Raw genomic sequence first — 47,814 nt, 5'->3', positions numbered from 1 at the left:
CCAGGGGAGCGGAGAGGCAGCGGCGTGAGCGCCTGGCCGCGTCTGGTGGAACCAGCGTGACGGGCCGCAGCCTGCTGCGCCGGCCTCACCGCAGCAGCCTGCTGCGCCGGCGTCACCGCCGCAGCCTGCTGGGCCGGCGTCACCGCCGCGGCGTCTCCGGTGCTGCGGCCACCGGGTGCGAGGCGCGGTCTGCGAGCTGGCATTCGGCTGCCTGCCGTCCGACGAGATGGGCGAGTGCCGGAATGAGGAACAGCAGCCCAACAGCCGGGACGATGATGCCGGAGTCGTTGACGACGGCGCCGACGCCCAGCAGCACCGCCAAGGAGATCATGCCCATGCGCAGATGCGGGAACCGGGCGTAGAGCCGGGGCAGCGCCGGGATGCGGAACCGGCCCGGAGCGATCGCCGCCCAGAACACCGCAGCGATGATGAGCGGCAGCAGCAGCGTCATCCACGATTGGGTGAGGATGTCGATGTTCATGCCGATCTTGCGCATGAGCACCGCGCCGGCCTCACCGCTGATGATCGAGGCGAAGAACCGGCCGAAATGGGTGCGGTCATCGGCCGGGCGCAGCCAGTCGATGACGAGAACGGCGATCATGATGCCGGCCGTCGTGCCGACGATGAGCGCCAGCCGCTTGATCGAGGCTCGGATCTCGGCAGCCGCCAGCGCCAGCACGCCCAGGCCGACGACGAGCGCCGGCACGGAGCCGAACTTCGTGCCGAGTCCGGGGGTGGCCAGCAGCAGGCAGGCGAGCACCATCGTCACGAGGACGACGCTCAGCCGCACCCACCGGTTGGCGATGAGCGAGCAGGCGGTGATGAGCGCGAAGACGAGCGCAGTGAGGAACAGAGCGAGAGCTGAGTTGCCGATCCCGTAGAACCGAGAGGCGATGAGCAGCGGCTCCCCGAGCAGCGTCGACATCTGCAGCTGCGAACCGGTGATGACATCACCGGCGAGGACGAGCACCGTGGCGACGGCGACGAAGGTGAGCGGGCCGAGTGTGAAGCGCTTCCACGGCCCGAGCAGCCCGGCCAGTGTCAGCGCCAGTGCCCACCCGGCCAAGGCTGCGAGCATCGCGACATCCGGGCTCGTCGAACGCTCCCACGGGATGACGTTGACGAGGTAGGTCGAGACCGGGATCGCGGCGAAGAACAGCCCGCCGACGCGCAGCGGGTTGATGACCCGCGGCCAGGCGCGCCGACCGACGAGCGCGGCAACCGCGAGCAGTGCGGCCATGAGCCCGGCGAAGACGGGATAGAACCACACCGACATCGCCGCCTGCGTGGCGACGGCGACCTGCCGGTCGAGCATGAGCTGGTAGCGGTCCCCAGCACTGGGCGGCGCCGAGGCGGTGGTGACCGGGGCGCCGGCGAGGTTCGCATCCGTCTGCGCGCCGGTCGCGCGCACGAGGGTGGGCATGATGTCCGTCGTCTGTATGAGGCCCGGCTGCTTGGTCGACGGGGAGGTGAGGATCGCAGGCTGCTCACCGGGCCGCTGGATCGCAGCGAACTGCATGCTGGAGGACTCAGTCCAGCCGTCGGCGATCGAGGCGACCATGAGCATCGGCTGCGCGGTACCGGTGCTGCCGGCGGCTTGTTCCTCGTAGACGGAGAGGATGTCGCCGAGGTGGTCGTCGAGTTCGGTGATCGAGTAGCCGGGGGTGCGGACATTGCCCAGGTCGATGAGCACGAGCGGATGGTGCTCGGCTGCTGTGCGCACCTGTTCGCCGAGGTCGGCGTCGAGGCTCTCGTAGGAGCGCACCCGGCCGTCGGATTCGGCTGCGGCGATCGCTGCTCCCGGGCCGATCGCATGGAGATCGGGGACGGCTGAGGCCAGGGCTCCGAGGTCGGCGTCGTAGCGGTCGTGGGCGACTTTCTCCTGGTAGACGTCCCAGTCAGCCGTCCACCCGGACAGCGGCGGCTGCAGCGCCCGGCACTGGGCGGCAGACTCATCGGCAGCACGCCGCCCGGAGCTGACCGCCAGCCAGCCGTCGGCCGGGCAGCTCGTCGAGCGCACCGACCGCGGGGTCATCGTGCCGATCGATCCGTTCTCCACCAGTGACCACAGGTGTGGGGTCCGCCACCGATCGAGGTCCTCATGCTCGAGGCCGGAGACGCCGACGAAGATGACCGGCTGGGACTGCGGCTCACCGGCAGACGGCGCTGGCCGCGCCTGCACACCCGGCGCCTGCACTGTCTGATTCTGCGCAGCCTGTGTCTGCGCAGCGGCCGCGAGGGGTCCGGCGAGTCCGAGGGCTGCGATGAGCACGGCGGTGAGCACCGCAATCAGGGCTGGGCGCAGACGGGTCATCGACCCTCCTCAACCACGCTGGCCCCACCCGTCTCATCGCGGCCGGCAGCCGCCTCGGGCACGGAGCCGGGCATCGCCTCGGGCACGGTCACCGGGGTGCCCGGTGTGCGGCGGACAGGGACATCGGCGCTGAGGGCGAGGAGGAAGGGCACGAACATCATCGCCCCGGTGCCGGGGACGGCGACGCCGGAGTCGGTGATGACGAGGCCGACGAGCAGGCCGGTGCACACGGCGAGGAACCCGGCGTGGACGCAGCGATCGTCTAAGGCCTCGGGCAGCACGCCGTCGAAGCGGCGGGTCAGCGGCGCGGTAGCGGCGAACCGGCGCAGGTAGGCGAGGAAGATGAGGATGACAAGCGCGGCCAGCGGCACGATGATCGCCATGCCGGGGTTGACGACGATGATGTTGAGGTTCGCGCTCAGTTTGCGGGAGATGACTTCGAAGGCCCCACCGCTGAGCAGCTGGGCGAAGAAGTTGCCGAAGTGCGAGCGGGCTGCCGGTGCGCGCAGATAGTCGAGGGCGGCGACACCGAGGATCGCGCCGAGCGAGACAGCCCCGATCCCAGCCAGCCGCAGAAGCGACAGGCGGGCGCGGAGGCTGAGCGCGATGAGCACCATGAGCCCGGACAGGGTGGCGACGGTGCCGCCGAACTTCGCACCCCACACCGGGTTGCCGAGCGTGCCGACGGCGATCGCGCCGAGACCTGCCAGGAACAGGAGCAGCGGCCCGCGCCGGTCAGTGCGTGCCGCCAGTGCCCGGGCACCGAAGGCCAGAGCCAGGAACAGGGCGACGATGAACAGGGCCGCGCCCTGGTTGCCGAGGCCGTAGAACCGACCGGCGACGATCGCGTTGTAGCCCATGAGCGAGTTGTACTGCAGCTGCGAGCCGAACAGTGCGACATCGACGCCGAGCAGCACCGCGGTGACCGTGCAGATCGCGGCGACGCGTCCGGCGAAGGTGCGCCGCCAGGGACCTGCGAAGCCGGTGGCAAGCAGCAGCGCAGAACCGGCGGCGATCGCCAGGCCGAGGCCGAGGACCGGGTCGGCCATCCGCTCCCATGGCAAGAGGGCTGCGATGAACGAGCCCATCGGCACGGTGCCGAGGATAAGCCCGGCCCAGCCGAGGCCGGTGCGGATCTTCCCGGCGAGCACCGGCTGGGCGATTCCCGCCCGGCGCGCCCACCAGCGCTGCAGCGGAACCAGGAGCAGCAGGCCCACGGCGACGGTGAGGACGTAGAAGGCGGTGGTCACCACGATCGAGAAGGTATGGGCGCTGCGATGCACAGTCGCTGCCGCGGTCGCATCCCCGACAAGCGAGTCGATGCGCTCGGCTGCCGGTGCACCGGCGTCGATGCGGGTGAGCTGGGCAGGATTCGGGGCCAGCTCGCTGTCGATGCCCGGGGCGGCGGCGAGCAGCAGCCCGGTGAGGTCGGTCAGCTGCAGCACCGGCTTGCGGGTCGAGGAGCTCTCCAGGATCCCCGGGGACGCATCACCGGTGGCGACCTGTGGGGTGGAGCGCAGCAGGGCGCGCAGCCGGGAGGGGTTGCCGAGGTCGCCGACCCCGGCGATGTGCACGGTCGTCGTCTTCAGGTCGAGGCCTGCGAGGTATTCGCCGATGTGCTCGTCGATCGCGGCGAGCTGCTCATCGTGCTCCCCGGCCGGGGCGTCGGCCGTCCAGCGCTCCGAGCCGATCGTGCCGGCGTCGATGAGCGTCAGCGGGCACAGTCCGGTCCCGGCAGTGTCGGCCTGCTGGGCGCGCACCGAGCTGCCCGGCCTCGTGCCGGCCGGCTCCCACGTGTCGATGCGGCCGGTCTCATCGGCTGCCGCCCACGCGGCCCCCGGGCCGATCGCCTCGACGCACACCCCGGACTCCCGGGCGGTGTCAGCCAGCTGGCCGATCCCCGAGCTGTAGGAGTTCTGCGCATTGGCTGCCACGATCCGGTCGAAGTTCTCCACCGTGACGTCCGCACCGGTGCCCTCTGGGGTGCGCAGGTCCGGGCACGCCGAGCGGCGCTCCTCTGCGGCCCGCTCCTCATCCTCCTCGCTCAGGGTGCCGTCGGCCTCGGCAGCGGCCTGCTCACCGGTGACATGAGGGGAGATGTCGGCCGCGTGCATGCGCGCTCCGGACCCGACGGCCAGCCAGCCGGCGGCCGGGCAGGTGACCGAGACCATGGAGCGGACGGTGACATTGGCCATGTCGGCGCGCTCGGCGAACGTCCACAGATGCGGGGTGCTCTCCGGGCTGATGTCGGACATCGACAGACCCGAGGCCCCGATGAACACGACCGGGTGCTCCGCTCCCGAGGCGTTGGCCGGCTCGCCGGCCGCAGCAGGTGCCGTGGTGGGCAGCACGAGGGCTGCGATGACACCCAGGCATACGAGAAGGCGCGTGAGGATGCTCGCCGGAGCGGCACCTCGCGCGCGGGTGGGAGTTGAGGAAGCTGGCACCCGCCCAGCTTATCGGCTGGAGCATGGCGCCTGCTGAGAGGCCTGCTGTCAGCTGGCGCAGGCCCGGTTTGCGCCCGGGGAGGCGATTCCGGTTTGCACCCGGGGCGGCGATTCCGGTAGATTAGCCTGTTGTTGTATACGTCTATACACGCTCCTCATGAAGCCTCATTCGCGTTGCAGGCACTGGGATGAGGGTCAGCTGTGTGGGAACGTATGCGCGCCAGACAAGCCGGACGCCGTTTCCTGGATCACGACCTGTGGAAATGGCGGCCATCGAGCTGTTCACTCAATAGACGAAGAAGAAGGCTACTTTTGCGTACGTACACCCCCAAGCCCGGCGATGTTCAGCGCCAGTGGCACGTCATCGACGCCACTGATGTCGTCCTCGGCCGTCTTGCCTCGCAGGCTGCCCGCCTGCTCCGCGGCAAGCACAAGGTGACCTTTGCACCGAATGTCGACTCGGGTGATTTCGTGATCATCATCAATGCCGACAAGGTCGCGCTCACCGGCGCCAAGCTGGAGCAGAAGCGCGCTTACCGCCACTCGGGCTACCCGGGCGGCCTCAAGAGCACGTCCTACTCCGAGCTGCTGGCCAAGGATCCGCAGCGCGCCGTCGAGAAGGCTGTTGCCGGCATGCTGCCGAAGAACCGCCTCGGTCGCGCCCAGATCAAGAAGCTGAAGGTCTACGCCGGTGGCGAGCATCCGCACGCCGCCCAGAACCCGCAGCAGTTCGAGATCAGCCAGGTTGCGCAGTAAGCACCAGGCATCCAAGACTTTAAGAGGAGAACCGTGGCTGATACCACCAACACCCCTGACGTCGACGACGTCGAACTGACCGAATACTCCACCGAGACCCCGGCTTCGGCTGGTCTGGGCGAGTCCGTGGCCGGTGGCCGCGGACAGTCGCTGACCGCCCCGGGCTCCGGCGTCGGCCGCCGCAAGCAGGCCATCGCCCGCGTCCGCCTCGTCCCCGGCTCAGGCCAGTGGACGATCAACGGCCGCGACCTGGAGACCTACTTCCCGAACAAGCTGCACCAGCAGCTCGTCAACGAGCCGCTGCGCCTGCTCGACCTCGAAGGCCGCTTCGACGTCTTCGTGCGGATCTCCGGCGGCGGACCCTCCGGCCAGGCCGGTGCCGTGCGCCTGGGCATCGCCCGCTCGCTCAACCAGATCGACCGCGAGTCCAACCGCGCCGAACTGAAGAAGGCCGGCTTCCTCACCCGTGACGCCCGCGTCCCGGAGCGTAAGAAGGCCGGACTCAAGAAGGCCCGCAAGGCACCGCAGTTCTCGAAGCGCTGATGCGCTCAGCCGCTGTGCCGGCCCTATGCTGAACCTCGGACCCTCGCACCCGCCTTGCGCGGTGCGGGGGTCTGAGTGTTTGCAGCCAGGCCAGCTGGGCCCACTGACCTGTCACATCACTCACAAGGACGACCATGTCACGACTTTTCGGCACTGACGGCGTGCGCGGACTCGCCAACGCCGACATCACCGCCACCCTTGCCCTGCAGATCGCCGAAGCCGGCGCCCGTGTGCTCGCCCGCCGCGGCAGCAACGGCCAGCATGCCGCCGTCGCCGGACCCTCCGGTGCCGGTGTCGCCGCCAACGGCCAGCGGCCCTTTGCCGTCATCGGCCGCGACACCCGCGCCTCCGGTGAGTTCCTCACCCACGCCGTCGCCTCCGGCATCGCCGCCGCCGGCGTTGACGTGCTGCTCGTCGGGGAACTGCCGACCCCCGGTGTCGCCCACGTGGTGAAGAACACCGGCGCCGACTTCGGCGTCGTGCTCTCCGCCTCCCACAACCCGATGCCCGATAACGGCATCAAGTTCTTCGCCCGCGGCGGCACGAAACTGCCCGACGCTCTCGAAGACGAGATCGAAGGGCTCATCGGCACCGACTGGGATCGCCCGACCGGTGACGCCGTCGGCCGCATCCGCAACTTTCCGTCCGCTGCCGACGAATACGTCGAATCGCTTGTCATGGGCGTGTTCAAGGGCCAGCAGCCTGCCGGTTCCGACCCGGATGCGCCGGTCGCGCCGGTCACCGGTGCCCTGGAGATCATCGGCGCGCCGCTGGCCGGGCTCACCGTCGTCGTCGACTGCGCCCACGGCGCCGCCTCGGTCGTCGGACCTGCCGCCCTGCGCCAGGCCGGAGCCCGCGTCATCGTCACTGCCGCTGACCCGGACGGCTACAACATCAACGACGGCGTGGGCTCCACCCACATCGATTCCCTCGTTGCTGCGGTCAAGGAGCATTCGGCCGACGCCGGTGTCGCCTTCGACGGCGATGCCGACCGCTGCCTGGCCGTCGACGCACTCGGCCGCGAGGTCGACGGCGACCAGATCATGGGCATCTTGGCGCTGAGCCTCAAGGACGCCGGCACGCTCGCTCACGACACGCTTGTCACCACCGTGATGTCGAACCTCGGCCTGCATCTGGCGATGGAGCAGGCCGGCATCAAGACGGTGCAGACGAAGGTCGGTGACCGCTACGTGCTCGAGCGCATGCTCGCCGACGGCTACGCGCTCGGTGGTGAGCAGTCAGGTCACGTGCTCATGCTCGACTACGGCACCACCGGTGACGGCGTGCAGACCGCCCTGCACCTGCTGGCCCGCATGGCGCAGACGAAGCGCTCGCTTGCCGACCTGGCTGCTGAGATCCCGCGGCTGCCGCAGGTGCTTATCAATGTCAGGGGCGTGGACAAGACCCGCGCCAGCGACCCAGCTGTTGCCTCCGAGGTCCAAGCAGTGGAGGCCGAGCTCGGCAAGACCGGCCGCGTGCTGCTGCGCGCTTCGGGTACCGAGCCGGTCATCCGCGTCATGGTCGAAGCGGAGACGCATGACTTCGCCCAGCAGCAGGCCGAACGCCTGGCAGAGGTCGTCAAGCGCGAACTCGCCCTGTGATCGGCAGGCGGAGCTGACCGGCTCCAGCACGTGAGTCCTATCGACCGGTGGCCCTGAGCACGTACTGTTCAGGGCCACAGCCGTCGATTCCCCGAGCGCAGCAAGCCGCGAGAGGACTCCCCACATACCTCCCCGCATGAGACCCCACACGACCGCATGACCCCGTACGACCGCATGACCCTGCACCGCACGACCGCGCCCTCACCCGCACCGACGTGGCGCAGGCAGCGTGTGCAGACCCATCAGCCTGCCAGCACCGGTACGCGATGCACCGGAGACCGAGTGGATCTGCCGCTTCGAGACAGCCGGCCTGGACGAGGACTTCGGCAAGGAGGTCTGCGGCGTCGACGGTATTCAGGCACTCGAACTGACGATCCAGCTCACCGGCGTCATCGAGGAGCTGGAGCAGCTCAGCTTGCCCGACGGCTGAACATCAGAAGCCGGCGCAGGCGCGATACTCATGCTGGAGCAGCCTCAGGCGCGCACCGGCTCGGCCGGTGGGACAGCGTCGATGAGCTGACGGGTGTAGTCGGTCTGGGGTTCGCGCAGAATCTGTTCGGCGGTGCCGTATTCGACGACCTCACCGTCCTTCATCACGGCGACGGTGTCGCTGACCTGCTCGACGACAGCCAGGTCGTGGCCGATGAAGATATAACCGAAGCCGTGCTCGTCCTGCAGATCGACGAGCAGGTCGAGGACCTGCGCCTGAATGGAGACGTCGAGTGAGGCGGTCGACTCATCGAGGATGAGCAGCTCGGGGTCGACGGCCAGGGCGCGGGCGATGCACACGCGCTGCCGCTGCCCGCCGGAGAGCTCATGCGGATAGCGTTCGATGAACGACGCATCCAGACCGACTTGGTCGAGCAGCTCGGCGCAGCGCTGCCGGCGCTGCCGCCGTGGCACGAGGCTGTGCGCCATGAGCGGTTCGGCGATCGAACGCTGCACAGTCATGCGCGGATCGAGGGCAGCGAACGGATCCTGGAAGACCATCGCAATGCGCCGGCGCATCGTCTTGAGATCGGCACCCGACAGCCCGAGCACCGGGTCCCCGCTCATGCGTGCGTCACCGGAGGCCGGTTCGACGACACCGGTGAGCACATTGGCGATCGTCGACTTGCCCGAACCGGATTCGCCGACGATGCCGAGTGTGCGGCCGCGGTAGACATCGAGGCTGACATCCTTGACGGCGGTGATCGTGCGCTTGCCGGTGGGGGAGGAGACCTCGAAGTCGACCGTCAGGTCCTGAATGCGCAGCAGCGGGTCGCCCTGCTCCTCCCGGTCGGCGTGCGTGTCCTCAGTGCCGGCGTCCTGCTGGGTGCGCAGCAGCGGGCGGGCGGCCAGCAGCGTCTTCGTGTACTCGTGCTGCGGACGCTCGAAGATGTCAGCGACACTGCCGCGTTCGACGATCTCGCCTGCGCGCATGACGACGACGTCATCAGCGATCTGGCCGATGACCCCGAGGTCGTGGCTGATCCAGATGACGGCCATGTCCCGGGACCGCTGCAGGCCGGCGACGAGGTCGATGATGCCGGCCTGGGTGGTGACGTCGAGAGCGGTGGTCGGCTCATCGGCGATGAGCACCTCAGGCTCACACGCGAGAGCCACGGCGATCATGACGCGCTGCTTCTGCCCGCCGGAGAGCTGATGCGGATAGTAGCCCAGCCGCAGCTCCGGGTCGGGCAGCCCGAGTTCGGTCAGTAACTTCAGCGACCGCTCGCGGGCCTCGGATGCGGAGATCCCGAGGTGCTTCATCGGGCCCTCGGCCAGCTGCGCCTCCAAGGTCATGAGCGGGTTGAGGCTCGTCGACGGGTCCTGGAAGACGAAGCCGATGCGGCGGCCGTGGATGCTGCGCAGCAGCCCGGCCGGTGCCCCGACGATCTGCTCGCCGTCAAGGGTCGAGGAGCCGTGCACGTAACCACCGGGGGCTTCGAACAGGCCGGTGGCCGAGAGCACCGACAGGGACTTGCCCGAACCGGACTCACCGACGATGCCGAGTGTCTGGCCTTTGGCCACGGCGAAGTCGACGCCGTGGACGATGTCGTTGCGGCCGACGCCGACGGTGAGGTCCGAGACCTCCAGGACCGGCGCCTTTGGCGCGGGATCACGGTTGGTGCCCACCGCCTCGGGAGCGGGAGCCTGATCAGGGGTGTGGCTCACTTCTTCCTCCGGTTCTGCATGATGGTGCGCTGGCGGGGGTCGAGGACGTCGCGCAGGCCGTCGCCGAGCAGGTTGAAGGCGAGCACGACGACGAAGATCGCCAGACCGGGGAAGACCGCCATCCACCAGGCGTCGGCCATGAAGCCCTGCGCGTCGAAGAGCATCTTGCCCCACGAGGGCTCCGGCGGCTGGACGCCGAGGCCGAGGAACGACAGGGCGGCTTCGGTCAGGATCGCGAATGCCAGTGACAGCGAGGTCTGCACGATGACGGGCCCGGAGATGTTCGGCAGCACATGGCTGAACACGATCCGGCCGGACGAGACACCCATGGTGCGGGCGGCCTGGACGTAGGGCTCCTGGCGGACGGACAGGGTCGAGGCGCGCGCGACGCGGGCGAAGATCGGAATGTAGACGATGCCGATGGCGATCATGGCCGAGCCGATGCCCTGGCCGAGGATCGCGACGATCGCCAGGGCCAGCAGCAGGACGGGGAAGGAGAAGGCGACGTCGACGATGCGCATGAGGATCGAGTCGATGACCCCGCCGAGGTAGCCCGACAGCACACCGACGCCGACGCCGACGACAAGCGCGATGCCGACGGAGATGAGTGCGACCTTGAGCGAGGTGGCTGCGGCGATGACGACGCGGGAGAGGACGTCGCGGCCGAGTTCGTCGGTGCCGAACCAGTGGGCGCCACTCGGTGCCTGCAGGGCGCGCGGGACGTCGATGTCGTTGGCGCCGTACGGGGCGATCCACTGCCCGAAGAGGGCGAGGATGACGATGATCGCGAGCACGATGAGGCCGAAGACGGCCGTCGGGTTCGTCATGAGCAGCGACAGCGTCGAGGCGCGGGTGTTCTTCTTGGCGCTCGTGTCGGTGGTGGTGTTGGTGGGGCGGTTGCCGGTTGTGGCGGCGCTGGCGCTGCCGGCGGCGTGGCTGCCCTGGGCGTTGGTGTCTGAGTTCTGCCGGGTCGGCAATTCTGCACTCATGAGATCCGGATCCTCGGGTCGATGATGGCGTAGAGCACGTCGACGAGCAGGTTGATGGTGAGGAAGATGAACGCGATCAACAGGATCGCGCCCTGCAGCAGCGGGTAGTCGCGTGCGGCCACGGCGTCGTAGATGAGGCGGCCGAGGCCCGGGTAGGCGAAGACGACCTCGACGACGATGACGCCGCCGAGCAGGGTGGCCAGCTGGATGCCGGAGATCGTCAGCACCGGGATGAGGGCGTTGCGGCCGATGTGCTTGGCCAGCACCGTCCAGTGCTTCAGGCCCTTCGAGGTCGCCGTGCGCACGAAGGCCGCATGCGAGACGTCGATGACGGCGGTGCGGATGAACCGGGTGAGGATCGCCGCCGAGACAACACCTGCGGTGATGGCCGGCAGCACCATGTGCTGGGCCCAGCCGATCGGGTCCTCGGTCAGCGGCGTGTACCCGGAGGAGGGCCAGCCGAAGCCGAGGGCGAAGATGCTGATGAGCATCATGCCCATCCAGAAGTCCGGGATCGAAACACCGAACTGGCTGATGACGCGGACGATCGAGTCGACCGCGCCGCCTTCGCGCAGACCGGCGATGGTGCCGAGCGGGATCGCGATGAGCAGGGCGACGAAGATGGCGCACAGAGCCAGGGAGATTGTGGCCGGGAGGCGTTCGAGCAGCAGCATCATGACCGGCTCGCCGTTGCGGAAGCTGACCCCTAGATCGCCGATGAGCGCACTGCCGATGTAGGTGAAGAACTGGACGATGAGCGGTTTGTCGAGTCCCGATGCCTGCTGCAGGGCCTGGTAGGCCTCATCTGTGTAGCGGGTGCCTAAGGCGATGCGCACCGGGTCGCCGGGGACGAGCTGGATGAGGAAGAACACGACGACGATGACGCCGAGCAGGGTGACGAAGGTCAGCAGGATGCGCCGCAGGATGAAGGTCAGCAGCGGATGCCGGGTGAAGAAGCCCGCCTTCTGCGTCTGCTCGGTCTGGCTGGACTGGTTCGCGTCTGCAGAACGCGTGGTGTCTGCAGACCGGTCCTCCGCCTCGGGAGCGGTGCTGCTGCCATGGGTGTTCGGATCGCTCATGCCTATCAGTCCTCTGTCAGCTTCGCGTCGCGGAACCGCACGGCCCGATCCGAGCGGATCGTGTAGCCCTCCAGGCGCGAGGTGTGGGCCTGGATGACCGCCGGGTTGTACAGGTACAGGTAGGAGACGTCGTCGACGATGTGCTTGGCGGCCTGCTCGTAGAGTACGTGCCGCTTGCCCTCGTCCATCTCGACGCGGCCGGCGTCGAGGAGCTTGTCGACTTCGGGGTTCGAGTAGCCCTGCGAGTTCGACGGGCCCTCGGAGTGGTGCTGGGCGTAGTAGTAGTCATCGGGGTCGATGTTGCCCAGCCAGCCGAGCATGAGGGCATCGAAGTCGCCCTGGCCCTGCCGGTCGAGCCAGGAGCCGAAGTCAAGGGTGGTGATCGACACGGAGATGCCGACGTCGGAGAGGTTGTCGGCGATGACCTGGGCGGCGGTGACGGTCTCGGGGTACTCGTTGGTGACCATCAGCTCCATCGACAGGTCGGACACACCGGCCTCGTCGAGCAGCTGCTGGGCCTTGTCGGTGTCGCGTTCGAAGGGCGCGTAGTCATACGCCCATGGGCTCGATCCGGGGATTGCGGTCTGGTTGACCTCCGAGGTGCCGAAGCCGGTGGCCTGGGCGATCGAGTCGCGGTCGACGGCGTAGGCGATGGCCTGGCGGACCTGCGGGTCGTCGAAGGGCTCCTTCGCCTGGTTCATCGAGAGGTACCAGTAGTCGTTGGAGATGACCGATTCGATGTGCAGCGACTGGTCCTTGTCCAGAGTGCCGAACTGCTGCGGCGGGATCGAGTCGGTCCAGTCGATCTCCCCGGAGCGCAGGGCGGCGACGGCCGTGTTGTGCTCGGTGATGTAGCGGAACTGCACGCCGGCGACCTCGGGTGCCCCGCCCCAGTAGTCCTCGTTGGCCTTGAGCGTCACGGAGTCGCCGGGCCGGGCGGAGTCCACAGCGAACGGGCCGGTGCCGATCGGTTCGGTGGTGATGTCACCGGATTCGGCGTTGTTTTCTTCGACGATCGCCACGCCCTTGAACCCGCCGAGCGCTGAGAGCAGGGTGGGGCTGGGGGCGTCGACGTCGATCTCGACGGTGTGGTCGTCGACGGCGCGCACGTCCGTGAGCATCGTGAGCTTCCAGGCGTTGGCGAGTTCGCCGTCGATGATGCGCCGGTAGGAGTAGACGACGTCGTCGGCGGTGAAGTCGGAGCCGTCGTGGAAGGTCACGCCCTCGCGCAGGTGGAACGTCCATGTCAGCTCGTCGTCGCTGACCTCCCAGGACTCGGCGAGCGCGGGCTGCATGTTGAACTCCTCATCGGGTTCGACGAGGGTGTCGTAGACGTTCTCGAGGACCTCGAAGGCGAAGTAGGAGGTCGTGGAGTGCGGGTCGAGCTGGTCGGGCTCACCGGAGATCGAGGCGACGACGACGTCGTCGGAGTCGGCGGTGCCGAGGTCGACGCTCTGGCGCGAGCAGCCGCTGATGACAGCGAGGATCGCGACCGCCGCCGAGGCGGTCATCGCCTTGGCCAGGCGACGCAGGAGTGGTGCACGTGCTGGGGATCTCGTCATAGTCGTCATCTCTTCATCGCCGTCGATGCTGCTGTGCGTGCCATCCATTATGGGCACAGATGTGATGCATCTGCATGGAAGCTGAGCGAACAGTGGGGGATGAGACACGATCGTTACGGCCGCATCTGACGCTGTGGGCACGCTATGCAGGGCGGTTTTTCGACACCGCCCCGGTGGCTCGCGTTAGGGTGCAGGAGTCCCTGATCACTGAACTGGAGGTGTCACTGAGATGCTGCGCATCCTCATCGGCGCGGTCTTCGCCATCGTCATGCTCGTCCAGCTGCTGCCGCTGCTGCGCGGCGAATCGTGGGGTGTGCTCGAGGCGGTGCTGTTCTGCATCGGACTGGCTGGGCTCATCGCCGTCGGGCTCCTCTGGAACCGGATCAACCGGTCCGAGCGACGGCGCTGATACAGCGGCTCGCTGTGCATCACCCGGCCTGTCAGCCGCTACCGTAGAGGTATGGCTCAGACCCCTCCTGATTCTGCGTCGCCAGACCAGCCCGACCGCAGCGATCGTGCTCACGCCACTAGTGCGCCCCGGCACCTGCCTTTGCTGAATGTGGCGACCCCGCCGGTGCGTGCCGGCATCGTCGCCGCCGGATCGACTGCCGTCATCACGCTGCTGGTGACCGGCGCCTCGGCGGCGGTGCAGGCCAGCCGCCCGGCTGGCGGCATCGCCTGGATCTTCGGCGAGCTGATGAACTCATTCCTGCTGCTGGGCATGGTCGCGGCACTGGCGAACTTCGCCATCGGCATCGTGCGGTGGAAGAACCCGGCTGGCGGTCTCAAGGGCACCCTCATCACCGCGGTGTTTCTCGCGCTGACCTTCCCTGTCATCGTCTACATGGTCAGCGTCGTGTGGATGCCGTCTGCGCTGTACGTGTTCATGTCGCTGCTGCTCATCTGCATCCCGGCAGGCATCCTGTTTGCGATCATCGCCCGGCTGCCCTTGGGGCCGCGTCAGCGCGACGTGCGCTGATCAGCTGCGCTTGGCCTGCCATTCGGAGGCGAGGATCGCATAGGAGTAGGCATCGACCCAGCCGTGATCGCGGTGGAGGGTCTCACCGATGTAGCTGCCTTCGCGGCGCAGGCCCAGCCGGTCGAGCAGCCGCCAGGAGGCGGTGTTGTCGGCCATGCAGAACGCCTCGATGCGCCGGATCCCGAGGTCGACGATGAGGTCGAGGACGGCGGTGACCGCTTCGCGGGCGAAGCCGTGCCCGGTGGCTTCAGGGTGGAAGGCGCACCCGATCTCAGCCTGGGTGCCACGGGCTAGGTGGGCGACCTCGGGGTGGGACCAGGCATTCTGCATCTTCACCAGCACCTCGCCGAGGATCGGGGCTGTCTCAGGGTGGCTGCTCTCATCGTCTCTGCGGCGCACGACGAGTGTGTTGCCGGCAGCCAGCCGCTCGGACATGAGCTCCTCGGCACTGGCCGGTCGCGATGACGTCCACTCCGAGGTCTCCGGCAGCTGCCAGTAGGACCACAGACCCTCAGCGTCGGATGGCGCCAGCAGGCTCAGGCTCAGCCGCTCAGTGTGCAGCGGGAACGCGACGCGCTTCGCCTCGGTCAGCTCCGCGAACGTGGCCGGGGCTGGGGCCGGCGAGGGCTCCGCGGTGCCAGTGTCGGCAGTCTCGGCGCTCATGTCTCATTCCTGGTCGGCGAACTGGGTGCGGTACAGCTCAGCGTAGCGGCCGCCTGCTGCCAGCAGCTGGCTGTGTGTGCCGCGTTCGACGATCCGGCCGTCTTCGACGACGAGGATCGCATCGGCCCCGCGCACCGTGGAGAGCCGGTGGGCGATAACAAGCGCGGTGCGTCCGCTCATCGCCTCCGACAGCGCATGCTGCACATGGGCCTCTGAAGTCGAGTCGAGGGCGGAGGTCGCCTCGTCGAGCAGCACGACCGGCGGGGCGGCCAACAGCAGCCGGGCGATCGTCAGCCGCTGGCGCTCGCCGCCGGAGAGCCGGTAGCCGCGCTCGCCGATGATCGTGTCGAGCCCGTCGGGCAGCTCGGCGAGCACGTCATCGAGCCGGGCCCGGGAGATCGCCGAGCGCAGCTCCTCTTCGGTTGCCTCCGGCTTGACGATGAGCAGGTTGTCGCGGATCGACTCGTGGAACAGGTGCCCGTCCTGGGTGACCATGCCGACAGCGGACTTGAGGTCATCGAAGCTGAGATCGCGGACGTCGACACCGCCGATGCGCACGCTGCCTTCGGTGGCGTCGTAGAGGCGCGGGACGAGCGAGGCGATCGTCGACTTACCGGCACCCGAGCTGCCGACGAGGGCGACCGTCTGCCCGGGTGAGATCTCGAAGCTGAGGTCATGCAGCACCTCGTGATCGGTGCGCTCATCGAGGATCGAGACCTCTTCAAGGCTGGCGAGGGACACCTCGGCGGCGGAGGGATAGGTGAACGAGACGCTGTCGAACTCCACGGGCAGGGGACCGGCCGGCAGGGCGCGGGGATGCTCGGTTTCGGCGATTATCGGCTTGAGGTCGAGGACTTCGAAGACGCGCTCGAAGCTCACGACGGCGCTCATGATGTCCATGCGGGCGTTGGCGAGCATGGTGAGCGGGCCGTAGAGGCGGGTGAGCAGCATCGCGAGTGTCACGACGGCGCCGGCGTTGAGGGTGCCGAGCACGGCCTGGACGCCGCCGAGGCCGTAGACAAGGGCGAGTGCGAGCGCGGAGACGAGCGTGAGGGCGGTGACGAAGCTCGTCTGCAGCATCGCGGTCTTCACACCGATGTTGCGCACCCGGGCGGCACGGGCGGCGAACTGCTCGGATTCGCGGGCAGGCCTGCCGAAGAGCTTGACGAGGGTCGCGCCTCCGGCAGCGAAGCGCTCGGTCATGCGGGTGGACATCGCGGCGTTGTAGTCGGCGGCCTCGTGCTGCAGGGCGGCAAGCCGGCCGGCGAACATGCGGGCGGGGATGAAGAAGATCGGCAGCAGCAGGATCGACAGCAGCGTGACCTGCCAGGAGACGGTCACCATGACGGCGACGGTCAGCAGCACGGAGACGAAGTTCGACACGATGCCTGAGAGCGTGTTGGAGAACGCGCGCTGGGCGCCGATGACGTCGGTGTTGAGGCGGGAGACGAGCGCGCCGGTGCGGGTGCGGTTGAAGAACGCGATCGGCATCGTCTGCACGTGGTCGAACACGGCGGTGCGCAGGTCGTAGATGAGGCCTTCGCCGGCGCGGGCGGACAGGTAGCGGCTGGCCAGGCCGAGTGCCGCGTCGGCCAGTGCCAGGCCGGCCATGATGAGGGCGATCGTGATGATCGCGGAGATGTCCTGGGTGTCGGTGATGGCGTTGACGACGCGGCCGGCGAGCACCGGGGTGATGACGCCGATGGCGGAGATGACGACGGACAGGACGATGAAGCCGATGAGCAGGTGGCGGTGGCCGGCCGCGAAGCGCCAGATCCGCTTGAGGATGTCGGCGGAGAGCCCGCCGGAGCGTGAGCCCTGGCCGTGCAGGCGCTGCGACGCCATGGTGCGGTGCATGAGCGCCAGGGGTGAGGGTGTCGTCATGGAGTCTCCTCAAGGGTGCGGGCCGGGCAGGGGTGGGCGCTGGTGCCGGCGGGGTGCCGGGGCGGCACGCCCAGTGGGTACAACTGCGGGGAGGCGCTCACGTGTTCCCGGCGGGGCTGCTCAGCTCAGAGCTTGCGCATCCGGATGCGGCGGATCGAGTGGTCGCGGGCCTTGCGCATGACGAGGTCGGCCCGGCCGCGGGAGGGCAGCACGTTCTCGGCGAGGTTCGGGGCGTTGATCGAATCCCAGATCTCGCCGGCCAGTGAGCGAGCCTCCTCGTCACCGAGCGTGGAGTAGCGGTGGAAGTAGGAGTCGGGGTCGCGGAAGGCACCGGCTTTGAGCTTCATGAACCGGCGGATGTACCAGTCGCGCACATCTGCGGTGTTGGCGTCGACGAAGACGGAGAAGTCGAAGTAGTCGCTGACGGACATGCCGACCCGGCCATCGAAGCGCGGGCGCGGGGGCTGCAGGACGTTGAGTCCTTCGACGATGAGCACGTCGGGGGAGCGGACGGTGACCTGTGCTCCGGGGACGATGTCGTAGGTGTGGTGCGAGTAGATCGGGGCCCGCACTTCGGGAGCGCCTGACTTGACCGCTGAGAGGAACCGCAGCAGGGCGCGCCGGTCGTAGGACTCGGGGAAGCCTTTGCGGCCGGAGAGTCCGCGGCGTTCGAGTTCGGCGTTGGGGAAGAGGAATCCGTCGGTGGTGATGAGCTCGACGCGCGGGGTCGAGGGCCAGCGGGCGAGAAGCTCACGCAGCACGCGCGCAGTCGTCGACTTGCCGACGGCGACCGAGCCGGCGACGCCGATCACGAATGGGGTGCGTTTGGGCGCGGGATCCTTGCCGGTGTTGCGCAGCGGGGCGAGGAACTCGCGGGTGAGCTGGTGCTTTTGGCCGCGGGCGGCGACGTAGAGGTTGAGCAGGCGTGAGAGCGGCAGGTAGATCGTCTCGACCTCGGCCAGGTCGATGGTGTCGCCGAGGCCGCGCAGCCGGTTGACATCGGCGGCAGACAGCGGCAGTTCGGAGTTCTCGGCCAGCAGCGACCAGGAGGCGCGGTCGAATTCCCAGTACGGGGTGGCGACGCTCTCAGCCTCACCGGCGCGCGCCGACGTCAGGCCGGCGAGTTCGCGTTCGGCGTCGAGGGACGATCCGGCAGGGCTGGCTGGGGTCGAGAAGTTGTCGAACCGGGTGCTGCCATCATCGTCAGGGGCGTGGGTGCCTGGGGTCATGCCGACATTGTTGCACGAGCAGCTCAGAAGCTGTGGCGCGGTTCCTCGGGTGGACGGGTGCGAGGCTGGCAGATCTGCCGATACGAGCACAGGCACAGGTTATCGACTCGGCAACGGGGACCGACGGCCTGGCTGAAGCGGTTACTCCCGCAGGTTGAGGGATGGGGGCGGTTCGCGGAACCCGCGGGTGAGGACGGCCAGGTATCCGACGCCAAGCGCGACCCATAGCAAGCCGAAGAACAGCGTTGAACCTGAAAGGCTCGTCCACAGCCACAACGTCAGGCCGAAACCGACGACCGGCACGAGACCGTAGAGAAGAATCGACGGCGCTCCTCGGTGACGTTTCTGCACGAGGAAGATCGAGACGACGGCCAGGTTGACGACGGTGAAGGCAGTGAGCGCGCCGAAGCTCACGATGGAGGCGACGAAATCGACGCTGGCGAAGACGGCCGAGACTGAAATGACCGCGACGACGAGAATCGCTCCGACTGGAGTACGGAACCGCTCGCTCAGGACACCGAAGATGCGACGCGGCAGCACGCCGTCGCGCCCCATGCTGTAGAGGATCCGTGAGACGCTTGCCTGCGAGGCGAGGGCTGAGCCGAGGGCGCCAGTGACATACGCGGCTAGGAAGAGCGCGACGAGCAGGTTTCCGCCGATGTGCATGAGCATGGCGAGGGCTGCGGTGTCGGCGTTCTCTCCGGTGACGACGTTCGGATGGGCCACGTGTGCCAGCCAGGAGATGACGATGAAGATCCCTCCGCCTGCCAAGGTCGTGAGGATGACGGCGACGGGTACTGTCCGCCGTGGCTCCTTGGCCTCCTCCGACATCGTCGAGACTGCGTCGAACCCGAGGAATGACAGGCATAGGATCGCTGCTCCCGCCATGATGAGGGAAGCGTCGATATCCCCGCCGATGAACGGATCGAGAAGGCTGATGCTCGGGTCGAATGACCGCAGCGCCATGACAGCGAAGATGATGAAGAAGAGAACCTGCAGCGACACGAGCACAACATTGGCATGCTTGACGGCGTTGATGCCGACGATGTTGAGGACGAGGACGAGCAGGAGGGCAGCCATTGAGAACATCCAGGCGGGTGCGGCGGGGAACTGTTCGTGGAGATAGAGGCCGATGAGCAGGTAGTTGAGCATCGGCAGGAGAATGTAGTCGACCATGATGACCCAGCCGGTCATGAAGCCGATATGGCCGCCGAAACCAGCGCGCGCATAGTCATAGGCGGCGCCAGCGGCGGGCACTTCGCGACTGAGCACGGCATAGCTGACCGCGGTGAAGACCATGGCGCTCAAGGTCACCGCATAGGCCAGTGACAGATGACCCTGAGTGATCTCGTTGACGATGCCGTATGTGGTGAAGACAGTCATCGGCACCATGTACGAAAGGCCGAACATGACAAGAGTCGGAATGCCGAGCGAGCGGCGCAGCGTCGGACTGTGGATGGTGGTGCTCTCAGGTGTCATGCGGAGGGTTCCTCTCGAGTGCGGTGCTGCGTTGCACCAGCTTCGACGTCGGTGTGAGCAGTGGTTGCCGGGTTGACGCGTCAAGCGGGAGCAGTCATATTGGTCAGGTGACCAATATGGCGTGTGTCACAACCTAGGCAACGGACAGGACGGTGTCAAGAGATGGCGGGCCCGAGAGTGCGCAAGTCTGCTGAGCAGCGTCGCGCCGAGATGCGCGAGGCTGCAGATGCCATTGCGGTGTCTGACGGTCTTGCTGCGGTCACGGTGCGCTCGCTGGCGCAGCGGATGGGTGTGGTGCCGGGGCTTATCGCCCACTACGTGGATTCGATGGACGTTCTGCGAGCCGAAACCGTCGGTCGCGTGCTGACTGCCGAGCTGGAAGATTTCCGCGAGGTGGTGGAGACAGAGACGAGCACGCGCAACCGGCTGCGACTGCTGACCGAGCTGCTCACGAGAGCGGGCCGCGAAGGGGCCTCAGCACTCTGGCTCGACGCGTGGAGTTACGGCCTGCGGGTATTGCCCATCGCCGCAGAAGTACGTGCGCATATGGACGCGTGGCAAGCATTCATCCAACAGCTGATCGAAGCCGCCGTCGATGCCGGTGACGTTGAATGCAGAGATCCGGACGCCACCGCGTGGCACATCATTGCGGTGGCGGATGGCCTCAACGCGCATGGTCTCGTCCAGTACCGCGACCGCGAGGCTCTGCGACGTCAACTGGCAAAGGCAATTGGAGAGAGCCTGGGTCTCTCTCCCGAAGACCTGTGCAGCTGAGACACCTCCCCAGGACTTTCGCTCAGGGCATATACATTGGGCATCTCAAAGATCGGAGACAGAGATGATGAAGACGCAGAACGTCGCGCCGGACCACGACGTGGTGGTCGTTGGCGCTGGGCTTTCCGGCCTCACCGCTGCGACACAGCTCGTGGAGGCTGGATACGACGTCATTGTGCTCGAGGCCCGAGACCGGGTCGCCGGCCGAAACGAGAACGGAACATTCTCAGGCGGGCTCTCGATCGAGCTCGGCGGGCAATGGGTCGGGCCGACTCAGGACGCCGTGCTGGAGCTGATCGACGACCTCGGTTTGGAGACGTTCACGGTCTACGACGAAGGCAAGACGCTCCTGGCGATCGGCGGACAGATCTACTTTAGCGACGACGACGCGATCGGACTGACCGACGAACTGGCCGCTGAGTTCCAGTCCACCGTGGACATGATTGACCGCACCTGTGCTGGTATCGACATCGAGCGACCATGGCTGTCGGACAGAGCCATGGAGCTGGATCGCATGACAACACAGCAATGGCTGACGGAGAACGTCCCAACGCCTGAAGTTCGAAACGTGCTCGACGTGCTTCTCGCAACGATCTTCGCAGCCGAATCCGAAGAGTATTCCGCGTTGCACTGTCTCTTCTACCTTGCCGCTGGCGGTGGGCTGCATCGCTTGATGGCGACGATCGGCGGGGCGCAGGAGGCGCGCGTGTCAGGCGGCACTCACCAGATCTCCGAGCGTCTGGCGAGCCGGCTGGGGAAACGTGTGCATCTCAGCACCGAGGTCACAGGACTGACATACGGCGACGACGGCGTCACAGTGCACACCACCACGAATGATGTGCGCGCTCGCCGGGCTGTCGTGACTTTGCCGCCGACGTTGGCAGGTCGGCTGCGGTACGACCCGCCGATGCCGCCGAACCGCGACGTTCTCACCTCCCAGATGCCCGGCGGAAACGTCATCAAGTTCCAGCTCCGGTATGCCAGGCCGTTCTGGCGCGATGCAGGTCTGCGGGGCACGGTGCTCAGCCTTGATCACGATGTAGCGCTCGTCTACGACAACTGCATTCCCGGCGAGGAGTCCGGGATCCTCGTAGCCTTCGTCGAGGGTCACCACGCGAAGGCCTTCGCCGGTGTTCCGGAGGATGAGCGCACCGCGCGAGTGCTTGAGTGCTTAGCCGACTTCTTCGGTGAAAATGCGCGCAAGCCGCTCGAAGTGCTGCAGCGTGACTGGAGTGCTGAGCCGTTCACGCGCGGTTGCTACGGCGGCCGGCTCGGAGCGGGGCTGTGGACGCACGTCGGTGAGGAGCTGCGCCGGCCCGTCGGCCCTGTGCATTGGGCCGGAGCGGAAACCGCAACCCAATGGAACGGCTACATGGACGGGGCAGTCCGCAGCGGCCGGCGGGCAGCCAACGAGGTCAGCGACGCACTCAGCTGAGCGCAATCACCGCCTCGGGAGCGGGATCGACCAGCCGGCGCAGAGTCGCAGACGTCACGCGCCGGGCGGGCGCGAACGTGCAGGTGCTGGGCGCTGGCGGGTTTAGACTGAAATCTATGTGCGGAATTGTTGGATACGTTTCATCGTCAACCCCCGAAGCAGCGGGCCACAGCGCCCTTGACGTCGTGCTCGGCGGCCTCAAGCGGCTCGAATACCGCGGCTACGACTCAGCCGGCGTCGCGCTCGTCACCGATGAGGGCCAGGTCGCCAGTGCGAAGAAGGCCGGCAAGCTCTCGGCGTTGACCGAGGAGCTCGAAGCCCACCCGCTGCCGGCGGCGATGACCGGCATCGGCCACACCCGGTGGGCCACACACGGCGGGCCGACCGACGACAACGCGCACCCGCACCTTGCCGACGGCGGCCAGCTGGCGGTCATCCACAACGGCATCATCGAGAACTTCGCCTCCCTCAAGGCCGAGCTGCAGGCCGATGGCGTCGAGTTCCTCTCCGAGACCGACACCGAGGTCGCCGGCCACCAGCTGGCGAAGAACTACGCCACGACCAAGGACCTGACCGAGGCGATGCGCCTGACCGCCGGCGAGCTCGAAGGAGCGTTCACGCTGCTGGCCGTGCACGCCGACAAGCCGGGCACTGTCGTGGCTGCCCGCCGCAACTCGCCGCTGGTCATCGGGCTCGGCGAGGGCGAGAACTTCCTCGGCTCCGACGTCGCAGCCTTCATCGACCACACCCGCAAGGCTGTTGAGATCGGCCAGGACGAGATCGTCACCATCACCCCGGACTCCGTCGCCATCATCGACGCCGAGGGCAACCCTGTCGAGGGTACGAGCTTCAACGTCGACTGGGACACCGCCGCTGCCGAGAAGGGCGGCTTCGCCTCCTTCATGGACAAGGAGATCCACGACCAGCCGCAGGCCGTGGCCGACACCCTGCTCGGCCGGATGGATGCCGACGGCAAGCTGACCCTTGATGAGATCCACGTCGATGAGACGATCCTCAAGTCAATCGACAAGATGATCGTCATCGCCTGCGGCACCGCCGCCTACGCCGGCCAGGTCGCCAAGTACACGATCGAGCACTGGTGCCGCATCCCCGTCGAGGTCGAACTCGCCCACGAGTTCCGCTACCGTGACCCGGTCGTCAACGAGAAGACCCTTGTTGTCGCCGTATCGCAGTCCGGCGAGACGATGGACACGATCATGGCGGTGCGCCACGCCCGCCAGCAGGGTGCAAAGGTCGTCGCGATCTGCAACACCTACGGCTCGACGATCCCGCGCGAATCCGATGCGGCGCTCTACACCCATGCCGGACCCGAGGTGGCGGTCGCCTCGACGAAGGCGTTCCTGTCTCAGATCGTCGCCTGCTACCTGCTGGGCCTGTACCTGGCGCAGCTACGTGGGAACAAGTTCACCGATGAGGTGCGCGTCATCCTCGATGAGCTGCAGCAGATCCCGGAGAAGATCGAAAAGGTCCTTCAGCTCAAGGGGCAGGTCGAGCAGCTTGCCCGCAGTGTGCAGGACACCCAGTCGGTGCTGTTCCTCGGTCGGCACGTTGGCTATCCGGTTGCGCTCGAAGGTGCGCTCAAGCTCAAGGAGCTCGCCTACATCCACGCTGAGGGCTTCGCTGCCGGCGAGCTCAAGCACGGGCCGATCGCCCTCATCGAGGACGGGCAGCTCGTGTTCATCATCGTGCCGAGCAAGGAAGGCCGTGACTCCCTGCACGCGAAGGTCATCTCCAACATCCAGGAGGTCCGTGCCCGCGGAGCGAACACGATCGTCATCGCCGAAGAGGGTGACGAGGCTGTGCAGGAGTACGCCTCCGAGGTGTTCTACGTCCCGCAGACCCCGACGCTGCTCGCACCGCTGCTGACGACGATCCCGCTGCAGTTCTTCGCCATGGAACTGGCGACGATGAAGGGCCTGGACGTCGACCAGCCGCGCAACCTCGCCAAGTCCGTCACCGTCGAGTAAGACAGGCAGGCAGCTATGGGGATCATCGGAATCGGCCTCGACATCGCCGATGTGCCGCGGTTCGCTGAGCACATCGAGCGGGTGCCCGAGCTGCTCGACCGGCTGCTGACCCCTGCCGAGCAGCTCAAACGCAACGGCAAGCTGCGCACACCGGAGTCGCTGGCCGCACGGTTCTCCGCGAAGGAAGCACTCGTCAAGGCGATGCAGTATCCGGGCATCATCGAATGGCAGCACGCCGAAGTCGTCTCCGCGCCTTCGGGTGCGCCGTCGTTCCGGCTCTCCGGGCCGGTGCTCGAGCACTTCCGGAAGATCGGCGGAGAGAACATCCACCTGTCGATCACCCATGATGCCCGGGTGACGATGACCTATGTCATCGTCGAAGGCTCCGGTGCGCCGCTGTCACCGCCGGTCGACCAGCCGCCTCCGCTGCTGCCGGGCAGCCCGGAGGCACTCGCCGCGTTGGAAGAGCGGCGGAAGCAGCGACGAGCCGAAAAAGAACGGCTAGCCGAAGAGAAGCGCCAGCGCTAAGCCGACTGAGCCTGCTGGTCAGAACGGGGGAGCGTCGTCTGACGGCGTTCCGCTGGTTCCCTCCTCTGAGGACCCGTCCTCCTGCGGTCCTTCTTCCTGCGTTTCCTCCCGCAGTGCTTCGCGCCTGGCGGCATCGCTGAGCTCGTCCGCCCGTGCCAGGCCCAGGTAATACTGGGCCAGCTCAGTGGCCGTATCGAGATACACCGCATCAGGCTCTGCCGGCGCGGTAGCAGTCTTTGCGTTGGCTGCCCGCTCGGCTTCGGCCGGTGGGCTTGTCGCCCAGTGCGAACCGGGTGTGGCGTCATCGTGCAGCAGGGTGCGCATCGGCTCCGGCAGTGCCTCACCGATGATCCGCGCCTGTCGCTGCTCGACCGGATTGCGCGGCTTGCGCGCCTCACCGGTGAGCCCGAACATCATCGTCCACCGCAGCACACCATCATCGCCCTTGACCACGCGCAGATGCCCGCGCGTCTTGAGGTCGTGATGGGTCTTGCACAGCGGCTGCATGTTCCCCACCTGCGTCAGCCCGCCAGCAGACGGGTCACGGTGGTTGAACGACTCGATGTGATCGGTCTCCGACGTCGAGGCCCGGCGGCTGCAGCCCGGTGCCGTGCACCACGACCAGGCCGCCTGCACCGTCGTGCGCACCGCCCGCGGCACCGCGTACTTCTGCGCGGGCTCATCGAGGACCTCACCGGTGAGCGGGTCGGTCAGCAACCGGTACAGCGTCGAGGACTCGGCAGCGAACTGCCGGGCCGTCACGGCTGGAATCGGATGCTGGCCCTCCAGCGAACCGGGCAGCTCGGCACGGCCGAGCAGTGTCATCACCGGCACGGTGACGTTGACGGTGGCCTGTCGGCGCAACCATTCGGCACTCGTGGGACACGACACCTCCAAAAGCTGCGTTCCGCCGTCGCCGTGTTCGACGCGCAGCTGGGTAGCTGGAGCCATCCCGGTGAGCATGTCGAACATCGTCTGCGGGATCGTGCGATCCTCCACCAGCTGCAGCTCCGCATCGTTGCCTGCCGTGTCACCGCGGTCGAGGCCGAAGGCGTCGAGCTGCTGGCGCACGACCCCGCGGGCACAGGCGAGCGTGCGCTTGTACAGCGCCGTCAGCGGAGCCAGCGGCCCGCGCAGGGTCAGCGTCGCACTGCCATCGGGCAGCGCTTCGAAGAGCACCGCCCGCTGCTCGTGGATCTGCTCAACGGCCTCGTCCTCGGGCTCGATCGTCGCCAGCTCCATGTCGACATGCCGGCGCACCTCGCGCATCGGCCGGTGTGCCGGGATCGCAGAGATAGACGCGTCCATCTCCTCCAGCTGCGCGAGCGTGAGGTCGCTGCTCTTGCGGGCGGTGTAGTCCAGCCGCTCGAAGGGCACCTGTCCACGCAGCACGAGCGCGGTCAGCCGCGGTAGGCCGACGAACGATACAAGCGCCCGCGAGACCAGGGTGTAGGCCTTCTGCAGCGAGCAGTCGTGCATCGTCGAGACCACGACGCGTATCGCGTTCTCAGCTCGGTCATTGGCGCAGAACCACGACATGAGCGAGCCGCTGAAGCGCACCTGCCGCAGGCCTGCGGCGACGTCCGCAGGGGAGGGCAGCACCGCCTCGGGCGCCGTCACCCCGGGCATCGCGGGTACGAACCCGACCATGCGCGCGGGATCGAATGCAGGCGCGCATGCCACCGCCTCGGGGCCGGGTGGCCCGCCTGTATCCGGTGGATCGGCCGGCCGATGCTGCAGCGGCAGGGTCGCGAGCCGGTCGTCGATGTTGAGCACCGCGAAGGCCAGCTGCGCCAGCCCGTACATCTGCACCGCCTCATAGCGGCCCAGCTGCCGGTTGTAGGCGGCCACATGATCAGCCAGCAGCGACACCGGGCTCGCCGGCACCTCGACGGCCAGCTGCGGGTCGTCATCGGGGTCCATTCCTCTCACCTCCTTGTGAGGGTGCAGCCGATCAGCGGCTGCTGATTTCGTCGTGGTTTCAGGCTATCGGGACCCACTGACATCGCTTCCGGATCGCGGGTGCGGCGGGGTTAGGCTGGGAGTATGTCAATCATCAGCGCCGCCGCAGCGGCTGCCCTCCTGCCCGAACTCCAGCGCCTGCGCCGCGATCTGCATCGCGAACCCGAACTCGGCCTCGACCTGCCCAAGACCCAGGCCCGGGTCGCAGCCGGGCTCGACGGCCTCGACGTCGAGGTCACCTATGGGCAGTCGCTGACCTCGCTGACCGTCGTGCTGCGCGGCGGCAAGCGCGACCCGGAGCACCCCGTGGCGGTGCTGCTGCGCGGGGACATGGACGCCCTCCCGGTGACTGAGGCGACCGGCTTCGATTTCGCCTCCACCAACGGCGCGATGCACGCCTGCGGCCACGACCTGCACACCACCGGTCTGTACGGAGCGCTGCGGCTGCTCCACGATGTCCGCGACGAGCTGGCAGGCGACGTCATCTTCATGTTCCAGCCCGGCGAGGAGGGCTACGACGGTGCCGGTCACATGCTGCGCGAAGGGGTCCTCGACGCCGCCGGAGTGCCGGTCATCGCCGCCTTCGGTGTGCACGTGTCGGCTGATCAGCCGCTCGGCAACCTGTACTGCCGGCCGGGCTCGTACATGTCGGCGTTCTCGATCATGAACATCACCGTGCGCGGCAAGGGCGGACACGCCTCCCGCCCGCACACCGGCCGCGACCCGATCCAGGCCGGCGCGATGCTGGTGGGCCAGTTGCAGGAGTATGCGACCCGCCGCTTCGATGCCTTCGACCCGGTCATCATCACCGTCGGCCAGTTCCATGCCGGCACCGCACCCAATGTCATCCCCGACACCGCCGAGCTCACCGTCGGGATCCGCTGCTTCTCCCAGGCCACCACCGCCCGCACCGAAGCTGAGCTGCCGAACCTCGTGTCCACCCTCGTGTCCGCCCACGGCCTGGACGCAGACGTCGACTACCGGTCGGTGCTGCCGCCGGTCATCAACGATGAGACCGAGACCGCGTTCTATCTCGACACCGCCGCCGAGGTGTTCGGCCCGAGCCGCACGCACCTTGTGACGGTGCCGAAACCGGGCTCCGAGGACTTCTCGCGCATCCTCCAGCAGGTGCCGGGCACCTACGGCCACCTCGGCGCAGCACTTCCGGGCACAGTGGCCGAGGAACAGGATTCGAACCACTCACCGCGCGCCCGCCACACCGATGAGGGACTCGCCGACCACGCCCGCTTCCTCGCAGCGCTCGCCGCCGGCAGACTCGACCAGCATGCCGCCGCGGCACCCGCCTGGCCGGGTGCCGCTGCAACTGCCGGTGATGCTGGGGCCACCGCTCCCGAGGTGGAGGAGGCTGAGACCGAAGGGAAGCTGTCATGAGACTCGGGTACACCGCTGCCGCCGTCCGCGAAGCCGAGGCACCGCTGCTGGCCGCAGGCCGCGGGGAGGCGCTCATGCGCACCGCGGCGGCCGGCCTCGCCTCCGTGTGCCGCCGCCTGTTGAGTGAGCACAGTCAGATCTCCGGCAGCCGCGTCGTCATGCTCGTCGGCGCCGGCAACAACGGTGGAGACGCCCTCTACGCCGGCGCGAACCTCGCAGACCGCGGCGCCCACGTCACCGCCGTCGACGTCTTCGGAAAGATGCATGAGGCTGGTGCCGCCGTTTTCACCTCATCCGGTGGGCAGGCCGAGGCCTTCGGCTCGGAGAACCCCGCAGAGATCGCCGGCATGCTGCGCGGCGCCGCCCTCGTCATCGACGGAGTGCTCGGCACCGGTGCCAAGCCCGGTCTGCCCGAGGACCTCGCTTCTCTCATTCGCGACTGGCAGGGAAGCGCCACCTCCGGCCAGCCCGCCACCGACCAGCTCGTCGTCGCCGTCGACGTGCCCACCGGCGTCGACGCCTCGACCGGGGCCTGCGGGCCCACCCACATCCGCGCCACCCACACCGTCACCTTCGGTGCTGACAAAGCCGGCCTCCTGCTGCCCGGCGGTGCCGATGCCGCCGGCGAGGTGACAATGGTCGACATCGGCCTCGACATGTCGCCCCATGTCCCGGCCGTCCACGTCCCCGACGATGCCGCCCTCGCGACCCTCTGGCCGCGCCCGCAAGCAGGCGACCACAAGTACTCCCGCGGCGTCCTCGGCCTCGTCGCCGGCTCCGCCCGCTTCCCGGGTGCCGGCGTGCTCACCGCCTCGGCGGCGGTCGCCACCGGTGTGGGCATGCTCCGGCTCCTCGCCCCGGCCGAGGTGACCGAGACCGTCCTGCAGACCTACCCGGAGGTCGTCACCGACGCCGGTCGCGTCCAAGCCTGGGCGATCGGACCCGGTGCCCCGGACCGGCTGACGATGCAGCACGCGATCACCGCCGCCGAATCCCAGCACCTCCCGCTCGTCATCGACGCCGGCGGCCTGTCGCTGCTCACCCGGCCGCTAGAGACCAGCTGCATCCTCACCCCGCACGCCGGCGAGCTCTCCGAGCTGCTCGCCCGCCTCGGCACCGGCGCGCCCAACCGCTGCGAAGTCGAAGCCGAACCGGTCACCCACGCCGTGCGCGCCGCCCAAGTGCTCGAAGCGATCGTGCTGCTCAAGGGCAACCGGACGATCATCGCCCGGCCCGATGGCACCGTCGTCGCACCGGAACCCGGGCCCGCCACGCTGGCCACCGCGGGCACCGGCGACGTGCTCACCGGTATCCTGGGAGCCCTGCTGGCCACCACCGGCGGGTCCGACATCGATCTGGCCGACCTGGCCGGGCTGGCAGTGCTCATGCACGCACGCGCAGGCGCGCACGCAACTCACGCCTCGCACCTGCCGACCACCCTCGAAGCCGACGTCCTCGCCGTGCTCGACCAGGCCTGAGACACGCGCCGGCAGCACCACGACAGCCACGTGCACCCAGCCGCACCACCCGGCAGCACCACCCACCGACAACGAAGGAGACAGCCCATGGCAGCAGCGGCGCAGGCAGCGACCGGATCGGTCATGACCGCCCGCATCGACACCGCGGCACTCATCGACAACGCCCGCACCGTCGCCGCGCGCGTCGCTCCCGCCCAGCTCATGGCCGTCGTCAAGGCCGACGCCTACGGCCACTCCACCGACATCGTCGCCCCTGCGCTGTATGCCGCCGGACTGCGGGACTTCGCCGTGGCGACCGTGCCCGAGGCGGTGGCCCTGTCCCAGCTGCTCGGCCCGGATTCCGGGGCTCGGATCCTGTGCTGGCTCTTCGACCCGGCTGCCGACCTCACTGTTTGCACACGCGCCGGGATCGAACTGGGCATCTCCACCCCCGAAGCCTTCGAGGCCGCCATCGCCGCAGGCCGGGCGACCGGGCGCACTCAGGACGTGCACCTCAAACTCGACACGGGGCTGGGCCGCAACGGCCTCTCCCTGCCGCAGCTCGACACTGTCCTCGAACGACTGCGCACGCTCGCCACCGCCGGAACTGCCCGAACCGCCGGGACGGCCGCCACCGGAACTGCCGGAACCACCAGAACCTCCGCCTCGGCGCCGGTGCGGGTGACCGGCATCATGACCCATTTCGCCAACGCCGACATCCCCGGCGACCCGGCGACCGTCGACCAGCTGCACCGCTTCGACACCCTTTACGGCCGCCTGCAGGCCGAACTGCCGCACGCCCTGCGCGCAGACGACCTCATGGTGACCCTCGCCAACTCGCCGGCCGCGCTTACGCTCGACCCGGTGCCCGGCAGCCACGTGCGCGCCGGCATCAGCCTCTACGGCATCAGCCCATTCGAAGACAAGACCGCCGCGCAGCTCGGCCTCACCCCGGTCATGACGCTCACCTCCCGGGTCCTCAACGTCAAGGACGTCCCTGCAGGTCACGGCGCCTCCTACGGCCTGACCTACCGGTGTGAGCGCGACACCCGATTCGCACTCGTCGCCGGCGGTTACGGCGACGGCCTGCCGCGCATCGCCGGCAACCGCGGCGAGGTCGCCATCGGCGGGCGCCGCTACCCGATCGTCGGGCGCATCGCGATGGACCAGATGATCCTCGACATCGGCCCGGCCGGCGACGGCGGCCAGGTGGCGATCGGCGACGAGGTGATCATCATCGGTGACGGCACCACCGGCCCGAGCGCTGAAGAGTGGGCGGACTGGTGCGAGACGATCAACTACGAGATCGTCACCTGCATCAGCGCCCGCGTCGACCGCATCGCCGTGGGCGCGGATGCCGCCAGCGCGCCCGGTGACCGCGCCCGAGGCGGTGGCCGGTGACCGACTCCACCCACCTTGCCATCGGCGACCGCGAGGACATGGAGCGCTTCGCCTCGCTGCTCGCCGCCCAGCTGCAGGCCGGTGACGTGCTCATCCTCACCGGCAACCTCGGTGCCGGGAAGACGACGCTCACCCAGTTCCTCGCCACCGCCCTCGGGGTGACCGGCCGGGTGTCCTCACCGACCTTCGTCATCGCCCGCGCGCACGCGAACCCGCACGAGGACCGGCCGCCGCTCGTGCACGTCGACGCCTATCGCCTCGGCGACGCCGCCGAATTCTCCGACCTCGACCTCGAATACGGTCACGACGAAGCCGTCACCGTCATCGAATGGGGCCGCGGCCTGGCCGAAGAACTCTCGGCCGATCGCCTCGAGATCGTCATCACCCGGGCAGGCGAGGACCCCGAGGCGGCACCGGACGCCGACCCAGCCACGAGCGCAGACGACCCCGGCAGCGACCCGGCTGCCGGCCCCGACACCGGGTCCCTCGACGTCTCCGATCTCCTCGGCGACACCCCCGGCCCCGTCGACCTCACCGAGGCTGAGGAGGACGAGACCCGCACGATCCGGCTCATCCCGACCGGGCCGAGCTGGAAGACGCGCATCAGCGCCATCGCCGCCGCCTTCGCAGAGCAGGAGCCCGCATGATCATCCTTGCGATCGACACCTCGGCCACCGCCACTGCGGCGCTGACCGACGGCGAGACCGTCCTCGCCGAGTGGAGTGCGGCCGCCGGCGGCAAGCATGCCGAGCTCACCGGCCCGGCCATCCGCTCACTCACCGCCGGCCAGCCGGCCCCTGAACTCGTCGTCACCGGAGTCGGGCCGGGCCCGTTCACCGGCCTGCGCGCCGGCATCGCCACCGCCATCGGCTACAGCCTCGGCGCGGCCATCCCCGCCGCCGGCGTGCCCAGCCACCTCGCACTCGCCGTGCGCGCCTACCGCAGCCTCGACCAGTCCGCCCCGCTGCTCGCGGCCACCGATGCGCGGCGCAAAGAGGTCTACTGGACCCGCTTCAGCGGTCTCGATGAGCACGGTGTGCCCGTCGCTGCGGCCGGACCCGAGGTCTCGGCCCCGTCCGACCTCGCCGCCCACCTGACCGAGTTGGCAGGGCAGCAGGCGCCAGCGGGCATCGGCGGCGGGTTCGAGCTCTACCCTGAGCTGCTCGCCGTGCCCGAGGTGGCCGACCCGATCCTCGACACGGCACCTCCTGCCGCGGCCGGCCTGGCAATCGCCGCCCACCGGATCCTGGCATCCGGCAGCGAGCTGTGGCCGACGACCCCGCTGTACCTGCGCGCCCCCGACGCCGCCGCAACCGTCCGCCGCGAGACGAGCCTGCGATGAGCGACGACCCCGCTGCAGAAGCCGACCCCGCTGCAGGAACCGACACTGTTGCAGGAACCGGCCCCGCCGCAGAAGCCGCGGCACAAACCGAGGCTACAGGTGCTGGCGACGCCGTGATCCGGCGGATGCGCTGGTTCGACATCGCACCCATCGCCGCCCTCGACGCCGAGATCTTCGGCGCCGACGCCTGGTCAGAGGCCTACTTCTGGTCCGAGCTGGCAGCCCCGGGCCGGCACTTCATCGTCCTCGACGCCGCAGCTGTCGGCAACGCCGCGAGCCCGGAACTCCTCGGCTTCGCCGGCCTGAGCGTTTCCGGCCCGCAGGCCGACATCCTCACGATCGCCTCCCACCCGGACGCCCGCCGGCAGGGGATCGGCCGCCGGCTGCTCGACGCCCTGCTCGACCACGCCCGCGCCAACGGCGTCGAAGCCGTCCACCTCGACGTCCGCGCCGACAACACCGCCGCCCAGGCGATGTACGCCGCCGATGGATTCGTAGAACTCGACCGCCGCCCCGGCTACTACCGCGACGCCGACGCCGTGCTCATGCGCGCACTCCTGTGACACTCCTCGACTGACCGAACTGCGCGGCCCGGAATTGGTAGCCTGAAGCCATGACATCCTCGCCTGTCCTGCGCTTCTCACTCGTGCCCTGGGAAGACGGCGTCGACCTCGACATCCGCACGAGACTGCCGGTGACCGCCGCCAAGGTGTGGGCACAGATCGCAGACCCCGCCGCCTGCGGTGCGTGGTTCGCCCCATACACGCGGGCAGGCGACGCACTGACCTTCGACGCCGGCGACGGCGAGACCTTCACCGCCGAGATCATCCACTGCGCAGAAGAATCCGATCTCATGCTCGACTTCGCCGACTTCGGGCTCACCGGTCTCAGCCTCCGTTCCACCGACGGCAACGAGAACGCCACCGAGATCATCGTCACCCGCCCGCATCCCGACCACACCGCCGTCGCCGACTCGATCGACAGCCAGGTCGAAGGACTGTGGCCGAGCCACCTCGAACTGCTCGCCGAGCAGCTGGGCCATCCGATGGCCAGCCAGGGCGACCCCGCCTTCCTCGACGAGACCTTCACCGCCCTCACGAACGAAGCGCGCGTGAATGCCACTAAGGAGAGTCGATGAGCTCTAGCGACGGCCCTCTCGTCCTCGGCATCGAATCCTCCTGTGACGAGACCGGTGTCGGGATCGTGCGCGGACGCACCCTGCTGACGAACACCGTCGCCTCCTCGATGGACGAACATGTGCGCTTCGGCGGGGTCGTGCCCGAAGTCGCCTCCCGCGCCCACGTCCACGCCATCGGCCCGACCATCGACGAAGCGCTCACCGACGCAGGCGTCACCCTCGATGACATCGATGCGATCGCCGTGACCGCAGGCCCCGGGCTCTCCGGAGCGCTCATGGTCGGCGTCGCCGCCGCCAAGGGCCTTGCCGCAGCCACCGGGCTGCCGCTGTACGGCATCAACCATCTCGCCGCCCACATCGCCGTCGACCTCGTCGCCGACGATCTGCAGAACCCAGCCACCGCCTCGGGCCCGGTGACCCCGTCGATCGCGCTGCTCGTCTCCGGCGGGCACACCGAGATCCTGCGCATCGGCGACCTTGTCGACGACATCGAACTGCTCGGCGCCACCATCGACGACGCCGCCGGTGAGGCCTTCGACAAAACCGCTCGGCTGCTGGGCCTGAGCTATCCGGGCGGGCCGAACATCTCGAAAGCCGCCGCCGGCATCCTTGACGGCACCGGCCAGCCGGGCGACCCGGCCAGCGTGAAATTCCCGCGCGGACTCTCCACCGCTAGGGACCTCCGCGACCCTCAGCGCCGCTACTCGTTCTCCTTCTCCGGGCTCAAAACCGCAGCCCTGCGCTTCGTCACCGCCTACGAGGCCGCACGCGCCGCCGGCAACCCGGAGACCAGCCGGCAGTTGACCGACCTGCGCTTAGCCGACGTCACCGCATCCTTCGAGACGGCCGTTGTCGACGTGCTCGTGACCAAGACGCTGCTCGCGTGTGAGGATCACGGCATCGACCACGTCATGCTCGGCGGGGGAGTGGCGGCCAACCGGCGGCTGCGCGAGACCCTGGCCGAACGCTGCAGCGAGGCCGGCGTCACCCTGCGGATCCCGCCGCTGAAGCTGTGCACCGACAACGGTGCGATGGTCGCCGCCCTCGGCGCCGAACTCGTCACCCGCGGACTGCCGCCCTCACCAGAGGACTTCGCGGTGTTCTCATCTCTGGAGGTGCACGATGTCTACATCCGGCCCTGACCGCAGCGGACCTGTGGAATCCGACAGGGGCCCGACTCCAGCCGAGGCGCGCCGGTCCATGCCGCCGATCGACGAGCTGCGTGCCCGCCGCCGGTCCGGTGACGGCTGGATCGAAACCCCGCAGGGACGTTTCTGGGGCAGATTCGGTGCCGCAGGACTGCTCATCCACGACCGCGAACGCGGTGTGCTGCTGCAGCACCGAGTGCCCTGGTCAGCCCACGGCGACACGTGGGGGATCCCCGGCGGGGCGATCGACGCCGATGAGACCCCGACTGCCGGGGCGATCCGCGAATGCCATGAAGAAGCCGGTGTGCCGGCTCTCGACGGCTCAGGCATCAAGATCCTCGACACGCACGTCGTCGACAAAGACGGCTGGTCGTACACCACCGTCATCGCCGAAGCCACCGAACACCTCGAGGCGTTCATCGCCGATATCGAAAGCCTCGACCTGCGCTGGGTGCCCCTTGACGAGGTCGCCGACTATCCGCTGCACCCCGGTTTCGCGGCCGCCTGGCCGCAGCTGCGCGCAGTGCTCGACGACTGAAACACGGCACCCGGCGACCGGAAACCTGCCGGCGGGCGGCAACCTGCCGGCGACCGGAACCCTGCCGGCGAGCGCCTCGGGAATGGCGACCCGGCCCCGCGGTCAGAGCCTGCCGTGCACCCCGGCGTCGAATTCCTCAGCCAGCTGGCGGGCCACAGCGGTCAGCTTGCCGGTGCGGTAGAACTCCGCGCGCTGGCGCTGGTAGCTCGCCCCGGTCTCAGCGAACCGCAGCATGTCGGCCAGCTCGTCGACACAGCCGAGCCTCTCAGCCACCGGCTGCAGGCGCGCGACCTCATCGGCGATGACATCGGTGACGGGCCGCTCATCGGCGGCGGCGTTTTCGATGATGATCGCCTCCATCGCATAGCGCGCCGCCCGCCACTTGTTCTCCACATGGAACCAATCCGGCATCGTCGGCAGCGTCTCACCGGCATCGAGACGGGCAGAGAAGTCATCGACGAGGCACTGGACGAACGCGGTGACAGCGGCGACTTCGCGCAGGCTCGGCATCGCATCGCAGACCCGCACCTCGATCGTGCCCCACTTGGGCGCTGGGCGGATGTCCCAGCGGATCTCGTTGATCTCATCGATGACACCGGTGGTGAACATGTCGCGCGTATACGCCTCGTAATCAGCCCAGGCATCGAACTGATACGGCAGCCCGGCCGTCGGCAGCTGCTGGAACATCATCGCCCGGTTCGAGGCGTAGCTCGTGTCCTGCCGGGACCAGAACGGCGAAGACGCACTCACCGCCTGCAGATGCGGCACGTAGGCCAGCAGTGCATTCAGGATCGGCAGCACCTTGTCCCGGTCATCGATCCCGACATGCGTATGCAGCCCGAAGATGAGCATGTGCCGGCCCCACCACTGGGTGCGGTTGATGAGCTCGGCGTAGCGTTCGGCCTCGGTGACCTGCTGATCCTTCCAGCGGGCGAATGGGTGGGTGCCGGCTGAGAGCATCCGGATGCCCAGCGGCTCGGTGATCTCGTGCAGCTGGCCGATCGTTTCGGCCAGCTCCGCACTGGCCTGAGCGACGGTGCAGTGCACGCCGGTGACCGCCTCGACGGTGTTCGTCAGCATCTCCCCGACGATCCGCCCACGCAGCGCGGCGCGCTCCTCGACGGCAGCGAGCACCTCGCCGGCACGCGGCACGAGGTCGAGCGAGGCCGTATCGACAAGCCCGAGTTCCCATTCGACGCCGAGGGTCGACCGTGGAGAGCGCGCGAAATCAACCATGCGCAAATCCTACAGAACCCTTGTCATTTCCTGCCCATCCGCTCCTGAGGCGGTCGCCGCCTCGGGCCCGTTACGATGGCCTCATGGCTCGCACCTCTTCGATCGTCCTCGCCGGACTGCTCGCCGGCGCCCTCACACTCACCGGCTGCAGCCGTGGCGAAACTGACGGACCCCAGGAGCAGAGCAGCCCTGTGGCTGCTGAGACCCCGGCGGCGAATTCGCCGACGACGAGTGCCCAGCCCGACGCCCGGCCTGCCGACTTCACCGACGAGGCGAAGGGCATCGTCGCCGAGATGGACGACACGGCGCTGGCCGGGGCGGTCATCATGGGCTCCTATGACGGCACCGATGCCGCAGCCGGGGCCAAGCTGATCCGCGATGACAAGCTCGCCGGCGTCATCGTCATGCCCTACAACCTCCCGCAGGACGTCGACCGGCAGACGCTCAGGAAGATGACCGACCAGTTCCGCACAGCTTCCGGTGAGCGCGGCTGGCAGACGATGATCGGCGTCGACCAAGAGGGCGGTCCGGTCACCCGTGCTGGCAGCGCGGCCGTCGAACTGCCGCCGCTCATGGCCCACGGTGCGGCCGACGATCCGGCGCTGACCAGCCAGATCACGGCTCTGCAGGGTCGTGATCTCATCGAACTCGGTTTCACCACCGACTTCGCCCCCGTCGCCGACGTCACCGTCGGCAAGGGCGATCCGGCCATCAGCGTCCGGTCCGCAGGTGACGACCCGCAGCGCGTCTCATCCGTCGTCGAGGCGGCTGTCACCGGTTATGACGAGGCCGGCATCATCTCCTCGCTTAAGCACTTCCCCGGCCACGGGGCGCTGACCGAGGACTCCCACGAGACGCTCCCGGTGTCACAGAAGTCCCTCGACGAGCTCGCCGACCGCGATTTCGCGCCCTTCGCCGATGCTGCCGAGGCCGGTGTCGCGACTTCGATGATGGTCGGCCACATTGCCCTGCCTGGTGATGAGACGCTGCCGGCCTCGCTCAATCCGAAGGCCTACCAGGCGCTGCGCGAGGACGTCGGCTTCGAGGGGCTCATCGTCACCGACGCCCTGAATATGGGCGCGGTCACGGCCGGCAGCCCCGGCCAGGAGACCGTCAAGGCGCTCGCCGCCGGCGCTGACCTGGCGCTCCTGCCCTCGGACAGCGCGGCCGCGGCCGAGGCGGTGCGCACCGCCCTGGGCGACGGAACCTTGAAGCGTGCGGACCTGGAGGAATCGGCCACCCGGGTGGTGGCCGCCCAGCTGTGGCAGACCGCAACAGCTGGCGATGCCGGTGACGATGCCGGAAGGTCAGAGGACGACCAGCGCCAGCAACTCGCCGAAACCGCGCTGACGGTCATGAACGGTGAATGCCGGTTCGCCGAACCCGTCGACGAGGTCTCGGTCACCGGCTCCGACCTGGGCGTCAAAGCCTTCACCGAGGCAGCGAAAGAAGCCGGACTCAACGTCACCGACGGCGCAGAGACGACGGTCGCGCTCGTGCCCGGTCCGCTGCTGGGCTCCGAGACCGTCAAGCAGGCCAAGGCTCGCAACTCGAAGAAGGCCGATGTCGCCGTCGCCCTGTCCGGGCCGTGGGAGCTCGACGGCTACGAATCCGGTACCCAGCTGGCGATCTACGACGACTGGCAGCCGGGCATGACCGCTGTGGCCCGCTATCTGACAGGTGACCTTGAGGCCACTGGCTCCCTGCCGGTGAAGGTCGAGGGAGTGAATCCGCCGGACTGCAGTTGAGCCGAAAGCCGCCCACACGACCGGCCGGCGGCAGCGCTGACCAGCGCGAATCATTGAGAGCCACGGAGCGGGGGAGTACAGTGAGGAGAACCCCAGGATCTGCCTGACCCGGGCAGATCAGCCCCGAATCCGCGAACGGACGTGACGGCATCATGGCAGCCCCGCACCACTCGGCCGAGCGGCAGCAGACCGCGAAAGAGAAGGGCCGCCTCGCCCGGTTCTTCACCCAGAGGCCGCGTCACAAGTCCGACTTCATCCTCATCTGGGCGACCCTGACCGCAGTCTCCTTTGCGATCACCGGCATCTATGCATGGATGGCACCGGACACGATGGCCTATCTGCAGGATTACGGCTTCCTCGCCGTCCTCGGCTCTGTCGTCCTCGCCGGAGTCCTCTACGCCTTCTACCGCGATGCGCAGAAGGAGAGCGCTGTGCGCCGTCAGCGCCAGACCCCCACCCCGGCCGACAGCCCACGGTGAGCCGACCGGATCCTCAGGCCGTCCAGCAGGCGTCATCGTCACGGCGACCCTCACCGCTGGGCGGCCGTAAACCGACGAAGGACGACCTGCCGGCCTTCGCCACCGACAACCCGGACTCGATCGACGATGTCCTGCCCGGGCCCGGCGTCCCGCCGCTGCGGCTGCTGATCATCGGCATCAACCCCGGCCTGTGGACCGCTGCGGTCAACGCCCCCTTCGCCCGGCCCGGCAATCGGTTCTGGCCCTCCCTGCACCGCGCAGCGCTGACCGATCACCTCATCGACGCCTCACGCGGACTCGACCTCGCTGATGAACGCCACCTCATCGAGCGCGGCATCGGGATCACGAACATCGTCGGCCGAGCCACCGCCCGCGCCGATGAGCTGAACCGAGACGAGCTTCGAACCGGTGCCACCACACTCGTCACCCGCATCCAGACGCTACGCCCGCAGGCCGCAGCGATCGCCGGGATCACCGCCTTCCGCACCGCGTTCCGGCAGCCCAAAGCCGTGCTCGGGAAACAGGACACAACACTCATCGACGGGTGGCCGAAAGACACCCAGCTGTGGGTGGTTCCGCAGCCCAGCGGCCTCAACGCGCACGAGAACATCGACACGCTTGCCGCCAAATGGCGCGACGTGTGGCAGTCAACGCCTCCAGCGGGCTGAACGAGCGTCGGCCCGAACGAGTGCGGCGCTCAGCTGTCGACGGGCTCCTCGAATCCGGTGGCAGCCGGCCTCTCGGCATCCGATGACCAGCCCGACCAGCTCGGTGCGTAGAGCACCGAGTCAATGCCGAGTGTCGCCAGCGCCAGTGCGTTATGGCACGCCGTCACACCCGAACCGCAGTACACGCCCACCGGCGCTTGACCGCCCTCGCCGGCGCCGCTGCCGGCCTCGACATCGATGCCGAGGGCGGCGAAACGCTGCTTGAGCCCGTCTTCTTCTAAGAACATGCCATCGGAGAGGTTGCCTGGCGCAGGTGCTGACAGGGCGCCGGGAATGTGCCCGGCACGCGAGTCCAATGGCTCGGACTCACCGGCATAGCGCTCCGGGGCACGAGCGTCGATGACCGTGCCCGAAGCGGCGAGCTCGGCGATCCCATCGGCATCGGTGACCGGCAGCTGACCGGGCCGAATCTCGAAGGCCGAGGCCGGCACCTCGGCAGCGGCGTGCTCAGCAGACCCGGCCTCGACCTCGCGCTCGGCTTGCGTCCACGCGGCGTAGCCGCCGTCGAGCAGGCGCACATTGCCGACACCTGCCCAGCGCAGCAGCCACCAGGCGCGGGCGGCACCCAGGCCAGGGCCGGCGTCGTAGACGACAACCGGGGTGGCGGCCTCGATTCCCCACGAACGGACGGTCTGCTCGAACCGGCTCGGGCTCGGCAGCGGATGGCGGCCTTCGCGGGCGTCATCGCTGGACCCGGCCAGATCGTCATCAAGGGAGACGTAGAGTGCACCGGGGATGTGGCCGGCGGCGAACGCACCGGAGCCATCGGGCTGCTGCAGGCTCCATCGGACATCGAGCAGCACCGGCGGCGAGGCGGACATGCGCTCAGCAGCAAGTTGGTCGACGGTGATGAGGTGGTCGGCGCGGGACATCGGATTCCTCTCGCTGGGGGACAGTTCTGGTCAGGGACATGCGATCAGGGGAGGGGAGCACAGGACGCAGGCGGGCTCGGCTCTGGCAGGCAGGTCACGGCTCAGCCGCGGAACCCAGCTCGACGTGATCGGCCAGCAGCACCGCATGCTGCTCACCGATCCGGGTGAAGAACAGAGTGGCGGACCGGCCGCCCTTGGGCAGCTTGAGCTGGCGGCGCACCTGGTCGGGTGCGATATCAGCCCCGCGCTTCTTGATGACGACCCGGCTGATGCCGCGTTCGATGAGCGCCCGGCGCAGCGGCTTGATGCCAGCCGGCAGCACATCGGCGATCCGCCATGCCCGCACCGCCCGGGCGGCAGCTCCAGCCGGCAGGGCGTCCCCTGTCAGATACGCGATCGGAGCGGAGATCCGCCGCACATTCAGAGGCGCGCAGAGCGCTCGCACTAGGCCGGCGCGCACGATCGCGCCATCGGGCTCGAAGAGGTACGCGCCGAGCTCGCCGATGCCGGTCTCATCGTCTGCCGGCACCTCGGATTCGTGGACGGCCAGCGTCCCGCCGTCGCGCATGATCAGCGCGCTGCGGCCCGGCCGCTGGCACACCGCACCGTGATACAGCGCCACCTCGACCACATCACCGTCATGCGAAACCCACTGCGCCTCCCAGCCGTGAGGAACCAGGCCGTGATCCAACGCCGGCCCGAGCTTGATCCCGGCGCCTGCCACCTCAGCGGCGGCCTTGAACGCCCACGACAACGACGGCGAGAACGCCTCGGGATCGCTCAGGCGAGAGGCGCCGCTGGCCCTGCCCGAGGCGGTGTCCCGCCGGGCAGGGTCGAGCCAGAGCGCATCGGCACGGGAGAGATCGTACTCCTCAGCGCGGGCGTGGGAGACGGTGACGGTGTCGAGGTGCCGCAGATTGAACGCCGCGATCGCCGCCGTCACCTCATCGGCATCGACAGCCTCAACGCTGGCGCCGAGACCAGCGAAGGCCAGCGCATCGGCTCCGATCCCGCAGCCCAGATCGGCGATGACCTGCGCACCTGCGGCGGTCATCCGGGCGGCATGATGGGCAGCGACCGGCAGACGGGTCGCCTGCTCCAGGCCAGGGCGGGTGAAGAGCATATCGGCCGCGAACGGCCCGAACTTCGCCTCGGCCTCCTGTCGCAGCTCGGCTTGGGCGAGCACCGCAGTCGCGGCCTCGGGACCCAACCCCTGCCGGCGCAGCCGCTCAGCGAGGGCGAGCTCACCGGCACGTGAGTACTCCAGCTCATCGAGCAGGCGGTACACCTCGGGTTCGAACACGGCGGCCAGCATCTGCGGATCCATAGCTGCCACCCTATCGGGTGGCTGCCGCCGTTGTGGTGGACAGCGCCACTGAGTCGTTTAGGGTAAGAACCGTGACGAACCTCCTCAGTGCCCGCGACATCCGGGCACTCGCCGCCGAGATCGGCCTGCGCCCCACCAAGCAGCGCGGGCAGAACTTCGTCATCGACCCCAATACGGTGCGGATGATCGTCTCTGCTGCCGAACTGGACGAGAGCTGCCGGGTCGTCGAGATCGGTCCCGGACTCGGCTCGCTGACGCTCGCGCTGCTCGAAGCCGGCCACGCTGTCACCGCCGTCGAAGTCGACCCGGCACTTGCCGCCCGGTTGCCGGCCACAATCGAGACCCACCACGGTGCCGATGCCGACTTCGCGCTCGTCACCGCTGACGCCCTGCACGTCACCGAGCTTCCCGATGCCGCCGGCAGCGCGGCACCCGGCCCGCAGGCGCTCGTGGCGAACCTGCCCTACAACGTCGCCGTGCCGGTTCTGCTGCACTTCCTCGCCACCTTCCCCACCATCGACACGGTCCTCGTCATGGTCCAGGCCGAAGTCGCCGACCGGCTCGCCGCCGGCCCTGGCTCGCGCACCTACGGGGTGCCCAGTGCCAAGGCTCAGTGGTACGGCACCGTCACTCGGGCCGGCACGATCGGCAAGAACGTCTTCTGGCCAGCCCCCAACATCGACTCCGGGCTCGTGCGCATCACCCGGCACGCGCACCCCTACACCGCTGAGAAGCAGACGGTGTTCTCCTGCATCGACGCCGCCTTCGCTCAGCGCCGCAAGACCCTGCGCTCCGCCCTGTCCGGCTGGGCCGGCTCGCCCGCCCGCGCCGAGGAGATCCTCACCGCAGCCGGCATTGACCCGCGGGCACGTGGGGAGACGCTGACGATCACCGACTTCATCGCCATCGCCGAGGCGGCGGAGACGACCAGCGCCCTAGCGCCCACCGCCTCGGGCACGGCGCCCACCGCTGCGGGAACGGGCGAGGGGGACCGGGTATGAACGCAAAAGTCTCCCAGCTCGGCGCCCGTTCGGTCACCGCGCGCGCCTACGGCAAGATCAATGTCTTCCTCTCCGTCGGCCCGCAGCGCGCCGACGGCTACCATGACCTCGTCAGCGTCTTCCAGTCACTCGACCTGGCCGAGACGATCACGCTGTCCCCGGCGGCCGAGACCGCGGTGACGCTCACCGGCCCCAGAGCGGACACCACCGTCCCACTCGACAGCCGCAACCTCGCCGTCCAGGCCGTCGCGGCACTGTCCGAGGCGGCCGAGACGCACATCCCGGTCGCCATCCTGATCGACAAACAGGTTCCGGTCGCCGGCGGCATGGGCGGCGGGTCAGCCGACGCGGCCGCAGCGCTGGTCGCCTACGCGGAGCTCATCGGCTGCGATGACGCAGAGCTGCTCGCCAGGATCGCCGCCGAACTCGGCGCCGACGTGCCGTTTGCGCTCACCGGCGGCACCGCGATCGGCACCGGCCGCGGCGACGAACTCGTTCCCGTCGCCGGGTCCGGCACGTTCCACTGGGTGCTCGCCACCTCGGTGGAATCCCTGTCCACACCCGAGGTGTACCGGACCCTCGATGAGCTGCGCTGCGAGACCTCGGCGGCGACCGATGACACCCTGCATGATCCCGATGACGTCGTCACGGCACTGACTGCAGGTGACCCGCATGCTCTGGCCGGAGTGCTGCACAACGACATGACCGACGCGGCGATCGAGCTGCTGCCCGGCATCGCCGATGTCATGGAATCCGGGCGGCAGGCAGGAGCCCTCGCCGCACTCGTCTCCGGCTCGGGGCCGACGGTCGGGTTCCTCGTCGCCGATCCGACGCATGCCCTTGACCTCACCGTGCTGCTCGAAGCCACCCGCGGAGTCCGTGACGTGGTGCGCACCACCGCGCCGGCCGGCGGCGCACACCTGGTGATTGGCTGAGCACCTGCGTCTGAGCGCTCGCCCGCCTCGTGACCGGCATCACCGCTGTACGCCTGCAGCTGAGAATCGACTGTTCGGTTGATACCGGATTCGACCTCCTGCACGATCCCAAGCGTCGGTCATCCTGGTGGAATGGAATCGAACACTCCCGTACCCGCACCAGGATCACCAGAGAAGGGATGCCCATGACCGCACTGTTCAGAGCCGCAACCGCCTACCTCATCCTTGGCCTCGCCTCCGGCCTGTATTACCGCGAATTCACCAAGGCCAACGACTTCGCCGCAGGGGAGTTCACCCAGCTCTCGGCCACCCACACCCACCTGCTGGCGCTGGGCTTCATGATGTTCCTCATCTTCCTCGCCCTCGAGAAGGTCTTCGCGATCTCCCACAGCCGCAAGCTGTTCACCTGGTTCTTCTGGCTCTACAACGCCGGCGTGCTGACCACCGTGGCGATGATGGTCTGGCACGGCAGCCTCACCGTCCTCGGCAGGGAATCCAACGCCATGATCTCCGGCATCGCTGGGCTCGGCCACATCCTCATCACCGCCGGCCTCATCATCTTCATCATCGCCCTGCGCCGGGCCATCACCACCCCGCTCGACGCCGCGCGCGCTGAGTCCCGGACGGCGGTGAGCGCCTGATGACCGCTCCCGAGGCGGAGGGCACCGATGTGCGTCCGGAGCGTCGCGACTGGCTCGCCCTGGCCGTCCTGTCGGTCGGGCTCGGGCTCATCGTCCTCGACGGCACGATCGTCGGGGTGGCACTGCCGGCGATCATCACCGACCTCCGCCTCGACCTGACCCAGGCACAGTGGGTCAACAGCCTCTACGCGGTGCTGCTGGCCGCCCTGCTGCTCTCCACCGGCAAACTCGCCGACAGCTGGGGCCGCAAACGCACGTTCATCGCCGGCCTGGCTGTCTTTATCGCCGGCAGCATCCTCGCCGGGCTCTCGACAGCGGCCGGACCGCTCATCGCCTCGCGTGCTGTGCAGGCCGTGGGCGCGGCGCTCATCATGCCCTCGACGCTCTCAAGCGTCAACGCCGTCTTCCGCGGCCGCTACCGTGCCGCAGCCTTCGGTGTCTGGGGTGCGGTCATCTCCGGTGCCGCAGCTGTCGGCCCGCTGGCCGGCGGTGCGCTGACCCAATGGGTCTCCTGGCACTGGATCTTCCTCGTCAACGTCCCACTCGGCCTGCTCGTGGCGATCGCCGCAGTCTTCACCGTGCGCGAGACCCGCAGTGACAAGCGCCTGCCCGGTGCTGACGTCGACGGTGCGCTGCTGAGCATCCTTGCTTTCGGCACCCTCGTCTTCGCCGTCATCGAAGGCCCCGACCTCGGCTGGTGGACACCCACGGCCGACCTCGTCATCTTCGGCTGGACCTGGCCAGCCAGCGCCCCGATCTCGGCCGTGCCGGTCGCGCTGGCGGTCTCCGTGCTCGCCTTCATCGTCTTCATCCGCTGGGAGAGGCGCCGCGAGCGCCGGCACCGGTCAGCCATCCTCGACCTCGGGCTGTTCTCCTACTCGACCTTCTCGTGGGGCAACGTCACCGCCGCGATGGTCGCGATCGGCGAATTCGCCATCATCTTCGTCCTGCCGCTCTACCTCATCAACGCGCTGGGGCTCGGTGTCATGAGCGCCGGCCTGGTGCTTGCCGCAATGGCACTCGGCGCGTTCCTCTCGGGGGCTGCTGCGCGGCACGTCGCCGTCCGGTTCGGAGCTCCGGGCACCGTGCTCGTCGGCCTCGGACTCGAAGTCATCGGCGTGCTCGTTCTCACGTTCGTCATCGGCGGCCAGACACCGGCCTGGATCATTGCGGCCCCGCTCGTCGTCTATGGACTCGGACTCGGCCTGGCATCAGCGCAGCTGACCGGCACCGTGCTCAGCGAGATCCCAATCGGCAGCTCCGGGCAGGCCTCGGCCACCCAGAGCACCGTCCGCCAGGTCGGCTCGGCACTCGGCACCGCGTTCGCCGGTGCTGCCCTGTCCCTGTCGCTGGCCCTCACCCTGCCGAGCGCCCTCGGCTCTGCCGGCATGACCGGACAGGCCGGTGACGCGCTTGCCGAGGCGACACGCCAGTCAGCCGGCGGCACCATCGTCCAGCTGCGGGCCGAAGGATCTGGCAGTCAGTTCGGGGAGCACACTTTCGCCGTCGTCGACGCGCTCTCGGCCGGTTTTGCCGACGCCACCCGGTGGACGCTGCTGACGGCGACAGTGTTCCTCATCCTCGGTTTCATCGGCGCCGTGAACGTCCGTCAGGCTGCGGCGGCACATGCAGATGGGCAGTCGGCGCGCGCCTCCTGACTGCGACGAGGTCACCGGGCGGCACGGCGGCTGCCGCATCGACCGTGTCCTGACAGCAGGAGCTCAGCGTTCAGTCAGCCCAGTTCCTCCGAAAGCTCCAGCCACCGGTCTTCGAGTTCGGACGATTCCGTTTCCAGCTCCCGCAGCTCATTCGTATAGGACTGCAGCCCCTCGAAGTCCGTCTGGTCGTGATCAGCCATGCGCTCATGCACCCGGCTGATCTGCTGACTGAGCTTGTCCAAGCGCCGCTCGAGCGAGGCCAGCTCCTTCTCCGCTGCCCGCCGCTCGGCACCGGTGAGTCCCGTCGGCTCCTCGGCGCTATCAGTCCTGATCCCGTCGCCACCGCCGCCGGCACCTGCGCCAGCACCGCCTCGGGAGCGGGAAGCCTCGGCCGGACCGGCCTGGCGCTGCAGCTTGAGGTACTCATCGACTCCGCCGGGGACGTGGCGGAGCTTGCCGTCGATGATCGCGTACTGCTGGTCGGTCACGCGCTCGAGCAGGTAGCGGTCGTGGGAGACGACGAGCAGGGTGCCCGGCCACGAGTCGAGCAGGTCCTCCATCGCGGCGAGCATGTCGACGTCGAGGTCGTTGGTCGGCTCGTCGAGGATCATGACGTTCGGCTCGTCGAGGAGCACGAGCAGCAGCTGCAGGCGGCGGCGCTGCCCGCCTGAGAGATCCCCGACCCGGGCGGACAGGTGAGCATTCGAGAACCCGAGGCGTTCGAGCAGCTGGGCGGGCGTGAGCTCCTTGCCGTCGACGACGACCGAGCTCTTCTGCCGGCCGAGCACCTCGCGCACCCGTTCGCCTTCGATCTCGGCCAGCTGCGAGAACTGCTGATCGAGCACAGCGAGCTTGACGGTCTTGCCGCGTTTGATGCGCCCGGCGCTCGGTTCGACGGTGCCGGCGATGAGCCCGAGCAGCGTCGACTTGCCCGCACCGTTGGCCCCGAGGATCCCGGAGCGCTCACCGGGGCCGATCCGCCACGTGACATCGTCCAGGATCTCGCGCTCGCCGAAGGACACCGAGGCGTCCTCGACATCGATGACGTCCTTGCCCAGCCGGGCGGTCGCCAGGCGGGTGAGTTCGATCGGATTGCGCACTGGCGGCACATCGGCGATGAGCGCATTGGCCGCATCGATGCGGAACTTCGGCTTCGACGTCCGTGCCGGTGCCCCGCGGCGCAGCCAGGCGAGCTCCTTGCGCATGAGATTCTGCCGCTTCGCCTCGGCTACGGCAGCCTGCCGGTCGCGTTCGACACACTGGAGGACATAGGCGGCGTACCCGCCTTCGAAGGGTTCGACGATGCCGTCGTGGACCTCCCACGTCGTCGTGCACACCTCGTCGAGGAACCACCGGTCGTGGGTGATGACGAGCAGCGCCCCGGACCCAGCCGGCCAGCGCCGCTTGAGGTGCTCGGCCAGCCACGCGATGCCTTCGACATCGAGGTGGTTGGTCGGCTCGTCGAGGGCGAGGATGTCCCAGTCGCCCACCAGCAGCTTCGCCAGTGCGACCCGGCGGCGCTGCCCGCCGGAGAGCGCGCCGATCTGAGCGGTGAAGTCGATGTCGCCGGTCAGGCCGGCAAGCACATCGCGGATCTTGGGATCCGACGCCCATTCGTGTTCGGGGGCATCGCCGACGATGGATTCCTGCACCGTTGCCGAGGTGTCGAGATCGTCGGTCTGGTCGAGGACTCCCAACCGGGTGCCGCCGCGGCGGGTCACCCGCCCGGCATCCGGGGTGATGGTGCCGGCGAGCATGCCCATGAGGCTGGACTTGCCGTCGCCGTTGCGGCCGACGATGCCGATCCGGTCACCGGCGTCGATGCCGAGGGTGACAGAGTCGAAGACCGTGCGGGTCGGGTATTCGAGTGCGATCGCTTCCGCGCCGAGTAGATGTGCCACGGCCCCATGGTACGCGCGGCCCGTCAGGCTGAAGTCTTATGCCCCATTTCCGTTGCCGTTGCTGTTGAGGGCGGCCGCGCAGCGGGCATTGCCGGCGTCGAGGGCATCGACGACCTCGATGCAGGCGGTGAGCACCGCCCTGGGCCGGGTGGCGAGCACCTCGGCGTAGGACCGGGTGAGCAGCCGGTGATGCCGCTGCAGCAGAGCCGTGGCCGCCTCGGTTGGCAGCAGTGCCGTGCGCCGCCGGTCGGAGGCCTGCCGCTGCCGGTCGACGAAACCAGCCGCAGCCAGGCGCTCGGTGATCGACGTCAGCGTCGAGGCGGAGATGTCGAGCTGGCGGCAGATATCCTGGGGCCGGGCCGGGCGCGCTTCAGCTGCGGACATCGAGATGAGCTGGAGGACGTGGAAGTCCGTCACGCTCAACCGCTCGCTGCGCAGGAACCGGGCGGTCGCCGAGCGCAGGCTGATGAGCTGACGCTGGTTGGCCCGCACGATCGACTCGA

42 protein-coding genes are annotated in these 47,814 nt (G+C 68.5%); 26 read left to right on the top strand and 16 right to left on the bottom strand.

Translation table 11 applies throughout. The features are described from left to right. Positions 1 to 139: 139 nt before the first annotated feature. Positions 140 to 2,314, bottom strand: a complete 2,175-nt coding sequence (locus tag M3C25_RS06805) for a hypothetical protein (protein ID WP_259845059.1) — start codon at positions 2,312 to 2,314, stop codon at positions 140 to 142. Next, the gene (locus tag M3C25_RS06800; protein ID WP_259855434.1) at positions 2,311 to 4,761 is read right to left on the bottom strand and encodes a hypothetical protein; all 2,451 of its coding nucleotides are present in this window, start codon (positions 4,759 to 4,761) and stop codon (positions 2,311 to 2,313) included. Before M3C25_RS06800 ends, M3C25_RS06805 begins: the two co-directional genes overlap by 4 nt. Positions 4,762 to 5,073: 312 nt before the next feature. Here M3C25_RS06800 and rplM point away from each other — a divergent pair, with 312 nt between their 5' ends. The 4 genes from rplM to M3C25_RS06780 all read left to right on the top strand — a co-directional run bounded on the left by rplM (position 5,074) and on the right by M3C25_RS06780 (position 8,091). Next, complete coding sequence (rplM, locus tag M3C25_RS06795; protein WP_102161819.1) at positions 5,074 to 5,517, top strand: 50S ribosomal protein L13; 444 nt, start codon at positions 5,074 to 5,076, stop codon at positions 5,515 to 5,517. A 33-nt stretch (positions 5,518 to 5,550) separates the two neighbouring features. Then, the gene (gene rpsI / locus M3C25_RS06790; RefSeq protein WP_259834146.1) at positions 5,551 to 6,060 is read left to right on the top strand and encodes a 30S ribosomal protein S9; all 510 of its coding nucleotides are present in this window, start codon (positions 5,551 to 5,553) and stop codon (positions 6,058 to 6,060) included. A gap of 134 nt (positions 6,061 to 6,194) precedes the next feature. Beyond that, complete coding sequence (locus M3C25_RS06785; protein ID WP_259855433.1) at positions 6,195 to 7,661, top strand: phosphoglucosamine mutase; 1,467 nt, start codon at positions 6,195 to 6,197, stop codon at positions 7,659 to 7,661. Positions 7,662 to 7,890: 229 nt separating this feature from the next. Beyond that, the gene (locus M3C25_RS06780; protein ID WP_259845052.1) at positions 7,891 to 8,091 is read left to right on the top strand and encodes a DUF6968 family protein; all 201 of its coding nucleotides are present in this window, start codon (positions 7,891 to 7,893) and stop codon (positions 8,089 to 8,091) included. A gap of 44 nt (positions 8,092 to 8,135) precedes the next feature. Here the strand turns inward: M3C25_RS06780 and M3C25_RS06775 are convergent, their stop codons facing one another. Genes M3C25_RS06775 through M3C25_RS06760 form a run of 4 tightly spaced genes read right to left on the bottom strand, consistent with a single transcriptional unit; the run spans position 8,136 to position 13,448 of the window. Continuing rightward, on the bottom strand, positions 8,136 to 9,818 hold the full coding sequence (locus tag M3C25_RS06775; RefSeq protein WP_259855432.1) for an ABC transporter ATP-binding protein: 1,683 nt from the start codon (positions 9,816 to 9,818) through the stop codon (positions 8,136 to 8,138). After that, a complete protein-coding gene (locus tag M3C25_RS06770; RefSeq protein ID WP_259855431.1) occupies positions 9,815 to 10,807 on the bottom strand; it encodes an ABC transporter permease in 993 nt (330 codons plus the stop codon). Before M3C25_RS06770 ends, M3C25_RS06775 begins: the two co-directional genes overlap by 4 nt. Continuing rightward, on the bottom strand, positions 10,804 to 11,886 hold the full coding sequence (locus M3C25_RS06765) for an ABC transporter permease (RefSeq protein ID WP_259855430.1): 1,083 nt from the start codon (positions 11,884 to 11,886) through the stop codon (positions 10,804 to 10,806). The genes M3C25_RS06770 and M3C25_RS06765 overlap by 4 nt, the downstream gene beginning before the upstream one ends. Before the next feature lie 5 nt (positions 11,887 to 11,891). Beyond that, positions 11,892 to 13,448 carry an ABC transporter substrate-binding protein gene (locus M3C25_RS06760; RefSeq protein ID WP_259855429.1) on the bottom strand — a complete coding sequence of 519 codons (1,557 nt, stop codon included), beginning with the start codon at positions 13,446 to 13,448 and terminating at the stop codon, positions 11,892 to 11,894. A 229-nt stretch (positions 13,449 to 13,677) separates the two neighbouring features. Here M3C25_RS06760 and M3C25_RS06755 point away from each other — a divergent pair, with 229 nt between their 5' ends. Together M3C25_RS06755 and M3C25_RS06750 are read left to right on the top strand one after the other, a co-directional pair. Beyond that, entirely contained in the window at positions 13,678 to 13,857 is a 180-nt protein-coding gene (locus M3C25_RS06755) for a hypothetical protein (protein WP_102163025.1), read from the top strand. 150 nt (positions 13,858 to 14,007) lie between these two features. Then, complete coding sequence (locus tag M3C25_RS06750; RefSeq protein WP_146004410.1) at positions 14,008 to 14,427, top strand: hypothetical protein; 420 nt, start codon at positions 14,008 to 14,010, stop codon at positions 14,425 to 14,427. On the opposite strand, the gene M3C25_RS06745 is transcribed toward M3C25_RS06750, so the two are convergent. The 4 genes from M3C25_RS06745 to M3C25_RS06730 all read right to left on the bottom strand — a co-directional run bounded on the left by M3C25_RS06745 (position 14,428) and on the right by M3C25_RS06730 (position 19,682). After that, on the bottom strand, positions 14,428 to 15,090 hold the full coding sequence (locus M3C25_RS06745; protein WP_102163023.1) for a GNAT family N-acetyltransferase: 663 nt from the start codon (positions 15,088 to 15,090) through the stop codon (positions 14,428 to 14,430). 3 nt (positions 15,091 to 15,093) lie between these two features. Then, a complete protein-coding gene (locus M3C25_RS06740) occupies positions 15,094 to 16,974 on the bottom strand; it encodes an ABC transporter ATP-binding protein (protein WP_170274611.1) in 1,881 nt (626 codons plus the stop codon). A gap of 125 nt (positions 16,975 to 17,099) precedes the next feature. Continuing rightward, positions 17,100 to 18,203, bottom strand: a complete 1,104-nt coding sequence (gene coaA / locus M3C25_RS06735; protein WP_259845041.1) for a type I pantothenate kinase — start codon at positions 18,201 to 18,203, stop codon at positions 17,100 to 17,102. 141 nt (positions 18,204 to 18,344) lie between these two features. Next, on the bottom strand, positions 18,345 to 19,682 hold the full coding sequence (locus M3C25_RS06730; RefSeq protein WP_259855428.1) for an APC family permease: 1,338 nt from the start codon (positions 19,680 to 19,682) through the stop codon (positions 18,345 to 18,347). Positions 19,683 to 19,859: 177 nt separating this feature from the next. On the opposite strand from M3C25_RS06730, the gene M3C25_RS06725 reads away from it, so the two are divergent. From M3C25_RS06725 to M3C25_RS06710, 4 genes are all read left to right on the top strand, one after another. Continuing rightward, a complete protein-coding gene (locus tag M3C25_RS06725) occupies positions 19,860 to 20,456 on the top strand; it encodes a TetR/AcrR family transcriptional regulator (protein ID WP_165883470.1) in 597 nt (198 codons plus the stop codon). 67 nt (positions 20,457 to 20,523) lie between these two features. Beyond that, positions 20,524 to 21,891 (top strand): flavin monoamine oxidase family protein, encoded by a 1,368-nt coding sequence (locus tag M3C25_RS06720; protein WP_311200511.1) that lies wholly within the window; start codon positions 20,524 to 20,526, stop codon positions 21,889 to 21,891. Positions 21,892 to 22,007: 116 nt separating this feature from the next. Then, on the top strand, positions 22,008 to 23,879 hold the full coding sequence (glmS, locus tag M3C25_RS06715; protein WP_170274608.1) for a glutamine--fructose-6-phosphate transaminase (isomerizing): 1,872 nt from the start codon (positions 22,008 to 22,010) through the stop codon (positions 23,877 to 23,879). Between the two features lie 15 nt (positions 23,880 to 23,894). After that, positions 23,895 to 24,407: a holo-ACP synthase gene (locus M3C25_RS06710; protein WP_170274607.1), complete on the top strand. Its 513-nt coding sequence runs from the start codon at positions 23,895 to 23,897 to the stop codon at positions 24,405 to 24,407. An 18-nt stretch (positions 24,408 to 24,425) separates the two neighbouring features. On the opposite strand, the gene M3C25_RS06705 is transcribed toward M3C25_RS06710, so the two are convergent. Further along, positions 24,426 to 26,330 (bottom strand): HNH endonuclease signature motif containing protein, encoded by a 1,905-nt coding sequence (locus M3C25_RS06705; protein WP_259855427.1) that lies wholly within the window; start codon positions 26,328 to 26,330, stop codon positions 24,426 to 24,428. Between the two features lie 123 nt (positions 26,331 to 26,453). On the opposite strand from M3C25_RS06705, the gene M3C25_RS06700 reads away from it, so the two are divergent. The 9 genes from M3C25_RS06700 to M3C25_RS06660 all read left to right on the top strand — a co-directional run bounded on the left by M3C25_RS06700 (position 26,454) and on the right by M3C25_RS06660 (position 34,785). Beyond that, on the top strand, positions 26,454 to 27,761 hold the full coding sequence (locus M3C25_RS06700; protein WP_259855426.1) for a M20 metallopeptidase family protein: 1,308 nt from the start codon (positions 26,454 to 26,456) through the stop codon (positions 27,759 to 27,761). After that, positions 27,758 to 29,239, top strand: coding sequence for an NAD(P)H-hydrate dehydratase (locus M3C25_RS06695; protein ID WP_259855425.1), 1,482 nt, complete (start codon positions 27,758 to 27,760; stop codon positions 29,237 to 29,239). The genes M3C25_RS06700 and M3C25_RS06695 overlap by 4 nt, the downstream gene beginning before the upstream one ends. A gap of 87 nt (positions 29,240 to 29,326) precedes the next feature. Beyond that, a complete protein-coding gene (gene alr, locus M3C25_RS06690) occupies positions 29,327 to 30,619 on the top strand; it encodes an alanine racemase (protein WP_259855424.1) in 1,293 nt (430 codons plus the stop codon). Further along, positions 30,616 to 31,266, top strand: a complete 651-nt coding sequence (gene tsaE / locus M3C25_RS06685) for a tRNA (adenosine(37)-N6)-threonylcarbamoyltransferase complex ATPase subunit type 1 TsaE (protein WP_311200510.1) — start codon at positions 30,616 to 30,618, stop codon at positions 31,264 to 31,266. Before alr ends, tsaE begins: the two co-directional genes overlap by 4 nt. Next, a complete protein-coding gene (gene tsaB / locus M3C25_RS06680) occupies positions 31,263 to 31,961 on the top strand; it encodes a tRNA (adenosine(37)-N6)-threonylcarbamoyltransferase complex dimerization subunit type 1 TsaB (RefSeq protein WP_259855423.1) in 699 nt (232 codons plus the stop codon). Before tsaE ends, tsaB begins: the two co-directional genes overlap by 4 nt. After that, positions 31,958 to 32,524: a ribosomal protein S18-alanine N-acetyltransferase gene (gene rimI / locus M3C25_RS06675; protein ID WP_259845034.1), complete on the top strand. Its 567-nt coding sequence runs from the start codon at positions 31,958 to 31,960 to the stop codon at positions 32,522 to 32,524. Before tsaB ends, rimI begins: the two co-directional genes overlap by 4 nt. A 50-nt stretch (positions 32,525 to 32,574) precedes the next feature. Then, complete coding sequence (locus tag M3C25_RS06670) at positions 32,575 to 33,099, top strand: SRPBCC family protein (RefSeq protein WP_259834202.1); 525 nt, start codon at positions 32,575 to 32,577, stop codon at positions 33,097 to 33,099. Continuing rightward, on the top strand, positions 33,096 to 34,241 hold the full coding sequence (tsaD, locus tag M3C25_RS06665; RefSeq protein WP_259855422.1) for a tRNA (adenosine(37)-N6)-threonylcarbamoyltransferase complex transferase subunit TsaD: 1,146 nt from the start codon (positions 33,096 to 33,098) through the stop codon (positions 34,239 to 34,241). The genes M3C25_RS06670 and tsaD overlap by 4 nt, the downstream gene beginning before the upstream one ends. Before the next feature lie 58 nt (positions 34,242 to 34,299). Beyond that, complete coding sequence (locus tag M3C25_RS06660; protein WP_259855435.1) at positions 34,300 to 34,785, top strand: NUDIX hydrolase; 486 nt, start codon at positions 34,300 to 34,302, stop codon at positions 34,783 to 34,785. Between the two features lie 102 nt (positions 34,786 to 34,887). On the opposite strand, the gene M3C25_RS06655 is transcribed toward M3C25_RS06660, so the two are convergent. Next, positions 34,888 to 36,021, bottom strand: coding sequence for a glutamate--cysteine ligase (locus tag M3C25_RS06655; protein ID WP_259845031.1), 1,134 nt, complete (start codon positions 36,019 to 36,021; stop codon positions 34,888 to 34,890). 83 nt (positions 36,022 to 36,104) lie between these two features. On the opposite strand from M3C25_RS06655, the gene M3C25_RS06650 reads away from it, so the two are divergent. The 3 genes from M3C25_RS06650 to M3C25_RS06640 all read left to right on the top strand — a co-directional run bounded on the left by M3C25_RS06650 (position 36,105) and on the right by M3C25_RS06640 (position 38,916). Next, positions 36,105 to 37,769: a glycoside hydrolase family 3 N-terminal domain-containing protein gene (locus tag M3C25_RS06650; RefSeq protein WP_259855421.1), complete on the top strand. Its 1,665-nt coding sequence runs from the start codon at positions 36,105 to 36,107 to the stop codon at positions 37,767 to 37,769. A gap of 152 nt (positions 37,770 to 37,921) precedes the next feature. Continuing rightward, on the top strand, positions 37,922 to 38,248 hold the full coding sequence (locus tag M3C25_RS06645) for a hypothetical protein (RefSeq protein WP_259845029.1): 327 nt from the start codon (positions 37,922 to 37,924) through the stop codon (positions 38,246 to 38,248). Continuing rightward, on the top strand, positions 38,245 to 38,916 hold the full coding sequence (locus tag M3C25_RS06640) for a mismatch-specific DNA-glycosylase (protein WP_259855420.1): 672 nt from the start codon (positions 38,245 to 38,247) through the stop codon (positions 38,914 to 38,916). The genes M3C25_RS06645 and M3C25_RS06640 overlap by 4 nt, the downstream gene beginning before the upstream one ends. A 29-nt stretch (positions 38,917 to 38,945) precedes the next feature. Here M3C25_RS06640 and M3C25_RS06635 read toward each other — a convergent pair whose 3' ends face one another. Together M3C25_RS06635 and M3C25_RS06630 are read right to left on the bottom strand one after the other, a co-directional pair. After that, positions 38,946 to 39,848: a sulfurtransferase gene (locus M3C25_RS06635; protein ID WP_102163006.1), complete on the bottom strand. Its 903-nt coding sequence runs from the start codon at positions 39,846 to 39,848 to the stop codon at positions 38,946 to 38,948. A 94-nt stretch (positions 39,849 to 39,942) separates the two neighbouring features. After that, positions 39,943 to 41,175, bottom strand: coding sequence for a class I SAM-dependent methyltransferase (locus tag M3C25_RS06630; protein WP_259855419.1), 1,233 nt, complete (start codon positions 41,173 to 41,175; stop codon positions 39,943 to 39,945). A 71-nt stretch (positions 41,176 to 41,246) separates the two neighbouring features. Here M3C25_RS06630 and rsmA point away from each other — a divergent pair, with 71 nt between their 5' ends. The 4 genes from rsmA (at position 41,247) to M3C25_RS06610 (ending at position 45,410) form a co-directional block, all read left to right on the top strand. Continuing rightward, positions 41,247 to 42,176 (top strand): 16S rRNA (adenine(1518)-N(6)/adenine(1519)-N(6))-dimethyltransferase RsmA, encoded by a 930-nt coding sequence (gene rsmA, locus M3C25_RS06625; protein WP_257995224.1) that lies wholly within the window; start codon positions 41,247 to 41,249, stop codon positions 42,174 to 42,176. After that, positions 42,173 to 43,111 (top strand): 4-(cytidine 5'-diphospho)-2-C-methyl-D-erythritol kinase, encoded by a 939-nt coding sequence (locus M3C25_RS06620; protein ID WP_259855418.1) that lies wholly within the window; start codon positions 42,173 to 42,175, stop codon positions 43,109 to 43,111. The genes rsmA and M3C25_RS06620 overlap by 4 nt, the downstream gene beginning before the upstream one ends. Before the next feature lie 185 nt (positions 43,112 to 43,296). Then, positions 43,297 to 43,752: a DUF2871 domain-containing protein gene (locus M3C25_RS06615; RefSeq protein ID WP_259855417.1), complete on the top strand. Its 456-nt coding sequence runs from the start codon at positions 43,297 to 43,299 to the stop codon at positions 43,750 to 43,752. After that, the gene (locus tag M3C25_RS06610) at positions 43,752 to 45,410 is read left to right on the top strand and encodes an MFS transporter (RefSeq protein WP_259855416.1); all 1,659 of its coding nucleotides are present in this window, start codon (positions 43,752 to 43,754) and stop codon (positions 45,408 to 45,410) included. The genes M3C25_RS06615 and M3C25_RS06610 overlap by 1 nt, the downstream gene beginning before the upstream one ends. Positions 45,411 to 45,484: 74 nt before the next feature. On the opposite strand, the gene M3C25_RS06605 is transcribed toward M3C25_RS06610, so the two are convergent. Both M3C25_RS06605 and M3C25_RS06600 read right to left on the bottom strand, forming a co-directional pair. Then, on the bottom strand, positions 45,485 to 47,311 hold the full coding sequence (locus M3C25_RS06605; RefSeq protein ID WP_259855415.1) for an ABC-F family ATP-binding cassette domain-containing protein: 1,827 nt from the start codon (positions 47,309 to 47,311) through the stop codon (positions 45,485 to 45,487). A gap of 36 nt (positions 47,312 to 47,347) precedes the next feature. Then, on the bottom strand, positions 47,348 to 47,814 hold a 467-nt coding region (locus tag M3C25_RS06600), incomplete at its 5' end, for a MarR family transcriptional regulator (protein ID WP_259855414.1).

This window comes from Brevibacterium luteolum (assembly GCF_025147615.1).
GTDB lineage: Bacteria > Actinomycetota > Actinomycetes > Actinomycetales > Brevibacteriaceae > Brevibacterium > Brevibacterium luteolum.
The sequence above is the reverse complement of the archived record's forward strand: the minus strand, read 5'-3'. Positions and strand labels throughout refer to the sequence as shown.

Coding starts and splice junctions, on each gene's coding strand:
- M3C25_RS06805 (WP_259845059.1), bottom strand. CDS start 2,314: ATGACCCGTCTGCGCCCAGCCCTGATTGCGGTGCTCACCGCCGTGCTC.
- M3C25_RS06785 (WP_259855433.1), top strand. CDS start 6,195: ATGTCACGACTTTTCGGCACTGACGGCGTGCGCGGACTCGCCAACGCC.
- M3C25_RS06770 (WP_259855431.1), bottom strand. CDS start 10,807: ATGAGTGCAGAATTGCCGACCCGGCAGAACTCAGACACCAACGCCCAG.
- M3C25_RS06765 (WP_259855430.1), bottom strand. CDS start 11,886: ATGAGCGATCCGAACACCCATGGCAGCAGCACCGCTCCCGAGGCGGAG.
- M3C25_RS06760 (WP_259855429.1), bottom strand. CDS start 13,448: ATGACGAGATCCCCAGCACGTGCACCACTCCTGCGTCGCCTGGCCAAG.
- M3C25_RS06755 (WP_102163025.1), top strand. CDS start 13,678: ATGCTGCGCATCCTCATCGGCGCGGTCTTCGCCATCGTCATGCTCGTC.
- M3C25_RS06745 (WP_102163023.1), bottom strand. CDS start 15,090: ATGAGCGCCGAGACTGCCGACACTGGCACCGCGGAGCCCTCGCCGGCC.
- M3C25_RS06740 (WP_170274611.1), bottom strand. CDS start 16,974: ATGACGACACCCTCACCCCTGGCGCTCATGCACCGCACCATGGCGTCG.
- coaA (WP_259845041.1), bottom strand. CDS start 18,203: ATGACCCCAGGCACCCACGCCCCTGACGATGATGGCAGCACCCGGTTC.
- M3C25_RS06730 (WP_259855428.1), bottom strand. CDS start 19,682: ATGACACCTGAGAGCACCACCATCCACAGTCCGACGCTGCGCCGCTCG.
- M3C25_RS06720 (WP_311200511.1), top strand. CDS start 20,524: ATGAAGACGCAGAACGTCGCGCCGGACCACGACGTGGTGGTCGTTGGC.
- glmS (WP_170274608.1), top strand. CDS start 22,008: ATGTGCGGAATTGTTGGATACGTTTCATCGTCAACCCCCGAAGCAGCG.
- M3C25_RS06710 (WP_170274607.1), top strand. CDS start 23,895: ATGGGGATCATCGGAATCGGCCTCGACATCGCCGATGTGCCGCGGTTC.
- M3C25_RS06705 (WP_259855427.1), bottom strand. CDS start 26,330: ATGGACCCCGATGACGACCCGCAGCTGGCCGTCGAGGTGCCGGCGAGC.
- M3C25_RS06700 (WP_259855426.1), top strand. CDS start 26,454: ATGTCAATCATCAGCGCCGCCGCAGCGGCTGCCCTCCTGCCCGAACTC.
- M3C25_RS06695 (WP_259855425.1), top strand. CDS start 27,758: ATGAGACTCGGGTACACCGCTGCCGCCGTCCGCGAAGCCGAGGCACCG.
- alr (WP_259855424.1), top strand. CDS start 29,327: ATGGCAGCAGCGGCGCAGGCAGCGACCGGATCGGTCATGACCGCCCGC.
- tsaB (WP_259855423.1), top strand. CDS start 31,263: ATGATCATCCTTGCGATCGACACCTCGGCCACCGCCACTGCGGCGCTG.
- rimI (WP_259845034.1), top strand. CDS start 31,958: ATGAGCGACGACCCCGCTGCAGAAGCCGACCCCGCTGCAGGAACCGAC.
- M3C25_RS06670 (WP_259834202.1), top strand. CDS start 32,575: ATGACATCCTCGCCTGTCCTGCGCTTCTCACTCGTGCCCTGGGAAGAC.
- tsaD (WP_259855422.1), top strand. CDS start 33,096: ATGAGCTCTAGCGACGGCCCTCTCGTCCTCGGCATCGAATCCTCCTGT.
- M3C25_RS06660 (WP_259855435.1), top strand. CDS start 34,300: ATGCCGCCGATCGACGAGCTGCGTGCCCGCCGCCGGTCCGGTGACGGC.
- M3C25_RS06655 (WP_259845031.1), bottom strand. CDS start 36,021: ATGGTTGATTTCGCGCGCTCTCCACGGTCGACCCTCGGCGTCGAATGG.
- M3C25_RS06650 (WP_259855421.1), top strand. CDS start 36,105: ATGGCTCGCACCTCTTCGATCGTCCTCGCCGGACTGCTCGCCGGCGCC.
- M3C25_RS06645 (WP_259845029.1), top strand. CDS start 37,922: ATGGCAGCCCCGCACCACTCGGCCGAGCGGCAGCAGACCGCGAAAGAG.
- M3C25_RS06635 (WP_102163006.1), bottom strand. CDS start 39,848: ATGTCCCGCGCCGACCACCTCATCACCGTCGACCAACTTGCTGCTGAG.
- M3C25_RS06630 (WP_259855419.1), bottom strand. CDS start 41,175: ATGGATCCGCAGATGCTGGCCGCCGTGTTCGAACCCGAGGTGTACCGC.
- M3C25_RS06620 (WP_259855418.1), top strand. CDS start 42,173: ATGAACGCAAAAGTCTCCCAGCTCGGCGCCCGTTCGGTCACCGCGCGC.
- M3C25_RS06615 (WP_259855417.1), top strand. CDS start 43,297: ATGACCGCACTGTTCAGAGCCGCAACCGCCTACCTCATCCTTGGCCTC.
- M3C25_RS06610 (WP_259855416.1), top strand. CDS start 43,752: ATGACCGCTCCCGAGGCGGAGGGCACCGATGTGCGTCCGGAGCGTCGC.